The sequence below is a fragment of the Streptomyces prunicolor NBRC 13075 genome, assembly GCF_000367365.1.
In the GTDB taxonomy this organism is placed as follows: domain Bacteria; phylum Actinomycetota; class Actinomycetes; order Streptomycetales; family Streptomycetaceae; genus Streptomyces; species Streptomyces prunicolor.
Genome location: NZ_BARF01000070.1, coordinates 1 through 52323, shown reverse-complemented (window position 1 = coordinate 52323; position 52323 = coordinate 1). Strand labels below are relative to the sequence as shown.

Here is a 52323-nt window from a genome sequence, read left to right as displayed (position 1 = left end):
AGCCCCGCGCCCCTGAGGGGGTGCGCCCTAGCCAGCTGTTACGACACCCTTGGCTTCGCCTGTTGCCGTGCCCTTGGTGGCTGCCGCCGGGATTGGCTGGTCGTTCTTCAAAGCCGTCCAGACCATCTGTGCCTTCGACTTCTCCACGATCACGCGGTTGGGGTTGGCCGGGTCGTACTCGACGGGCATCGTGACCATGGTCATGTTCTTGGAGCTGATGCTCTTGAGGCCGTTGGCGAAGGACGTGAGGGAGTTCACGGAGCCGAGGTCGGAGTCGGTGGTGACGGCCTTGGTGGCGGTGTTGGCGAGGTCGTAGAGCTTGGTCGGGCTGGTGAGGACGCCGATGTGCTTGACCTGGTTGACCAGGGCCTTGATGAAGGCCTGCTGGAGTTGGATGCGGCCCAGGTCGGAGCCGTCGCCGACGCCGTGCCGGGTGCGGACCAGGCCCAGGGCCTGCTTGCCGTTCAGGGTGTGGGTGCCGGCCTTGAGGTCGAGGTGGCTCTGCGGGTCCTTGATGGCCTTGGTCGTGGTGACCGGGACGCCGCCGAGTTCGTCGATGAGCTTCTCGAAGCCGGCGAAGTCGACTTCGAGGTAGTGGTCCATGCGCAGGCCGGTGACGGACTCGACGGTCTTCACCGTGCAGGCGGAGCCGCCGGTGGAGTACGCCTCGTTGAACATCACGCCGGACGCCGCGTCGTGCGTGACGCCCTTGGTGTCGGTGCACTCGGGGCGGTCGACGAGGGTGTCGCGCGGGACGGAGACCACGCTGGCCTTCTTGTGGCCCTTGTAGACGTGGATGATCATCGCGGTGTCGGAGCGGGCGCTGCCGTCGTCGGTGCCGCCGCCGAGCTTCTTGTTGGTGCCGGAGCGGCTGTCGGAGCCCAGCACCAGGATGTTCTCGGAGCCGTTGTCGACCTTGACCGGCCGGTCGGTGCCGAGGGCCTGGTTGATGTCGACGGTCTTGATGTTGCCGTTGAGCTTGAAGTACACGTACCCGGCGCCGGTGCCACCCAGCACCACGACGCCTGCCGCGACCCAGGCCGTGATCAGCAGGGCCTTGCTCCGCGGACTGCGGTCCTTCTTACGGCGTCCGGCGCGGTGGCGCGGGCCGCTGTTGCCGTCCTTGCCCGGTATGACGGGCTCCGGCGTGCTCTCGGCGGACATGGGCTCCTCGCATCTCGTTCCGGGTCGGTTACCCCCTGCTTTCAGGGTTCAGGCCTGGCCGAAGCGACCGATACCGCTCATTCCTCGCTCCATGGTCGCTCCGCCAGGTCAGACAGGGAAACTCGGGAAAGGGTTGCACAACGCAGAGTGCCCATCGCGTACGGCGATGGGCACTCTGGGTAGTCGCGTCAGCGGGTTATGCCCCGCTCACCTGCGATTTCAGCCGAAGATGTCGTACTGCTGGAAACCGGTGCCGAGCGACTTCGGTGTGCCGAAGATCTCGCTCGTGGCCTTGCCGGTGCCCGGGTAGAGGTACAGCGCGTTGCTCGCGTTGCGGATCAGGAGGTCGGCCTTGCCGTCGCCGGTGAAGTCACCGACGGCGTCGAAGGCGTTGTAGCTGCCCCAGGTGCGCACCTTCACGCGGGCCGCGAAGGCGCCCGTGCCGGACTTGCCGGCGCCCTTGTAGAGGTAGACGACGCCGGTGCTCTTGTTGCGGGCGAGCAGGTCGGCCTTGCCGTCACCGTTGAAGTCGCCGTGGCCGACCAGCGTGTTGTACTGGCTCCAGCCCCCGCCGACCCGCGACGGCGAGCTGAAGGTGCCGTTGCCCTTGCCCGGGTAGATCCACAGCACGCCCGCGCTGTCGACCGAGACCAGGTCGGGCAGGTAGTCGCCGGTGACATCGCCGGTGGCGATGATCCGGGTGCGGGTCTTCCAGTTGGCGAAGATCTTCGTGCTGACCCAACTGCCGTCGTCCCGCGCGCTGTTGAGCTGGAAGTGGTCCCAGTAGACCGCACCGGCTGTGGTCCGGTAGATCCAGTCCTGGTAGCCGTCCCGGTTCAGGTCGGCCGACCGGACCAGGTTGACGCCGCCCCAGTCGCCCAGGGACACGCGGGCGGCCAGCGAGGTGCCCTTGGAGTCCAGCTCGTAGCCCACCTTGGTGGAGGACTTGCGGGCGTAGATGTCGGCCTTGTTGTCGGTGTAGCTGAGGTTGCCGTCGTCGACCTGCGCGTAGGCCGTGCCGGCGTAGGCGCCGACCTTGGTGAAGACGCCGTAGGTGCCCTCGACGACGCAGTCGTTGACCGTGCTGGCGTCACCGTCGTCGCCGCTCCAGGAGACGACACCGACGATCCGGCCGCCGACGACCAGCGGGCCGCCGGAGTCGCCGTTGCAGATCGCCGTCGTACCGGTGTCGCTGCCGGTGGCGGGCGTGCCCGCGCAGACCATGTGGGCCTTGATGACCAGGCTGCCGTAGGCGCCGACGCAGGTGGCGTCCGACTGGATCGGCAGCGTGGCCGTCTTCAGGGTGTCGGAGAGGTCGTCGGTCTGGGAACTGGTGCGGCCCCAGCCGTAGACCTTGGCGGTCTTGGCGGGCGTGCCCGTGTACGACGCCGTGTCACCGTTCGTCGTCATGCGGATCGGGGTCGCCTTGACGGGGGCCGCCAGGGTGAGGACCGCGATGTCGTTGTCGATCGTCGTCGCGCTGTACGACGGGTGGTTCCACTGGCGCAGGACCGCGGTGGCCTGGCCGCCGTGCAGGTCGGTGGTGGTGGTGCCGTCGGCGTCCGTCGTGTTGGTCGGCAGCACGGTGGCGCTGGTGACGACGACGCCGTTCTTGGCCCAGTTGTAGCCCTTGACGCAGTGCGAGGCCGTCAGGATCTTCGACGGCGAGATGACCGAGCCACCGCAGAAGAAGCCGATGTCGTCGCTCTCGCTGGTGGTGCCCTTGTCGTCGTAGTACCAGAGCTGCGCCATGAACGGCGCGGTGTTGATGGTGGTCGTCGTGCCGCCGATGATCTTCGGGCCGGCGGTCGTGCCGGTGGTGCTCGCGCTCAGGGAGGCCTTCTTGGTCGTCTCCCCGGCTATGTCGTCACCGGCCTGGGCGCCCACGATGCGCTTCTTCAGCGTGGCGAGCGACGGCTGGGCGATGACGGGCTTCACGGTCGGCGTCGGCAGTGCGGTGGCCGCACCGGCGGACGTCGTCATCAGCGCGGCGGCCACGGCGGCGGCGACACCGGCCGCGGCGACAGGCAGGCCAAAACGTATCCGGCGTCTGTGCCGACCGGCCCCAGGCATGGGCGTACCCATTCAAGTCCCCCCTCGGGATCAGAAGTTCGGACGATTATCGAAAACAAGTCCGAAGGGCGAGATCGTACAGCGACCCACTGACAACGCAGAGGGCCGCCCCCTTGAGAAAAAGGGAGCGGCCCTCAAGCGCGCCCCAAAGGGGCGCGGGGAACTGCGCGACCAGCCACAAACTACCGACAGCCAACCAACGACCGGCAGTACTCCGGCTCAACCAACGGAGTGCCTAGTCACCGTTGCCAGGAGTGGTCTTCTGAATCTGGAGCAGGAACTCCGCGTTCGACTTCGTCTGCTTCATTTTGTCGAGGAGCAGCTCGATCGCCTGCTGCTGGTCGAGCGCGTGCAGCACCCGCCGCAGCTTCCAGGTGACAGCCAACTCGTCGCTGCCGAGCAGGATCTCTTCCTTACGGGTACCGGACGCGTCGACATCCACCGCCGGGAAGATGCGCTTGTCGGCAAGCTTCCGGTCGAGCTTCAGCTCGGCGTTGCCCGTGCCCTTGAACTCCTCGAAGATGACCTCGTCCATGCGGGACCCGGTGTCGACGAGCGCGGTGGCGAGGATGGTCAGCGAACCGCCGTCCTCGATGTTGCGCGCGGCACCGAAGAAGCGCTTGGGCGGGTACAGCGCCGTGGAGTCGACACCACCGGAGAGGATGCGGCCGGAGGCGGGCGCCGCGAGGTTGTACGCACGGCCCAGACGCGTGATCGAGTCCAGGAGTACGACGACGTCGTGGCCCAGCTCCACCAGCCGCTTGGCGCGCTCGATGGCGAGCTCGGCGACCGTGGTGTGGTCCTCGGCGGGACGGTCGAAGGTCGAGGAGATGACCTCGCCCTTCACCGACCGCTGCATGTCGGTGACCTCTTCCGGACGCTCGTCGACCAGGACGACCATCAGGTGGCACTCGGGGTTGTTGTGCGTGATCGCGTTGGCGATGGCCTGCATGATCATGGTCTTGCCGGTCTTCGGCGGGGCCACGATCAGACCGCGCTGGCCCTTACCGATCGGCGCGACGAGGTCGATGATGCGGGTCGTCAGCACACCCGGGTCGGTCTCCAGGCGGAGCCGGTCCTGCGGGTACAGCGGCGTCAGCTTGTTGAACTCCGGCCGACCGCGCCCGGAGTCGGGGGCCATGCCGTTGGTCGAGTCCAGGCGCACGAGCGCGTTGAACTTCTCGCGGCGCTCGCCCTCCTTCGGCTGCCGGACCGCGCCGGTGACGTGGTCGCCCTTGCGCAGGCCGTTCTTGCGGACCTGGGCGAGGGAGACGTACACGTCGTTCGGGCCCGGCAGGTAGCCGGAGGTCCGGATGAACGCGTAGTTGTCGAGGATGTCGAGGATGCCCGCGACGGGGATCAGGACATCGTCGTCGGCGACCTGCGGCTCGCCCGCGGCGGTGCCACCGAACTCGTCGCGTCCACGACGGCCACGGCGGTCCCGGTACCGGCCGCGACGGCCGCGGCGTCCGCCGTCGAAGTCGTCGTCGTCCTGCGGGCCGTTGTCACGCTGCTGCCGGTCCTGACGGTCCTGACGGCCACCGCTCTGCTGCTGACGGTCCTGCTGCTGACCGCCCTGCTGACGGTCCTGACGGCCGCCGCTCTGCTGCTGACGGTCCTGCTGCTGACCGCCCTGCTGCTCGTTGTCCTTGCGGCGGTCGCCGCGGTCGCGGTCCTGGCGGTCCTGACGGCCACCGCGGTCGCGGTCGCGACGGTCCCGGCGGCCCTGCCGGCCGTCGTCACCGGCGTCGCCCTGCGCGGCGGGCGTCTCGGCCTTCGGCTCGCTCTTCACCTCGGCGACGATCGTCTCGGGGCTGCCGGCCTCGGCGGTCGCACGGCGACGACGGCGCTCGACCGGCGCGTCGTCTCCCCCATTCTCGGCTTCGCTCGAGCGGGAGGGGCCCCCGGCGGGCTGGCCGGGGATCTCGATCTGCTGCTGGGCCACGGCCTTCTCGGCGGCGACCTTCTCGGCCTTCTGCTCGGCCGGGGCGACCGCCTCGTCGCCCGTACGGGTCTTGGAGGTGGCGCGGCGCTTCGGCTTGGTCTCGGTGGCGGTCTCGGCCTTGGCCGGAGCACCGCCCGCCTGCGCGTCCTTGATGACCTCGATCAGCTGGCTCTTGCGCATCCGCGCGGTGCCCCTGATGCCGAGGCCGGACGCGACCTGCTGCAGCTCGGCCAGCACCATGCCGTCGAGGCCGGTACCGCGGCGCCGCCGGGAGCCGGCACCGGTGGCAGGCGCGGAGGCGTCCGTGGCGGGCGCGGCAGCGGTCTCCTCGACACGCGCGCCCATCAGATCGGTGGTGTCGCTCACGAAGGGTCCTTCCCTGGAGCGGACGTCGGCCTGTCTGGCTCGGCGACCGGTTGTGCTGTCCGGCTTCGGTTCTTGCTGTGTGAACCGTGCCGGGGCGGTGGTCCGCCTAAGCGGCGGAAGAGATTGTTGGTGACGGCGCTTCCCGAAGCAGTGGCACCGAGTGTCTGTGTCACGTGGCTTGGTCGCACCAATTCCGGAGCGTGCCCGGCGAACCGCTCTGTGCCCCTACAGAACACGGTGCGGCTTGGGAGGCTCCCGGAAGAATGTCTGTCCCTGACGGGGACAACAAGCACCTCGCCATGGTGGGGTCGGGTGCAGACTTGAGATTAACACTACCGGATCCAACAAACATTCCCCCTCTCGAAATCCGGCGACGGTACGTAGTCAATTGGCACTCGGGGCCGCGAGCGGCAGTACGCAGGCCCCGTGCGCGTCGAGATCGAGCCGGTTGGCGGCCCAGCCCTCACCGGCGAGGTGGGACACCTTGTCGGCGTTGTCGGCGTCGACAAGTGCCAACACGGTGGGCCCGGCACCGGAGATGACGGCCGGAACCCCGTCCGCCCTCAACCGCTCGACGAGCGCCGCGCTTTCGGGCATCGCCGGAGCGCGGTACTCCTGGTGCAGGCGGTCCTCGGTGGCGGGCAGCAGCAGCTCGGGGCGGCGGGTGAGGGCCTCGACGAGCAGGGCGGCGCGGCCCGCGTTGGCGGCGGCGTCGACGTGCGGGACGCTGCGCGGGAGCAGGCCGCGCGCGGTTTCGGTGAGCACCGGCTTCCCGGGCACGAAAACCACCGGAACGATGGAATCGGCGGGGTCCATCCTGATCGCCCGCGCGGCGCCGCCGTCCATCCAGGAGAGCGTGAAGCCGCCCAGCAGACAGGCCGCCACGTTGTCGGGGTGGCCCTCGATCTCGGTGGCGAGCTCCAGCAGGGCCGTGTCGTCGAGCTTGGAGTCCCCGCCTATGGTCACGGCGCGCGCGGCGACGATGCCTGCGCAGATGGCGGCGGAGGAGGAACCCAGGCCGCGGCCGTGCGGAATGCGGTTGGCGCACACGATCTCGAGGCCGCGCGGCTGTCCGCCGAGCAGGTCGAAGGCGGTGCGCAGGGACCGTACGAGGAGGTGGTTCTCGTCGCGCGGGAGGGTCTCGCTGCCCTCGCCGGCGATGTCGATGAGCAGCCCGGAGTCGGCGACACGGACGACGACGTCGTCGTAGAGCCCCAGCGAGAGGCCGAAGGCGTCGAAGCCCGGGCCGAGGTTGGCGCTGGTGGCGGGGACGCGCACCCGGACGGCGGCGGCGCGGAAGGCTGGACCGGCCATCGCTCGATGACTCTCCTTGAGCTGCGTGATTGTCGAAGACATTCGATGGAATTCGATGACATCCGATAGGTACGTGAAGACCCTCGGGCCGTGGAGACGGCGCGGTGCCGAGCCATGCGCGCAGGCATATGCGGCGGGCGGGTTCGGTACAGCCTATCGAAGGAAGGTTCTGTGGCGACATAGGGCGCACAGGAGGCGCACGATGCGTGTCGTAAGCCCCCTGTGCACCCCCCGTGGCGAATACCCGCCAGGCGGCTTTACGCCAGGCCGAGCCGCTCGGCCGCCGTCGGCGCGTCGACCGGGATGGTGATGGGCTGCGGGGCGCCCGCGACGGCCCAGTCGGGGTCCTTCAGACCGTTTCCGGTCACCGTGCAGACGATGGTCTGGCCCGGGTCGACCTTGCCCTGCTCGGCCGCCTTCAGCAGACCGGCGACGGAAGCGGCGGACGCGGGCTCGACGAAAACGCCCTCTTGAGCGGCCAACAGCCGGTAGGCGCGCAGGATCTCACGGTCCGTCACCTCGTCGATGAACCCGCCGGACTCGTCCCGCGCGGCGAGCGCGTACTGCCAGGAGGCGGGGTTGCCGATACGGATCGCGGTGGCGATCGTCGAGGGGTCCTTGACGATCTCGCCGCGCACGATGGGCGCGGACCCGGACGCCTGGAAGCCCCACATACGCGGGGTCTGCGCGGCGATGCCGTCCCCGGCGTACTCCTTGTAGCCCTTCCAGTACGCGGTGATGTTGCCCGCGTTGCCCACCGGCAGGACGTGGATGTCGGGGGCGTCGCCGAGCATGTCGACGATCTCGAAGGCGGCCGTCTTCTGACCCTCGATGCGCACCGGGTTGACCGAATTCACCAGCGCCACAGGGTAGTTGTCGCTCAGCTTGCGGGCGAGGGTGAGGCAGTCGTCGAAGTTTCCGTCGACCTGGAGGATCTTCGCGCCGTGCACGAGGGCCTGGCCCATCTTGCCGAGCGCAATCTTGCCGCGCGGCACGAGGACGGCGCAGACCATCCCGGCGCGTACGGCGTAGGCCGCGGCGGAGGCCGACGTGTTGCCGGTGGAGGCGCAGATGACGGCCTGCGCGCCCTCCTCCTTGGCCCGCGTGATGGCCATGGTCATACCGCGGTCCTTGAAGGACCCGGTGGGGTTGGCGCCCTCCACCTTGAGGTGGACCTCGCAGCCGGTGCGCTCGGAGAGCACCTGCGCGGGCACGAGGGGCGTGCCGCCCTCACGGAGGGAGACGACCGGCGTGCTGTCGGACACCGGGAGCCGGTCCCGGTACTCCTCGATGATTCCGCGCCACTGGTGGGTCATTGCTGGTTACTCTCCTTCAACCCGCATGATGCTGGCGACACCCCGCACGGTGTCGAGCTTGCGCAACGCCTCGACGGTCCCGGTGAGGGCGGCGTCGGACGCGCGGTGCGTGACGACAACGAGGGATGCCTCGCCGTCCTTCCCCTGCTGCCGAACCGTATCGATCGAGACACCGTGCTCGGCGAACACGGTGGCGACCTGGGCGAGAACACCCGGTTTGTCGGCGACGTCGAGGCTGATGTGGTACCGCGTGACGACCTGGCCCATGCCCGACACGGGGAGCGCGGCATACGCCGACTCGCCGGGCCCGGTGGTCGAGTTGAGCCGGTTGCGGCACACGGCGACGAGGTCGCCGAGCACGGCGGAGGCGGTGGGGGCGCCGCCCGCGCCGGGGCCGTAGAACATCAGCTGCCCGGAGGCGTCGGACTCGACGAACACGGCGTTGTAGGCGCCGCGGACGGAGGCGAGCGGGTGGCTGAGCGGGATCATCGCGGGGTGCACGCGCGCGGTGACGGACCCACCGTCCTCGGCGCGCTCACAAATGGCCAGCAACTTGATGGTGCAGCCCATGTTCCGCGCGGAGGCGAAGTCGGAGGCGGTGACCTCGGTCATGCCCTCGCGGTAGACGTCGTCGAGACGCACGCGCGTGTGGAAGGCGATTCCGGCGAGGATGGCGGCCTTGGCGGCGGCGTCGAACCCCTCGACGTCGGCGGTGGGGTCGGCTTCGGCGTATCCCAGGGCGGTGGCCTCGTCGAGGGCCTCCTGATAACCGGCGCCCGTGCTGTCCATCTTGTCGAGGATGAAGTTGGTCGTCCCGTTGACGATCCCGAGCACCCGGTTGACCTTGTCACCGGCGAGGGACTCGCGCAGCGGCCGGATCAGCGGAATGGCACCGGCGACGGCGGCCTCGTAGTACAGGTCCTTGCCCTGCTGCTCGGCGACGGCGTGCAGCGCGGCGCCGTCCTGGGCGAGCAGCGCCTTGTTGGCGGAGACGACGGAAGCGCCGTGCTCGAAGGCGGCGGTGATGAGGGACCGGGCGGGCTCGATCCCCCCGATGACCTCTACTACGACGTCGATGTCGCCGCGCTTCACCAGAGCCGTGGCATCGGTGGTGACGAGGGCGGGGTCGATGCCTTCGCGGACCTTGGAGGGCCGTCGTACGGCGACGCCCGCGAGCTCGACGGGCGCGCCGATCCGGGCGGCGAGGTCGTCGGCGTGCGTCGTCATGATGCGCGCCACCTCTGAGCCGACCACTCCACAGCCCAGCAGCGCCACCTTCAGCGGACGCGTACGCATCATCCGACCTCGTTTCCTCATACCGTCATCGGTTGGACCAGTCTCACTCACCGGACGGGAGTTTCTATCCATGGTCCGGATCGTGAGACATCGATTTCATTTCCAGGGGGCGGAAGACCGAAGATCTTCCACCCCTCTTTCTTTCGTTCGGCTTACTCAGCCGACGTCGAGACGCAGGAGGTCGTCCTCCGTCTCGCGGCGGACGATGACCCGCGACTCCCCATCCTTCACGGCGACGACCGGCGGCCGGAGCACATGGTTGTAATTGCTGGCCATGGAACGGCAGTACGCACCCGTGGCCGGCACGGCGATCAGGTCACCCGGTGCCAGGTCCCCCGGCAGAAAGGCGTCCTTGACCACGATGTCCCCGCTCTCACAGTGCTTGCCGACGACCCGCGCGAGCATGGGTTCGGCATCGGAGCGCCGGGAGACGAGGGCGACGCTGTACTCCGCGTCGTAGAGCGCGGTCCGGATGTTGTCGGACATGCCACCGTCGACCGACACATACGTCCGCAGCCCGTCGAGGGGCTTGATGGTGCCGACCTCGTAGAGCGTGAAGGCGGTCGGCCCGACGATGGCGCGCCCCGGCTCGACGGAGATACGAGGAGTCCGCAGCTTCGCGGAGTCGCACTCACGGGTGACGATCTCGGTGAGCGCCTTGGCGATCTCGTGCGGTTCGCGGGGATCGTCATCACTCGTGTACGCGATACCGAGCCCACCACCGAGGTCGATCTCGGGAAGCTCGACACCGTGCTCGTCGCGGATGTCCTTCAGCAGCCCGACCACACGATGGGCGGCGACTTCGAAGCCGGACATGTCGAAGATCTGCGACCCGATGTGGCTGTGAATCCCGATGAGTTCGAGCCCGTCGAGCTGGAGGGCGCGGCGCACGGCTTCGGCGGCCTGCCCGCCGGCCAGCGGAATCCCGAACTTCTGGTCCTCGTGGGCAGTGGCGATGAACTCGTGAGTGTGCGCTTCCACGCCCACGGTGATCCGAATCTGCACGCGCTGCCGCTTACCGAGGGACTGCGCGATATGAGCGACCCGCACGATCTCCTGGAAGGAGTCGAGAACGATCCGCCCGACACCGGCCTCGACGGCCCGCGTGATCTCGCCGACGGACTTGTTGTTGCCGTGGAAGGCGATGCGGTCGGCGGGCATACCGGCGGAGAGGGCGGTGGCGAGCTCGCCCCCGGAGCACACATCGAGGTTGAGCCCCTCCTCGTGCAGCCACCGCACGACGGCACGAGACAGGAACGCCTTGCCGGCGTAGAAGACGTCGGCGTCGTGCCCGAAGGCGGTACGCCAAGCTCGGGCGCGCTCCCGGAAATCGGCCTCGTCGAGGACGTAGGCCGGGGTGCCGTGCTGCTCGGCGAGGGTCTTCACGTCGACACCGCCGACGGTGACGACACCGTCCGCGTCCCGGCCGACGGTCTGCGCCCACACCTTGGGGTCGAGTTCGTTGAGGTCGGCGGCCGGGGCGGAGTAGTGCCCCTCGGGCAGGACGTCGGCGTGACGGGGACCGGCGGGGTGTGCGGAACGGCTCATGGCGTGTCTCTTCTGTCTCTTCCTGGCGCTCAGATCGTGCGGTGTCTTGTTCGGTCTTGGCGCTCAGAGGTGTTCGGGGGCATCGATGCCGAGCAGGGACAGGCCACCGGCGAGCACCGCCCCGGCGGCTTCGGCGAGCGCGAGCCGGGCACGGTGGGCGGCCGAGGGTTTCTCGTCCCCGAGCGGAAGCGTGGCCGGCAGGAAAACGAGGGTCGCGTCGGCTACGGCGACCAGGTGACGGGCGAGCAGGTCGGGCGTGCGGTGCGCTGCCGCGCGGGCGAGGAGGCGGGGGTGGTCGGCGAGGTGGGTGAGGAGGGGCGCGACGAGGGGGGTGGTGTCCTCTTGTACGTCTTGTTGTACGTCGCCGGGTGTCGCGGTGAAGCCGAGGTCGGCGGCGTTGCGGCTGACGGCCCGGGTGCGGGCGTAGGCGTAACGGACCCGGAAGAGGGGGTTGCTCTCCCGCTGCACGAGGTGCTCGGCGGTGAGGCGGGGCCGGTCGTGGGCGGCGGGGTGCAGGAGGGCCCAGCGGGCGGCGTCGCGGCCGAGGGTGGGGAGGGCGGCGGGGTCGGGGACCGGCACGGGCCGTACGTTCACGTCGAGCGGAGCCGGTGTCGCCGGGGTGCCGTACGCGTCGACGTCGACACCGAGGACCGCCAGCCACTCGGGCTCGGGCCGGGCCGCGCAACTGGTGCGGACGAGGGAGCCCTGTGAACGCAGGAGGCGGGCGACGACCTCCATGACGACGAGGGCGCGGGGCTCGTGGGGGGCGTGCAGTTGCACGAGGTAGGGGATGGGGGTGTGTTCGCGGGTGAGCGTCGTTGCGCTGCTGGGGGCGGGTTCGCAGGTGAGCGCGTCCGGGATGCTGGAGAGGTGTTGCCCGGCGAGGGCGTCACGACTGCCGTCCGGCTCGGGGAGGGCGGCATGGCTGGCGCCGACCGCGGCCTCGTCGACGAACCCGTACCTCGGTCCGCGCCGCAGGATCTCCTCGATGAGAGGAACGGACGCCGCACTCCCCCGCATCAGCCTGATGTTGAGGAAACCGGGCCCGGTGATCTCGACGCCACTGACGCCGTGCGCGCCGACGAGATGCGGCCGCAACAACTCGGCGACACGGCGGGGGGTCTCCCCTGCGGGCCGCGCCAGCTGGAGAGCGATGTTGGTGGCGTAGTCCCCCCACCCGCCGGCCCCCGGCACGGTCACCGAGACCTTCTCCGGCACGGTCACGCGCAGCTCCCCGCCGTCGACAGCACGGCGCACCGCGCGCAGCACGGTACGGGAGAGCTCGACGGGGGTCACGGGACAAGCGTATGGGAGGAGGGGGGTGGGTAGGCCAGTCGGTTTAGGCGGGGGTCCGAGATGTGGACGCGGGGGCGTGCGGCGGCATCCGCAGGGTGGGCTCGTATATAGGGGGACGTGCAAGTAAGGGGGTAAGGAGGTTAGGGAGGTAAGGGGCACCTGCAAGTGGTGCGGAGCAAGTGGGCGCGGGGCAGTGGCACGCGGAGGAAGTGGCGCGGAGCAAATGGTGCGGAGCGAGTGGCACGGGGCAAGGGAGGCTGCAGCCTCAGCCGCCGCTACGCCCACCCCGCCCGGCCCGCTCGCCCTCACTGGCACTGGCGCCGAGGGCACCGCCGAGGGAGCGGCCATCGGCCGGATCACGCGGGTCCTGCGGCTCGCGTCGCCGCCCCCGCTCGATCAACTCCCGTACGAGAGCGATGAGTTCGGCAGGTTCGAAGGGCTTGGCGAGAAACGCGTCCACGCCGACGTCGAGCCCGCTGTCGACCTCGTACTGGGTGCAGGCGCTGACGATGGCGAGGGGCAGATCACGGGTCCGGGGATCGCTGCGCAGCCGAGCGGCAGTCCGCAGCCCGTCCAGCCGGGGCATGACGACATCCAGGGTCACGACATCAGGCCGCACTTGATGAATGACGTCCAGACACTCGGCACCATCGGCCGCGGTCACGACCTCGAGACCCTCCAGCTCGAGATTGACCCTGATCAACTGCCGGATGACCTTGTTGTCGTCCACAACAAGCACCCGACCCGACGCGCCTGGCACAACTCGAGAGTAGGTCCGGACCGGCCACCGCGTCCGGGTTTTCCCCACTTCCACCCCCTGCGAGCGACCCGGCGCACCTCCTCCACCACCTTCCTGACCACCTCCCTGGTCACCGAGAAACCTGTTCATGGACACCCGTAAGTAGCTGGTAGGGTTCTACCCGTCGCCGCGATCACCGCGACGGACACGCCCCCGTAGCTCAGGGGATAGAGCAACGGCCTCCGGAGCCGTGTGCGCAGGTTCGAATCCTGCCGGGGGCACCTTGGATTAGGTGCCTAAAGACCCCGCCATCAGCGCACTAGCTGAAGACGGGGTCTTCGCGTGTGTGCAGGCGGATGCCGCCAAAAGCAGCCGTTTGCCAGTGATCACGTTGTAATAGCGTGTTGATCTTGAGGGGCTTCGCGGCAGGTCAGGGCGTTTTCAGCGTCCTTCAACGTACCCCTGTAGACCAACCGTCCGCCGGTCGTGCGAGTCAGATCAGACGTTGTCGCCGTTGGGGTGGAGGACGGCCTCAGCGATCTCACGTACGCGGTCCTGGGTAATGCCGGTGCGCTGCTCGACGGCGAGGGGATGGTCGGTGGGTTCCAGCTCGACGAAGGGACGCCGGCCGAGTGGACGGGTGTGTGCGTTCGTCTTCAGGTTGAGCGTGCTGGGCGAGTAAAGGCTCAACTCAGTGGTCAACCAGCCGAAGTACGGCTTCTCAGCTTCGCGACCGGGGGTGTTCCACATGTCCAGAGCTCGGGCGAAGTTGTCCCGGCTCAAGGAGACCCAGACGCCCCAGGAGAAGAGGTCTTCGCTGCCGATCACCGGTATCTCGATCAGGCCCTTGATGAAGTAATGCTGACCCTTGATGACGCACTGGTCGGAGGACAGCATGCTGTCGGGATCGTCTGCGAAGTTCTGGTCCCAGACATCAGGAGCCACGGTGGAGTAGCTCATCGGAAGCTCCGCGTGGTGCTCCCCGCAGCATGAGCATGTGAAGCCGAGATCGTTAGCCATGGCGGGGAGCTTAACCAGCCACTGATCACGCGCGATCGTCCACATACACGCAGACAGACCGGAGCCCCGGGCTAGGCAGCCCGGGGCTCCGGTTCGTCGGTCTTGCGGTCGTGTCAGTCAGTGAGGCCATCCACCTCCCCCAGTCCCTGCATGATCCGCTCGTTCATCTCCTGCTCCTGGCCGTCGATGCACTTGGCGTAGATCTTGAGCAGCACGTCGACCGAGTGGCCGGCGCGTGCCGCCACTTCCGGCGCAGGCACACCGGAGTTGAGCCACTGGGACACGCCTGCGTGCCGCAGGTCGTACGGTCGGAAGGCGAGCACCGAGGAGACCTGTTCCGGCAGGAACGCCAGCTCTCGCGTCTGCTTCCACACGCGCGAGTACGACGAGGCCGCTACGACATTGCCACGCTCACTGGCGAAGAGCCGGCCGTCCTTGGCACTGCCGAACTCCTTCAGATGTTCATGGAGCAGACGCACCAGCGGAGGCGGAATGGGCACGATGCGCACCTCACCCTCCGCACGCTGCTTCAAGCCCCGCCGGTCGTGCGCCTCCCCGGAGTCCGTCCACGCCTTGCCTGCCGTTGGACGCGTCTCGGCCAACTCGATACGTCCCCAACCCGAGGCCGGGAGCACGCAGTCCGACCGCCGCAGGCCGAGCGCTTCACCCGGGCGCATAGCGGCGTAGTACAGGCACCCGAAGAACGCGCGCAGCCGCCGACCACTCGCCCTCTCGTAGCCGCCGACGTATGTCACCGCAGCCAGCAACTCCCGCGCCTGCCGCGGATTGACCACGACTCGGCGGTCGACCTCTTGCACCGCCCGCTTGCCACGCTTGCGGCGTACTCGGCTCAGCGGGTTGGACTGTAGAAGCTCCAACTCGACTGCGTACTCAAGCGAGTTGAACACAACCGCTCGCCGCCGTCGATACGTCTGCGTGGCCGCAGGCTTGCCGTCCAACTTGCGCCCGAGACCGTCGATCAGCTCATGCACGCGAGCGATCTCCAGCAACTCCGCTACGGGCAGAGAGGCCCGCTCGATCCACCGCACCGCCGAAGCAATCTCCTCCGGCCGATCCTGCTTCCTCCGTGACACAGGGAGGAGGTACGAGCGCAGCGCACGCCGCACTATCTGCGGAGTTGGTCGTCCCCGAACCGGCTTGACCAGTACAGGGACGACCGTCGCCAACGCGTCGGTCATGCTGTCACGCTGCTTCGCCGACGCCTCAGCCCAGCGCGCATCGATGTACTTGAGCGCCAACTCCAGGTACGTCAGCGCCGCCTTGCCGCCACGCAGCGAGTCGGGCAGCCCCGACACCGTGTCGAAGGGCTCGCCCTTGTCGACGGCTCGCAACAGCTTGGCCCTGAAGCGGTCGGCCAGGGCCGACGTCTTGTACGAATCGCTGAATACTTCCCCGTCAACGACCCAGCGCACGAGGTGAGTTGGCTTCTTGGTCGTCTTATTGACCGAGAGCTTCCACACGGAGACCTTGTACGACTTCACGATGCGGCCCCCTCCGCTCGCTCCGCCAACCAGTCGTTGAGCACGTCGCGGCGAACCCTCAACTCCCCGTTGGGTAAACGGATGCAGGCCGGCGCAAGGCGCAGTTCTCGCCAGCGATAGAAGGTGCGCCGGGAGATCCCGCCCAGCTCTTCGAGCACCTGCCGCACAGTGAGCAGTTCGGCCGTCTTCTCACGCGCCATCAAGACCACCGCCCTCCCGTACGGAGGCCGCCAGGAGTGCGGCCTCCGGCGAGTAGCCGCGCCCGGCATAGCGCCACTGGCCGACGGTGACGGTTGTCCGCCCGCTGATACCGAGGGCGGTCCGCTGCTCCTCCGCACGATGTTCTGCACGCGCCTCACGGAGTGCGGTCAGAGTCGTCGAGTAACACCGTGACTTGGTGGAGAAGTGACCGCCGTAGCCGAGCATGTGGGCCCAGCGGCGCAGCCCCAGAGGCTCGAAGGGAGGCAATCCGCCGAGCCACCAGCACGTACTGATCATGCGGAGGACGTGAGCCCGCACCGGCAACATGACCAGTTCACGCGCCTGGTGAATCCGGCCGTCGACCGCGCCGGCGGACTCGGCGCCCTTCGTGGCGTACTTCGCGATGTAGCCCGCAACGGCCGCGGAGGTCAGCCGCTCCCCCGCTCCGAACGCCGCGATAGGCCGCACGTCGACCTGTTCGCCGAAGCGCAGCACGCGAGCGCCGACGACATCCACGCCTGGAGCGATGAGCCGCACGCGACCGACGACCGCCTGTATCGCGTCCATCAGCAGAGCCGTTGTGGCCCAACCGGGCGGAGCCGAGGCTGGTCCGTCCGGCCCGTCGAGGCGGATCACGGCATGGAAGTGGACCAGGCCCCGCCGCTGGTACTCGGCCACCTTCGCGTACGACAACCGGGCCACGTCCGCGAGTTCGGTACGGGACAACCCAGCCCGCCGTGCGATCTCGCGACGCAACTCCAGCGCGAACCGGTGCCACAACTGACCGGCGTACGCCTGCCAGAGGACAGCCCCGGCATAGTCGTAGCAGCGCGGGCACAGAGGCTCGCCGAGACGGGGCTCACCCTCCGCGTGTCGCTCATGGCATCCGATGGGCGAGCCATGCGGGCAGCAGTCCCCCACCTTCCGGGGACGGCATGCCCGTACATGCCCCGCACGCTCACGACGGGTGTGAACCGGCCCGAAGCCTGGAGCGGTGAGGGTGGCGAACACCCGAGGGTGCCCGCTCACCGACTCCACGACGTTCTTGCCCCCGACCAACCCGGCCCGGATCAGTTGGTAGGTGTCGGCTCGGTAGAGGCGGGAGCAGGACGGGCAGACCGACGCACGCCGGTTGCCGCATGCGGTCAGGAGTCGACCGCCGTAGACGTCCGACGCGTACGAGAACAGGGCCTCGCCCGTGGTCGTGTCGACAACGGTTGCGCCGCCGACCAGGTGGATCGGATTAGTGCAGCCGGCGAGGCTGACGATGTTGCGCCGCCAGGCTGCGAACTCCGGCTCTGCTGCCCTGGTGAGCAGGGCAGCAACGTTTTTCGGCAGGGGTGCGGTCATTGCCGACCACCGCCTCCGAACGCATGCCACATCACGGCAGCGATTGCTTCCGTACGGGTCTTGGCACTGAACCGGAGTGTCGGGTCCGTGAGCCAGAGAGCGGCGGCGTGTGCCGGGCACAGATGCCGCTCGAAGCCATCGAGCCCGACGAGGACGATCTGTTCCCGTCCGTCGCAGGTCGACACTTCGGAGTCGACGACCCTCAATTCGCACTCGGGCAGAAGGGATTTGCGCGATCGATGCGCGGTGGACAAAGTGTGAGTACTCCTTTCACTGCTCATGTGGCGGATGGAGTGGGTTCCTGACGGGGTCGGGTTTGGCGACTTCGCGCCCCGTCGGGAGCCCGTCAAACGGGCGATCACTGTTGTTCCTTGGGCGGGATCGCGACGACGCTGTACGCGATCGGTCCGAAGGTGCGACGTGCGTCGTAGTAGCCCTCGCCGAGGTCCTCCACCGGGACGCCGAGCGGAGCGGCGACGTGTTCCGCGCCCTCCCTGCGAGCGGTGGAGTCCGCCGCGTCGACGAAGACGCCGAACGACGCATTGCGCGGTACGAGGACACTGGGGTTCTCGGTGAGGAAGTCCGCCAGCTCACGCAGGCCCGCGATGAACGCAGCCCGGTCGCCGGAGCGGATTTCGTACGTGGACATGGCTCGCCCACCTCTCTGTTGTTCGGACATCGGGTGAGGTCGCTTCAGAAGCGGAGTTGGCCGAGGAAGCCGCTGACCGCGACGAGGACCGCCTGAACCACCGGCGCGGCCACGGTCTTTGCCACCAGGAAGCCGAAGGTCCCGCAGAGCAACGTGTCCGCCCAGCGCAGGTAGCGGATGCGCAGCAGGAACCAGATGAACAGGCCGAGCAGCAACACGGCCGACATGGACACCAGCACGACAGCCCCCTCTCACTTGGCCGCGGTGAGCAATTCGGGCAGGACCGGGGCGAGGTACGCGTACTCAGCCGCGATGGCTTCCGCGTCCACCTCGGTGACCAGGTGCGAGCGGGCCCGTTCCCAGCCGTCGCCGGAGGCCAGCACGGCCGTACCCGCCTGTTCCGGTGTGATGGCTTGTGCGGCCTTGAGCGCGTCGGGGTTGAGATCTCCGAGCGCCATTTCCGCCGTACCGGGATCGGCCACCCGGTGGCACACGCGTCCGCCGAGTTGGGCACGCAGTGCCGTGACGCCCGGCCCCAAGTCGGAGCCCACCCGTTGGCCAGCCACGACGAGGAACACCCCAAGCGCCGCGCCGAGTTGGGCGAGTCGGATCAACGCCGTACCGGCCGCGTGTGCTTCGTCCTTCTCGTTGCGACTCGCGACGAGGAACAGTTCCGCGATCTCGTCGACGATCACGACGACGGGTACCGGACGTTCCTTCTCCGACAAACCCCAGATGTTGCGCACACGTGCCGCCCGACAGACGGTCATGCGGTCGAGCGTCAGGTCGACGAGTGCCGCCAGGAGCCGAACCGCTTGCTCACGATTGGTCGCCAGGGCGGACAACCGGGGTTCGTAGAGCGACAGTTCCATGCCGCCCTTGCAGTCGATGCCGACGAGCGCGACCAGTTGCGGAGCCAGACCCGCGACAAGTGCATTGATCAACGTCGACTTGCCAGACCGGGTGGCACCGACGATCAGCCAGTGCGGCACACGACGCAGGTCGATGACCCAACCGGCACCGGTTTCCAGCACGCCCACAGCGACCCGGAGCAGTTGAGCGGGCCCGCGCTGTTTCGGCAGTCGAGGAGCGGCGAGCGGATCGGCCACGGAGGCGGCGATCCGTACGACTCCCGGCCTCCAAGAGGTGACCCGCACCCCATGGACCTGCCAGTCCTCCGCCATAGCGGGCCCCGCCTTGACGAAGTCCTCGGGCACCTGGCCCGGCAACAGCCGTACCAGCATCCAGAATCCGCCACCGGTCGGGCGTATGAGCCCGTGCCGGGGGACGCGCGGCTGAGGTGGAGACGCCCCGTTGCCGACGAGCCCGGACACCACGGTCAGCGCCGGCCGACGGCTCACGGCGAGTCCACACCCGGCCATCAACGGCCGCCAGGTGCGCACCACTTGGACGACCATGACCGGGAAGCCGAGTAACAGCCACCAGGCCACGGGGTAGCGGCGGCGCAGGGCCGGGCCTGCGAGAAGCAGACCCGACCACAGCACTGCGGCCACCACCAGAACCCAACTCGGCCAGACCGTCCCGGCGGAGGAGGTGGAGGAGGCCAGCGTCATCACTGCCCGGCCCCCTTCCCCGCCGGAGCGCTCAGGGGCCGGATCTCCGCCGCACGGAATGCGACCCCGTGCCGCCCGTCGTTCTCCCACGGCGTGGCGACCAAGTCCCGTACGGCCACGGGCATACCGAGCTGCACACCGGCCGGCTCACCGGCGACACTCACGTTCACCACGTCCGCCGATGACCCGGCCATCAGGCAAAGCCCGACCTGGAACACGGTCTTGCCGGTATCACGGTCAACACGAAGCTGACCGGTTTCGCGATTCGCAACCCGCGGAGCCGGGGGAACGGCACAGATGATCCCCGTGAACTTCGCGGTATCGATCGGAAGGCTTGACACTGATCTGAACTCCTCATCTCTGGCACCCGAAGGCCAATCCTTCGGGTTGCTAGACCACCCGTAGTACGGGTGGTCGGAGTCCAGAGTGCGACCCGTAGTACGGGTTGTCAACCGTCTCGTGATGAGGGATGGTGTTCCAGGCGTGGGCGGTACGTTCCACGCCTGGGACACCGATCGTGTTGATCACGGCCGTGGAGGGCCTGCATGCCGCCGAAGAACACGCAGCCGAAGTACCGGCAGATCGCCGACTACCTGCGCGAAGGCATCCTGAACGGCACCTTCCCCGCCGGCCAACCGCTCCCCTCCGAGGAAGCGTTGGCAAAGCAGTTCGGCGTGACGCGTCCCACAGTCCGTCAGGGCCTCACGGAGCTACGGGCATCCGGCCTGGTCGAGGTGATCATGGGGCGAGGCACATTCGCCCGCTCACCCCAGAGTCGCCCAAGCCTCACGCGCCCGCGCGGCGTACGCCTGGCCCCCGACGGCCGGTACATGGAGGCCGACGGCATCCAGTGGACGAACGCCGAGCCACCGGTAGCCACTCGCACGGACGCGCCCTTGGCATTGGCGGATCTCCTCCGCATCCCGCCAGGCGAGCCGATGTTCACGTACGACGCCTTGCAGACCGCCGACCACGGCCGCCTCCGCCAACTCCACCGCACATACGTGCCGTTCTCTCTTCTGGTCGGCACGAAGTATGAGGAGGAGGCACCGCTACCGGCACCGGAGCTGTACGTCACGCTTGCCGAGCTGGGCCACGAACTCCACTTCACGGAGTACGTACGCACGCGCATGCCTCTACCTGACCAGGCTCAGGCCCTCCGCCTTCCCGAAGGTGTCCCGCTCCTACACGTCATCCGCGTAACGCTCGCAGAGGGGAACAAACCTCTGGCCCTGGAGGAGTTTCACCTCCCCGGCGACAATCTGGAACTGTCATTCAGGCTGTAGTCGAAGGTCAGCTGGCTCAGACTTTCTTCACATCATCAAGGCTCGCTGCGCTCGCTCGGCTGGCGATCAACAGCACTCAGCGATCATCGCCAACCCGACCGCCGCGCCGTCCGTCCAAGCGCATAAACGGCTGCTTACGGCCCGCATGCCACCGCCGCCAAAATGCTCAGGCGTTCGTACGGCCCGACACGATCCCGCACCAAGCGACCAGCCTGACAGCAAGCGCGGCCGCGGGAGGGGAGAACCCCGCTGGAACCGCGGGGGGCTCCACGATTTAAGATTATGACCCCTTCCAGCGCATCGGCGAATCAGGATATCGACCGTATGGGATCACGAAGCGTCAGAACCAGATTCGCCAAACCAGAAAAAATCGGTTCCGGTAAACTTGGGTAACTATTGAATATCCATGATCGTATCACTCTGTTGCACATTACGATCGTCGCCGTCCGACCGAGTCACCAGGTACTGCGTAGGGATAGCAGACAAATATCCCGATGTCAGCAGCGTGGCCAAACCGCGAAATACTAGCGGATAGCCGTCCTTCGTGAGCCTGTCGAACTCTCCCTTTACGGGAGCCTTCAATGACACCCCGCCCCAAAAATGAACCTCGTAAGCATCCCCCAGTCGACGCGCTACTTCCAATTCATTTGGACTAAGAAAGAATCGTACAACTTTCTCCGCGCTGGCCTTGACTTCAATTCTTCGTTTGGGTACAAAGTTCAAATCTTCGATATCATAGCCCAGCGACTCGTCATCCCTCGCCACCCATCGCACCTTCGCGGGGTCATCGGCCGCCAAACGGCAATACCGATAACTGTAGAGCTCACCCCTATTACCCATGTCTTTTCTGTGGTCAGCTTCAGGCGTCACCGGGGGCGGCAAGAGGGACCAGACATCACCCATCTCTGTGACCAAATCAGCCGACACGTTCAACTCGTTGGTCAGAGAAACCGCTTGACCGAAGCGTCGGAGAATTCCTATCAACTGAGGCGCAACACTAATTGCCAATTCGGCAGGACAAACCAGAGAGCGACTGGAGTCGACCTTGCCGACTTCAAGGAGTCGACTAACTTGGGCAGCAAAAATTCCTGATCGAATCAGCGCAAGACCCAAATGCTTCCCGCCCGTCCGATGGTCCTGCGTCGCTACCTTGCGCCCCTCCTTGGACAGCCGCAGCCAGGTTCCTTCGGCTTCGACAAGTCCCACCTGCATTAGGAGGTTCAAAAGGATCGGCACGTCATCCATCGGGCCGCCGCATTCTCGCCACAAATACAGGCGAGCCTTACGAATATCCATGCCTGGAGGCGGATGCCTCCGGATGCCGGAAAGGATCGCAGGCATGCGGCCCACTCGTACAGCTGTCAACCAGCTGCCCGAGTCCTTGGGCGTCACTCTCCCTGTCCCAACAAGTAGCGAAGCAGCGACTCCAAGTCCGCCTCGGAGCCTTCAGCGTCGACCGCGGGGTCTTCCGAAAGATTGAATGGCAGAAGCTCGGCGCCTTCAAGTAGCTGCTGCATTCTTCGAGCCTTGGAAGCGAGCGATGCCTCGACCAAAGCATCAACCGTCTCACGCCCGTCCACCAACGCGTCAATAATGTGAACGTTTACGGTGGCATCAGGTGGTAGACCAAGGCGATGAATCCGGTCAATAGACTGCAAGAACATAGCGCAGTCATAAGTACGGTCAAGGTAGATAGCATTATGACAGGAACTATGCAGGGAGATTGACTCAGAACACGAAGCAGGGTTGGTAATAAGAACTGCAGGTCCCTGCTGTCGGAGAAATCTGTCGATGACAGATTCACGCGTATCTGCGTCTCCCGGCACCTCGATTTCGAGACCGTTATCGCCATGCAGCGCATCCCGTCCCGCTGGCACCCGCCCATCCACTTGATAACACGGAATCCCCAATACCTCGCCAACAAGGCTTCGGAAGTAGTCCAAGTTAGGGATGAAATTGCTCCAACAAACGACCTTTTCGCCTCTGCCGGCAATTGCCCTGATCAGGTCAATCGCTACAGCAGATTTAGCCGGAACTTCACCTGAGGCCCCATAGTCAGTGAGGCGTTCCATCAGAGTGGGAGAGGCATCCTCCATTCGAGGAAGGTGAAAATACGTATCCTTCGAAGAAAATGTCAACGGATTGGATGCGGCCTGGAGAAGCCGTATGGGTCGGCCTCGACGAAGGCTGTCAAGCTTATCTTTCCAAGTAGCCGCGTCCGCGATTTTCTGCCGAAAGCGGTTTTCAATCAGCTCATAGATCTCGGCTTGCGTACCGATCAGTTCGGCCGAATGATGATGAATTATATATGGAGGTAGCCCCAAAGCGGCCTTTGGAGTTCTAGAAACGAAAGGCATGACATTTCGAACGACATCGTCGAAATCGCTATCTACACGAGCCGCAAAAGCATCTCTGGTGCCAGTCAGCTGACCATCTGGCCACAGGATGTTTAGCTGCGTATAGAGGTCCCTTCCTGACTGTGGCATTGGAGTACCGGACAGCACCATTCGGACAGTAGCTCGCTTTGCTAGTTCAACTAGCGCGGGTGCCCAAACTCCGCCTCGGAACCTCTTGACGCGATGCGACTCATCAACGATCAGCATGACGTTATGAGCCTTGAACAAGTCAAGCAACATCAGCTGATCCGCGGCCGCCGTAGGGTAGCTGAGTAGCAGCAAATCCCTCGGCCTGGTCTGCTGATAAATCGTCTGGCGTTGTCGCGCCGTTCCCCGAACCCTTCGAGCCCTAATCAATGAACCGACCGCGAATCGGGTTTCTTTCTCCCACGGGTCAAAGCATGCTAGGGGGCCAACCACCACAAGCAGATCAACAGTACCCGCTTGGAGGTGGGTAACAGCCGCAGCCAGAGTAGTCGTAGTTTTCCCGGCGCCTGGAACCGAAAAATTACCCACATTGATTGCCGTAAGGGCATGGGCGACGCCAACCTTCTGATGTGGCCTTAGCTTACGCTCATTCGACCATCCGAAACTCTGCATAGCGGAGTCGACGCGAGAGAAGTCGAAGTCAGCTGCATCTCCCTTCTGCTTCCGCGCGGCTTCTTTGGTTCGCGCGAAGCTAAGTCTGCGTGCTAGCTCCGAACTGACAGTTGTCTTAACCTCGCCAGCGCCTTCTGCATCGTACCCGTTGGCCAGGAGCCAGTCGTAGATCTTGAGAACCAATACAGAATTGCTCAGTCTCCGACGTGGACACAGATAGCCACTATCAATCGGACGGGCTCCGAGAATGCTGCGGAAAAACAGACGGGCTCTACGATCACCCGCTAGCGAAGTTCCGGTGACCAAGACACCTTCGTCCACAAACTCCAGTGAAACCCTTTTCGGCTCGGTCATCTCTAGTCCGCCGGCTCAATGAGGTGTCTATTTACATCGGCCCATTCGACTATCTTCGTCAGGCTGCCTCGCACTCTAGCGCCGTCATCTCCAGTCAGAGCTACGCCTAGGCGATCCTGCTCAGTGAGTACCTCAAGGCGATTACAGACCTCCAGCAGAACCTGCGCGACGTCATCCTGCTGGGATGCCGAGAAAGCATCGATCGCCAGGTCAATGGCCGTGCCAATCTCGATCTTTGGATAATTGGCAACATCCGGACCTGGCCCCTCGTCATCAGCGTCAGGTTCATCATCGCTGACGTCACTATCAATGGGAGCTGACGAACCTGGGTTGGAGAGAGATGGGCCAGCGGCAATATCCCATCCAGCTTCCGCCTCCGCAACCCTTGACGCCAACTTATCGAAGCGCGACCTGTCCGACTTGAACATCGCCCGAATTGAACGAATATCCAAGTGACCCTTACCAGCGCGGACCGCGGCGAAGAGGGTTTGCAAAATCTCGGCAGCTTCCATTGGATATTGCTCCTCGACCTGCATCATCATGCGGCCGATATCGCGGAAGCGTTCCAAAGTCTTCAGCAGTCGATGGTACTGACCAGGCTGTTCTGAGTCCTCAAGAAATAGGTCCATATATTTGACTGCGAAGAGATCCCGTACAACCTCACCCTTCGACTTCTCAACCATGCTCTGAAGTTCGCCAGCCACAGATTCGATATTTTCGCGATCGTGCCACTGGACCTCACGAATTTCCGCAGCCTCACGAAGAGCCAGGAGGTAGTCAATATCGTTGTACCGAACCTTGAAGTTCTCCGTCAGCTGCTCACGCTGCTCCATCTCCAACAAGGAGGGCTCGTCGATTTCACTATCGGGGAGGATGATTGCCTCTACCCGCTCTAGACTGGCAGAACCAATCTCCTTCTGCAGCCTCTTGATCATTGAAAGACGGCGATTTCCATTACGGACCGTGCCATCAGGCCTAATCCAGAGGGGAGACTCCTGTTTGCGCAGCAACCAGTCGTTCTTCAGAGCCTCATAGTTCCCACCGGGCTTTCCAACTACTTTGTCTCCCTCGACTCTATGAGAGACGTCCAAGAGGAGTGAGCCAATGGAAAGCTCATCGATCGGATAATTTTCAGGGTCTAGCTGCCGTCCCAAATGCTCTTCTGCCCACATCTTCTCCGCGCGAAAGCGTCGATTATCGACGTTCAGAAGAAGCGCATCTACCGGAACACGGAAAACTTCAAAGTCCTGCCATCCATCCTGCACCCAAACCCGGACCTTACGATCAACAGACTTCTTTTGTTCTGCGATGTAGTGCGTGCGCTCATCCGAGTTGCGCATGGTCCCCCCAGGAAACGTCGCGCCGATAAATTAGCCGATACTAGCGAACCGAGGTCTAGCCATTTCGAGTGCGGACTCAAAGTTGCGAACGTCCGCTTCATTTACGTGTAGCGGTTTCATCTCCAAAACCCAGCGCTGGGCTGCATCCTCTAGCTGCCGCGGAACTGTGCCCCTCTTGGGCCTGCAAACCACGATAACATCCCATTCACAGTTCCCTGGATTGCTGTGATGGCCCATGTGTCCATCACTGCGCACAGGCCAGAGTTTTGTCACGGCAAGCTCAGCGAAATCCAAGGCCACCCCAACAGCCTTCCACGCATCAGGATTTGCCGAATGGTACGTGAAAGCAAACGGATTAGATCCGCGTGCACGTTTGACCATCTCGCGCATTGATGCCCCGAGTTGCATCCCAAAAGAGCGGACGGGGTTATTCGCCTTCGGCAACAGTGGGTCACCAGCCAGATCTAGCTCCCCAAACCAGGCTCGGTGAAATTCTGACAACTCATCATAGGCGATGAAGTCGAAATACGGAGGATCGAATACCGCAACGTCGATCATCTCTATGTCTTTAGAGTCAGAGGCAGAGGCGGCATTCTTCAGGCTAACCCGGCAAGACTCAGCTGCACGCGAGAAGGTGAAAAGGTTCGGGACCGGCCGACGCGTGTGCACATCCCACACATGACGGCGCACCTCCGTAGCATCCGACTTAGCGACGCGCTCAATGCAGGCTGCAATAGTGCCACGTCCGCCAGTTCCATGGAGCGGGTTCAATTCTACTGTCAGGGCGGGAAGGGAGTACCCACGTACAGAGAAGAGAGCCGACAGTCGTCCATAGTCGGTGGCATAACCGCACAGTTTATTATTCGTCGAAAGTGCGTTTGAGATTGCCAACTCAAGCGCTGTCCGGAAATCCTCCTCCGAAACATTCTCTTCGATCCACTTCAGCGCATGGCCCAGGACTAGAAGTTGTCGCGGGGTGAAAAGGTCCTCATACGCGTTGATACCGTAGCTTCGCGGTCGCTCGTCGGACCGTGTGGCCCTGACCTCCCCTACGGGGTGAGGTAGGGAGTCACGTTGTGCCGCCCACTCCTTAACAGCTCTTAGCTGAGCAGACTCATCATCCCCGCTAGGCTTCCGGAGGCGGCGTCGACCGTTGGCCTGTGTATCTTCAATAGCTAGAAGCCGCCGGCCCGCGATGCCAGTCTTCAAATCTCGGTGAGTTGACGCTACCCCGCATGACGGGCAGTTATACGAACCTGCGCGATACGTTCCTTGAGAGATCTTGAATCGCTTACCGCAGCACGACAAAATCTTGCGGTCAGTCGAATCTAGGTCATGCAGCTTCCAGCATTCTGGGCAAAATACTGTAAGGGCGTGGTCGCGGACAACAGCTCCCATCTTCTTGGGATCGCGAACCAAAATCAAATTCCGATAGAGCGACCCAACGGTGCTGCAAGACGGACATTGCACCTCGGCGACTGAGAAATAGTGCAACGGCGCAGTTTCAGAATCCGAAGGGTAGAGCCAGGAGAGTTTCGAGTTTAGGTGAGTCAGCAAAAGCTTGCCGTAATCACGCAGCTTGTTGCCATTGACAGGGGCAAGTTCAGATCTAACGATGCGAACCGACATTGGGTCCACATCCGAGCCGATAACAGATGCGCCTAGCCGCTGGGCTTCGACCAGCGTCGATCCGCCGCCCATAAACGGGTCGTAGACAGTCTTGCCGCGAAGGTGAGGAGCCTCGGATGCATACCGCTCCCAGAAGTCATGCTCACTGACGCCAGGGGGGAGGGCAGTTGCGAGAAGGAGTGCCCGGAGCAGGGCCGGCGGTCGACGAGCCCACCAGCGATGAGCGGAATATGCCGAATCGCGAACGCGCCGGTCTTTCGCAATGACCTGCGACAGCTCGCGCGCCGGGAACCACGACTCAATCAGAGATGGACGCGCCTCTGAAGCGCTCGAAAGGGCTGGAAAGTTCTCCAACCTAAGTTGGGTTACTGTTGCGACATCGAGAGTCATCGTTCCCCAATTTATAGTGTTGCCTGACGGAGCCTCCAGATACCGTCATCATCCGACTCGCGCAGCGCTCCCGGGATAGGATAGCTGGTCCGAGATCGTCTCTGATGGTGTACCCGGATAGTCGTCCGAGTTGTTGGCCCAGCTCACGCCGCGCAGCGGCTGATCAACTCCGACTGGTTACTGTACGTAGTTGCGCGCCTCAACGGCGCGTCTGACGTCGAGGACTGCTCTTATGGACGTCACTGAGCAGCATGGCTGAGGCCCGGTTACGGGTGCCCTGGCACACGCGCGCCCGATCGGTCGACGCGCCCGTGCTCGTGCTCGTGGCTAGCTGTCGTCCGCTGCGGCTCAAACGCTCCAGAACAAGAGGGTCGCGCTACGCGTGTGCCAAATCGCGCGAGGAGCTAGGGGGAACAGCGGGACAGACCACGGCTGCGGCCAGGATTCCGACACCACTCCGCCACAGGTCAGCGGAGCACACGCTGCTGGGACAACCAGGCTTCCCGAGCTGATGTTGGTTGTCCTGCCGTTCGTCCGGGCTGCGGCGCTGGGGCGCCGGTCCCGGCCGAGCGGTAGGACAACCAACCGCCACCGAGCAGTGGTTCATGCCGCAGGAGCTTCCCGAGGCGAGAGCCGAGGCGCCTTCGTCGTCATGTCACTCGACTCCGCAGCCAGCCCAGCCGCAATCAGCCTCGCCAGCAGCTCTGCCGCTTCAGGACGAACGGTCCCGAGCTGCACCACCCCGTCGCCGAAGACGTTCACGTCGGCCACCAGGCCGGCGAAGTCGGAGTCCAGGCCGAGCAACACGAGCTGATCAGCGAGGGTGCCGGCGCCTCGCCGTGCGCGGTTCCAGCCGCGTACGTAGGGCACGCCAGGGGACAAGTCCTCGGCTCGTTTGGCCACCACTCCGCGCCGGTCGGTCATGGCGTCAGGCCCTTCCCTCGTGTTCTTCGGCAATGGACGATCCGTGACTTCCGTCGTTTCCGTCTCGGCGGTATCCGCTTGCCAGTGCCAGGCGCAGGAGCTCTGCGAGGCGCTCGGCCGTGGCCGGGGACACTCGGCCCAAGTCGACGAGGCCGTGCCCGAAGGCGTTCACGTCCGCGCGCAGGTACGGAAAGTCCTTCTCTAGGCCGGCGCGAACGAGGACGTCTCGCAACGCAGTGGTCGCGTCTCGGGCCGCGTACCAGCCGTCGCTGTCGAGAGGCGACCACGCGGCGGCGTCGCGCTCGTGGGTCGGTTCATCCGGCATCTGTGGTCGTCTCCTCGGGGAGGGCGACGACCGCTGAGTAGGGCGTCGGGTACTGCTCGTCGAAGCGGTCCATCCGTGCCAGGAGTTCCGTGGAGGCGACCAGGACGGTTGCGAGGGCGACCGGGCGCCGCGGATTGGCTTCCGGTCGGCGGGTAGGTGCGCGAAGCCATTGGTAGCGGTCCTCGGACAGAGGGATGGCTCCGGGGACGACGATGGCGCAGCCGTGGTCGAGGTACCGGTACGACGGTGGCGATGACGTTTCGCGTTCGAGGTAGTACGTGAAGACCTCGCGGCCCTGCGAGCCCAGAAAGAAGCCGACTCGCTGCGCCCTGCGGTCGACGACCGCCGGCCCGAACAGCATCCCATTTCGTCGAAGACGGTCGAACATCTCCAACCCGAGACGCTGGTCCACGCTCAGCACGTCGAAAAAGCGGCCGGTCGACAGCGCGCAGGGCCTTCGGGGATCGTCCGCCCACACTTGCCGACACTCGGCGGGATCGTCCGCTGCGGCGGAGAGCCACTCCATGCCACTTCTGGTCATCCTCTGCACGTCATCTCACCTCGGTCAGAACCCAGTTGCGGCCGCAATGCCGCCTGGTGTCCAGACTCAGGGGCACCACCCTGGTGAGGGCAGATGACGAGAGGTGACGGGGGATGACACGTCACGGGTGCACGCGTCATCCCCCGTCACGGGTCAACAACCCGCGAACTCCGGTTACTTGCAGCGCGCACCGGTGAACAGCGCGTACATTCGGTCGAGAAGCCAAAGAATCGCGTGCCCCAGAAGTCGCACCCATGTACAAGTGGGGAGGGAACGGTCACGTCCTCGCTGGAGCCGATCAGCGTTCACTTACGGCAAGCCCGTGTAGGTCGCGGCTGGAGTCAGCCGCGATTGGTGCGGGAGCTGCGTCAAGTTGCGCTCCGCCGTGGCCACCAACTCCCGTCGGACGCCAGCGTGAAGCGCCGTATCGCCAGTTGGGAGAACGGGCACAGCACGCCGGACGACTTCTACGGTCCACTTCTGTGTGAGGCGTACGGACTCAGCGCCGCCGAGTTGGGGCTGAACCACGAGGGCCAGCTAGACACCGGACTCCTGGACGCCAGTTATCCGGCAAGCCCCGAAGGGGCGATCGAGACCGTCGGCCTGCTGTGGCGCGCTGATCTGAACCGGTACGAGCCCCTGTTGCAGGCCGAGCCGTCCGAGCCCGCATGGAACGAAGCCTCGCTTCGGTGGCTGGTCGCACCCGAACCGGCCGTTCCTCGGCAACATCGAGATGGAATGCGCGTCGGTTTCGGAGACGTAGCCGCCATCAAGACCACCGCGGACATGTTCGCCGAGTTGGACGACCGTTTCGGTGGCGACCACGCTCGGCACGCAGCAGTCCAATACCTCAGCACCGAAGTGACTCCGCTCCTGCGCGGGCAGTACACCGAGCAGGTCGGGCGGGCCCTGTTCTCCACCGTGGCCGAGGCAACTCTCCTGGCCGGTTGGATGTCCTACGACGCCTGCCGCCACGGCTTGGCGCAGCGGTACTTCCTTCAAGCCCTCCGACTGGCCCAAGACGCCAACGACCGCCGCCTCGCCGGGAGCATCCTCTCCGCCATGAGTCATCAGGCGACGTTCCTCGGCCGCTACACCCAGGCCGCGACACTCGCTCGGGCCGCCCTCATGGGCATCTCCCCCGTCGCTACTCCCACCCTGCGCGCCCAGTTCCATGTCATGGAAGCCCGCGCTCTCGCCCGAACTGGCGACGTAGGAGCCTGCGAAGCCGCTTTGAGCGCGGCCACGAAGGCGCTGGAGAGTCGGAACAGCGACGACGAGCCCGAATGGATCAGCTACTTCGACGAGACCGAACTTGCCGCCGAGGCCGCGCACTGCTTCCGTGACGTCAACAGCGCCCGACAGGCCGTCGCTCACGCCGAGAACGCCATGAGCGGCAGTCACGTACGAAGCGACTTCTTCGCGACCATGGTTCTCGCCGACGCGCACCTACGTGCCGGCGATGTCGAGGAGGCGTGCAGGGTGGCACTCGATGCGCTGGACCTCGGCGAACAGCTCAAGTCAGCCCGATGTGTCAGCTACCTCGCCGAGTTTCGGCAGGGTCTCGCCGCCGTCGGCAACACCACCGAAGCGCGAGCCTTCACGGAGCAAGTCGGAGAGCACAGACTCTGGGTGGCTTCCGAGGCTCACGTCAGTGTCTGACTCCCGCGTGTAGGGCCGCCGCTCAGAACGGGCCCCACGCGTCTCGCCCTTCGCCGGTACGCAGAGACCGCACGCGCCTCGCGAACTCCGCCGCAGAACGCTCGCTGCCAGCGACCTGGTGGCCGAGCCACGACACCATCATCAGTTCGCGGAGATCCGCCAAGGTCTCGTAGCCGGGCCAGTTCATCAGGTCGAAGCCGTATCGGTGAACGAACTCGGCGTACTCAGCCTTCGTGTGCCAGCCATACCGGTCGTAGAACATCGCCGTCTGGATCAGATCCCACTCGCGAGGAGCCAGCGCGAAGCCATCGAGATCGATGAGCACGGCGTGACCGTCCCGGTGGCGAAGGACGTTGCCGATGCTCGCGTCCCCGTGGATCATCCCGAAGGGGAGGACGAAGTCCAGCCGGTCGTAGTCCTTGTGGAGCTTTGCGGCACGGTCCTCCAGGAACGTGCGGTCTTCCTCCGGGACGCCGTCCATCTGCCTCAGAGAGCCCGACAGCTTCGCAAACGGGTCGAAGTACGGCAGCCTCAGAGACTCGGGTTCCTCAAGCCAGTGGAGTCGGCGGAGCAGATCGGCCAACTCGCCTACCGTGGCGTACTCTTCGCGTTCCTGGACGCTCTCCCAGAAGGTCACGACCCGACCGCCGACCACGAGCGGCTGCGTGATGCCCGCCGGCACCCGCATAGCCGGAAGGTCTTCCGCCTCCAGCCACCGCGCAACCCGTACCGCCCGCTCCATGTCCTCCAGGACGTCGAGGTCACGAGCAACGCGAACGATGGTCGGCGACTTCGATAAGCGGTACACGGCGTTGGAGCCGAGCCGCAGCAACTCGGCGCCATCCGGGTCCAGTTGGGCCTTCGTGCATGCCTCGCGCAGGACAGCCCCGAGGCTCTCCTCCGTGAACTCCGTGCCGCCGTCCTGGTCCCCGCCGCTGCCCGAGATCATGCCTTCGACCATACGGCGCCGCCCTGCCGCTCGACAGGCCGCCCACGTAATAGGGGCGTGATGACCTTGGTCAGCGGGCCCCTTGGATGCCGCTCCCCCGCAGGTCAGGCCTACAAAAGCGTCACGGTCTCACCTGGGCTCCGGAGCCGTGTGCGCAGGTTCGAATCCTGCCGGGGGCACTCGCCAGTCAAACAGCAAGAGTCATGCTCTGACCTGTGCGGATGCCGACACGAGAGAGCGGGAGTCAGTCTCACTGACTCCCGCTCTTTCTCGTTGCTGCGCACGGTTTGTGCGTGAGGGGCGTGTGGGACACAGCCCTGGCTTGCAGAGCTGGGCCTCGGCACCTGGCTCCGTCCCTGGGGTACGTCACCATGACTGGCATGGATCTTCAGGGGATAGGGGCGCTCTCGGCGGCCGGAGTGGCGCTTATCGGGATACCTGCCACGATGGCCATAGGCCGCTGGCAGATGAAAGCCGCCTTGCGTACAGCGGAAGCCACCAGCGAAGCGGGGATGGCTCAAGCCGAGTCTTCCTACCGTGCAGCATTGGACACTGTCCGCGCCGAGACATACGCCACTCATATGCAATGGCGCCGTGGCATCCAGCGAGAAGCGTACGCCTCCTTCCTGCTTTCTGTGCATCGTGTAGCAGAGGTGAGTGAACGATTTGCCGTGGACAACGCTGAGGAACTCACACTAGAGAGCATCAGAGCCGGTAAGGCCGCTGTTGAAGATGCTCTCTCCGCCCTCAAGGCAGCTCAAACGATTGTCGAACTTGAGGGCCCTGATGACGTAGCTGCGCCTGCCGCCGGAATGACCAATGCTGCCAAGGTGATGGCGATGGCCCTAGGCGATCAGGCCGTCTTCGAGAGAGTGCAGGGAAAGCTCCACAGAATGCAGTACGACGGGCCGGTGATCATGCATGACCCAGCTGAAAGGCTCATACAGGCGCTCTTTCATCTGCGCAGTCTCTACTCCGCCTCCCCCTCCGATTCCGCCGATCTAGACGAACACGAAACTCACGAAATCCGAGCCGCGAAACACTCCTGCCGTGAGGCCAGAAGCGCCCTGTCGCCCAACGCGCTCGACTTCGAAGAGTTCGAGGCGCTCATCGAAGGGCATTCACCCCGCCCTCCAATGCTCAGCAGAAGGTACCGCAATGCTGCTCGTCAGTTCGACGAGGAAGAAGTAAATTTCGTCCGAGCTGCGAAAATAGAGCTGCACAGCCAAGTATCCTAAGGAAGTTCTGCAGCGACGGATAAAATCATCCCAGCGGAATGCACCGGTTGGCGCACAACAGTTGAGCGGCCCCAAAGAGGCCGCTTTATAGCGTTTGTGGGCAGTCAGCCGTCATCGGCCACCCAACCCATAGCCCTCTCCGCACGCAAGCCCGGACCCTCGCGGGTGATCGGGGAGACAAACTTGATGCCGTCCATGCCCTTGGCGACCGCAGACACGATCTGGCCGATGCCGATGGACGCCATGGCCTTGACCACGATGTCGCTGGTCAGCTTCTGCACCTCGGTCTTGATGACCGCCCGGGTGGCCAGCGGCGCATCCGCCGGCCCGAAGCCGAGCACGGCCACCGTAGCGGCGATGAACTGCGTCCTCGACTGCGCCCCGAAGAGCAGGAACAGGCCCACACCCAGGGCGAACACTCCCCCGAGCACGGTGAGGATCATCCGCAGGCGCACCGGCCGGTCCCGCTGCCGAGACAGCTTCAGGTACTCGTCTACCTGCTCGTTCGTGGCCGTGTGCTGGCTCACCTCACCTTCGCCGTCGACGGCCCAACGGCCGATCCTGCCCAGGATGTTGAGCACCCCGCGCGGAGAACGCCACACCAGCTTGAGCAGGTAGACGAACGGCACCCGCACCGCATGGAAGGCGACGGTGTGCCACAGGTGCCCGGCCAGCCAGCCGAGCGCTTCGACGAACTCCCTGCGGGACTTCATCCACGGTGGGAAGACGCCCATCCGCTTGGAGTTCTTGATGCGATCGATGACGCCAGGACCGGACACAGTCGGCACGGCACTGTCGACCAGAGTGAGCGGTCCGTCGGCCGACTAGGGCCTGTGTGATGTCGTGATCAGTCTCGGGTTTTGGTTCCGTGTGGGTGCAGGACCTGGTAGGACGCTGAGTGTGACGCGTAGGCAACTCACCGACGAACAATGGGAGTTCATCGAGCCGTACCTGCCGATCGGCGAGTACGGCCCGTATCCCGAGCGGCTGCGGGAGCAGTTCGAGGGGGTGATCTGGCGGTTCCGGTCCAGCGCCCAGTGGCGCGAGATGCCGTCTGAGTTCGGACCGTGGCCGACGGTCTACGGGCGCTTTCGCGTCTGGCGGGACGCCGGGGTCTTCTCCGCTCTTCTGGAAGGCGTGATCGCGGAGGCCGCCCGCCGGGGACAGGCGGACTTGTCCCTGGTCGGCGTGGACTCCACCACTGCCCGCGCCCACCACGACGCAGCCGGGATGCCCATCGGCAAGGACGTCATGGACGCTCTTGAGGAAGCCGCCGCCGAGCAGGAGCAGGCCAGGCAACAGGGGGCGGCCCGCCAGAACAGAACGGACAGGACGGCAGGGACAGCCCCGAGCAGGAAGAGCGACGGCGTGTCAGGCGACGGCGCAGGCTCCGTTTGAACCAAGCTCTGCTCGGCAGATCACGTGGCGGACTGACGAGCAAGATTCATCTCGCCGCTGACCGCAAGTGCCGTCCGCTGTCACTCGTACTGACCGCAGGACAGGCCGCCGACAGCCCGCAGTTCGTCCTCGTGCTGCAGAAGATACGGGTCCGTCTGCCTGTCGGCCGGCCTCGGACCCGGCCCGACGCTGTCGCCGCGGACAAGGCCTACTCGTCCCGCGCCAACCGCTCTTACCTGCGGAAACGCAACATCAAGGCGGTCATCCCGGAGAAGAAGGACCAGGCCGCCAACCGGAAGAAGAAGGGCAGCCGGGGCGGCCGGCCCGTCGGTCATGACGATGATCTCTACAAGGAGCGGAACACCGTCGAGCGCCTGGTCAACAAGCTGAAGGCATGGCGGGGCATCGCCACTCGATACGACAAGACGCCCGAGAGCTACCTCGCCGGCCTCCACCTCCGTGCCGCGATGATCTGGATCAACGACCTCCTGAAGGCAACTGGCTGATCACAACCTCACACAGGCCCTAGTCGCGCGGTACGGGCCTTGCCGAGGTCGACCACCTCGGCACCGGAGTCGTCGGTCATCTCAGCTTCGGGCCGGTGGAACAGTTCGTTCTCGTCGTCGGAGTGCTTCACTGAAGGTTCCTTCCCATGGGAGGAAAGGCGGGGTCCAGCTGTCGCTGCAGGAGGTGGGCGAACGGACCCCGCACGGGGTGCTACGGGGGGTGGCGTGGGGAAATCCGAGTTCAAGACGCGGCCGTGCGAGTGGTGCGGCGAGCCGGTGCAGCAGCCGGAAAGCCGCTGGCGCAAGCGGCGTTATTGCAGCAAGGCGCACCGCCGCAAGAACCGAATCATGGAGGCCGTCGCCGAGCTTCTGGACATCTGGTAGGTCACGCAGCGCGCTGATCATCGGGGTACGCGCAGAGGATGCACATCCCGAGCGACGTAGGGAGGCAATAGCCGTAGATCACATGACACTTGGGGCAGGTACGGCGAGCAAGCATCGCCAGGGCGAGCGCACCCCGCTTCCGCGAGGGCATCGGCCGCACCGGCTTCGCCCAGTCGACGCGGTAGAGGTGGGCGACTTGGACGGCGGACGCGCTACTCGAACGACGAGGATGTCCCGCGCGGCCTGACGTAGCGCGGCCATCTCCCGCTCCCAGGAGTCCGGGGCCGAGCTGCGCGTCAGGATCAGCCGCAGGGCCACTGCGGCTTCGTCCGGGGTGATGGCCTCACCCTTGAGGTAGCAGCCATTCATGAGGTGCCTGAACACCCCGCCGTCAGCGCGTTGGCGCAGGCGTATGCGGCGCTTAGCGACCCCGAGACGGCCTCTGTGGACTGTTCATGGAAAGGATCTTGGGGTGTTGGACCAGGTCAACCCAAGTAATCACGGGGGCCGTTGGCGCCGTGAGATCGAGGCACCCTCACCCGGTATCCGGCAATGTTTCCGGGGGTTGTGGTGATTCGGGATCCTTCTGGCGTTCCACCTGACGCCCGTTCTCGACCCGCAGGCTCGTCAACCATGGCCAGAGATCGGGCAGCGGTTGTGCCGAGCAGGCAAGCCGGTGCTCAATACGACACCGCTGAAACGGATCCGGCGGGCACACGCCGTAGACCGTCACCCGCCCATCAGACAGCACGATCCACCGATGCTCCGCCGGCACAGTGTGGGCCAGTGGCTCCATCTCTGGCTCGAGCAGTACCCAGTCATGGTCCAGCGTCGCTACACGGTCAGCCAGTAGGCCGCAGTACAGGCAGCGTGACTGCCTGTCCCTCAACCTGCGCGGTCCTTCTCCTAAAGCCCCCATACCGCGAGGGTCGATAGCCCAGGGCCTTCGTGCTAAGAGGGAAATCGGACGGACCGCATGATGCGTGCATCTATTGCCGCCGCTGCACACAACGCAGAAGGTGCACCCCGCAACCAACGACCGTCGACGCACGGCCGAGACACCACGAAGCCCCCGACATGTTTGGGCTGTGGGCTGAAGATCAAGGCTCGCTCCGCTCGCGGCTGATGATTCAGCCGTGAGCGCCGGCCGCTCCATCCAGAGGTCCCAAGCTGCACCATGCCGTTGCCGAAGACAGCCACATCGGTCATCAGGCCGGGGAAGTCACAGCCCAACTCGAGCAACACGAGCTGATCAGCGAGCGCACCGGCGCCTTGCCCCCGTCGCTGTCCCGGCCGAGTCCGCTTGCCAGTGCGAGGCGAAGGAGTTCTGCGAGACGTTCGGTCGTGGCGGACGGGCACTCGGCCCAAGTCAACGAGACCGTGCCCAAAGGCGTTCAGCTCCGCAGCGCCGTCAACGCAGACGATCGACCATGGCGAACGCATCCTCCGTCTTGGGGTGGGCCCTGCCCAGTCGCGTCTGGAGGATCTGTGCACCCCGGCCCGCGAAGTCCCCTGCGTTCGGGTCGTTCAGCGCGTGCAGGACCTTGGCCTTGAACAGCAGCACGTACCCGATGTACAGGTGGTCCGGTGCGTAGTTGGCCTCGCGGATCCGGAGCGAGCGTGAGATCAGCGGCTCGGCTGTGGCGTGGTCGCCGAGGTCGACGTGGACGTTCGCCAGGGCTATCAGGTCGAAGCTCACGTACGGGTCGTCCGGACCGTAGGCGGCCTCGTCGATCTGTAGGGCCCGTTCGGCTAGTGGGCGCGCCGCCTCGGGGTCGCCGAGAAGGGAGTGAAGCCGCGCGAGTGTGGCCAGGTCCGTCGCGATGGCGGGGCTGTCCGCCGGCAGGCTGGACTCGTGCAGGTGCAGCGCGCGTTCCGCCAGTGGGCGGGCTCTCTCCGTCGCGCCGAGGTCGCGGTGGATCTGCGACAGGGTGATCAGGTCGAAGCCGATCTCCGCGTCCCGGTCGTCGAGCGACTCGTCGATCGCGAGAGCACGTTCGCACAGGGGCAGTGCGAGTGGGCAGTCCCCGAGTTGGATGAGGTACGTCGACGCCAGCCTCAGCAACACCGCGGTCTCCGCGGCGCATTCGGCCGGTGGATCGTCCTTGGTCACCGCGATGACGTGCGGGAGCAGCTTCTGCCACCGCGGTTTCGCGTCCGGGTCGCCGTGGATGTCGTGCGGCACGGCCGCGAGCAGCGCACGAGAGAGGTGGACGCGGGCGTCGGTGTGTGCCTGGGGCGACATCGAGGCGCGGGTGGCGGCCTGTACCAGCCGGTGCAGCAGCAGGGATCCGGTCCCGCGCCGGACGAGGCCCATGCCGGCCAGGGCGCCGACCGTCGTGTCCCACGCCAGCGGGTCGGTCGCGACTCCGTTCAGCGTTTCGGGGCTGCCGGTGAACAGGTCGAGCGGGATCGGTTCCGGCGCCAACAGGGCGCACAGTTCCAGCAGACGTACGGCCTGGGCCTGGTCCGTCTCCAGTCTGCGCACGCTGAGCCGCCACAGGGTCGCGACCACCACCGTCGGCCGGTCGGTCAGCTCACCCTGCGCGATCATGTCCTCCAGACGTGACGTCAGCAGGGTCAAGTACTCCTCGGGCGTTGTGTTGTTGTAGCCCATGTACCCGGCCGCCTGCTCCAACGCCAGTGGCAGGTCGCCCAGTTGCTCGGCGATCAGGTCCGCCACCGCCTCGGTCATGCCGGGCACCCGTCGGACCAGCAGTTCCACCGACTCTCGCCTGGTGAACACGTCCAGGTCGATGGTGCCGGCTCTGCCCGACCAGCCGCTCACCCTGGTCGTGACGATGACATGGCCGTTGCTCGCGGGGGCGCCGGAGGGCAGCGCGTGTGTGAGCGTGCCCGGTTTCTCCGCGTTGTCGAAGATCATCAGCCAGGGCCTACGGTCCACCAACTTGCCGTACACCCGCGGGATGACCTGGCCGGAGCTCACCTCCGTCATCCCCAACTCCCCGGCCAGCGAAACGAATTGGGACGCCACCAGATCGGGGTTCTCGGCATCCACGAACGCTACGAACCGGTACTTGGACAGGTGGCGGTACGCGTACTCGACGGCGAGCTGGGTCTTGCCGACGCCACCCATCCCGTGCTCGACGAGCATCGCCACGTCGTTCACCGAGGTGAGGCGCTGCCGCATCTCCCGCAACGTGGCGTCGCGGCCGGTGAAGTTGGTGTTGCGCGGCGGCAGTCGGTACGTAGCAGGCGCGAGCGGTTCCTGTGCACCGTCGCGGCGCGGCACCTGCCACAACCCGATGAGCGCCAGCGGGATCAGGACGAGGAGCACCACCCACGGGTGGACGCGCACGAAGTCGAGCGGTCCCGGCCAACGGCTCTGGCCGGACGCCGCGTTGAAGGCGAGACTGCCGACGAACAGCACGAGCAGACCGGCGACCGCACTGGTCAGCGTTCGCCACATGGCTCCCTCTTCGGTACGACCGCGACGATCAGCAGCCGACGTGATTTTATCCCAGGAGCCGTACAACCGACCTGGGAGCCCGCCCCGTTGACCGGCCGGCGCAGCAACAAGCGGCGCGCCGCCCCTGGTTGGGGAAGCGCGCCGCGGGTGTCACGTCACTGCTCGGGCGTCATGGCGTCGTAGCGTCATGACGCCCTGACGTCATGGTGCAGGTGGTCAGCGGTGGCCCCCACCACCGTGGCCGCCACCCTCGTGCCCGCCGCCACCGTTGTGACCGCCGCCTCCATTGTGGCCGCCGCCCCCGTGGCCGCCCCAGGACTTGTCGTCCACGAGGCGGCGGTGGTCGTTGCGGAGGGTGGCGGTGTCGGAGCGGTTGTCCCAGGCGTAGTCGCGGCGGTCCTGGTAGACGTCGTGGGCGGTGTCGCGGCCCTTTCCGGTGTGGACGCGGACGGTGGCGTGGCCGTCGAGGCGGTAGTGGCGGAAGGTGTAGGTCTTGCCGTCCTTGCTCGACAGCTTCCAGCCGTCGAGGTTGACGCTGCGACGGTCGTGGTTGGTGATCTCCACCCACTCGTTGTTCAGCGAACGGGCGGAGCGGTCGTCCGGCCCCGGAGAGTCGGCTTGCACGCGGCTGATCTCCACGCTCGGCCGGGCCGCGTGGTCGGCCGCGGTCGCCGGCAGTGCCGCCGCGCCGACGAGAGCGCCGGCAGCCAGAGCGGCTGCGGCCAGACGGCGGACGGACACGGAAGGTGAAGAGGTCACGGGTTCCCCCAGCATGGTGCGGGCACTTCCCTGGATACGGCTACGGCCGGACCCCGGGCTGTGCGGTGTGCGGGTGGCGGCCTGTTGGCCGCACACCCACACCTTCTCCACCACACGGACGGGATATGAGCGATACGTGAATCGTGTTACGAGTCGGTCGTATTTCCGTGACTGTCGGCTGTACCGTCCATTTATGCGCGTGATGCACCAGGTTGACGCCCTGGCGGGGTGACAGGCCTTGTGGGCACTGGGCCGGGTTCCGCTTTCGCCACGGTGCGCCACCCCGGGCCCGCCGGGAGCGTCACCCGAAAGTGAGTAACGGCGGGCCTCCCACCTGCACATTGTTACTGGTAGTAACAGGTCTTCGTCGCTCCTGATGCCGGGTCACCGAACACCCCGTTGATGCAAGGGGTTCCGCCGTTGAACGAGCCGTAGAAGTACTGACCGTTCGCTCCGTACGCCACCTCGTGGGTGCCGGAGAAGGAGCAGGTGCCGTTCTCCGCCGCGCAGGTCGTCCAGGTCGCGAAGGTCGGGGGTGGCGATACGACGTAGCAACTCTTCGCCGTGCCTGCGATCGGGTCGCCGAAGACCGCGTTGGTGCAGGGGGTGCCGCCCGGGAGCGTGGCGTAGCGGTACGAACCCGCGGCGCCGTACGCGACCGTCATCACGCCGGAGAAGGAACAGGTGTTGTTCTCGGACGCGCACGGGGACCAGATGTTGGTTGCCGGGGGTGCCGCTTCCGCGTAGCAGGACTTCACCACTCCGGACGTCGGGTCGCCGAATACGGTCGTGGTGCAGGGAGTTGAGCCGGTCGTTGTTGTGTAGTTGAAGCGGCCGTTCGCTCCGAAGGCCACCGCCGATGTGCCGTTGAGTGCGCAGGTGGCGTTCTCGGAGGCGCATGGGGTCCAAGTGCCGGGTAGAGCTTGGGTGTTGGAGCTTGTGGCGCCGGTCGTCGTGTACGCCGCCACGTAGTCGACGCTCAGGGTGCCGCCCGACGATGTCGACGCCGTTGGCGTGGTGCAGCCGCATGTCGCGTCCGGGAATGTGCCACCCATCGCCAGGTCCAGGATGATCGACTGGTTGTGGTCGAAGGCCGCCTGCCAGGTGGCGGTGCCCACTTGGGCCTCGGTGACCGAGTAGTAGGCGTTGCCGTCCAGGTAGAACGTGATCGTCTCCGCCGACGTGTTGGTGCGGTCGAGGATCATCGAATACGTGTGGAAGCCGTTCTGGCAGCCGGAGCAGGCGCGCAGGCCGCTGCTGATTCCGGTGCCCTCGTTGCAGGGGCCGCCCGGGGAGGTGCCGCAGTGGATCGTGCCGGCCACGTCGGAGAGGGCGTTGACGTCCTCCATGACGTCGATCTCGCCGTTCTCCGGCCACTGGCCGGGGCCCAGCATCCAGAACGCCGGCCAGTAGCCCAACCCGGCTGCGGGGCTGGGCTGTTGGATGGAAGCGACGACCTCCAGCTTGCCGCCCGCCGGTACGCCCACGTTCGCGGTCGGGGTCTGGATCCGGCCCGAGGTCCACGAACTGCCGGAGCCCAGCGCGGTGATGTTCAGGTTGCCGTTGCCGTCGAGGTGGGTGTTGGCCGTGGAGTCGGTCATCGTCTCGATCTCACCGGTCCCGAAGCTGGATCCCGGGCCGGTGTCGAACTTCCAGTTGGCCGACGAAGGGGCCGATCCCGCCGAGCCGTTGAAGTCGTCGGTGAAGACGGTGGACCAGCCGGAGGGGGCTCCGGGGGCGGCGGCCGTCGCGGGCTGGGTGGTCGTGGTGCCGTAGAGCAGGGCGACCATCGGGGCCAGGGTCGCCAGCCAGACCAGGCGTCTCGACCGCGGCCTGCGTCCGGTGGTGCGGGTGCCCTTCGATCCGAACTTCAATCCGAGCTTCAATCCGAGCTTCGATCCGAGCATCGATCTGAACATCGTCCGGCCTCCCATGTGAGGATCTGGCGGAACGTGCAGAACCCGGCGGCCGGTGGATTGAAACGTTCAACCCACCGGCCGACCGAGCGGAATCGGCATGGCCATCGGCAGCGACTTCAGAGGTGCGGCTACTGCACGTAGCAGGACTTCGCGGTGCCGGAGATGGGGTCACCGAAGACCGCGTTGCCGCATCCGGTGGATCCGGACACGGACCGGTACACGTACCGCCCGGCCGCGCCGTACGCCACCTCGTGGGTGCCGGAGAAGGTGCAAGTGCCGTCTTCCGCCGCGCAGTTGGTCCAGGTGGCGAAGGACGGCGGGGCGCCGATCAGGTAGCAGGACTTGGCGGTGCCGGAGGCCGGGTCGCCGAACACGGCGTTGGAGCATGCCGTACCGCCGGGCAGGGTCGCGTAGTTGAAGGAACTGCCCGCGCCGTAGGCCACCGTCATCACGCCGGAGAAGGCGCAGGTGCCGCCCTCGGTGGCGCAGGAGGTCCAGACGTTGGTCGCGGGCGGGGTGCTCTGGCCGTAGCAGGACTTGGCGGTGCCGGAGATCGGGTCGCCAAAGACCGCGTTGGTGCACGGCGTGGAGCCGGTCTCCGTCGCGTAGTTGAACCTGCCGCTCGCGCCGTAGGCGACGGCCGTCGTGCCGCTGATCGCGCAGGTGCCGTTCTCGCTCGCGCACTGGGCCCAAGTCCCGGGCAACGCCTGTGCAGTTGAGCCGGTGCCCCCGCCACCGCTGCTGCTGCCCGAGGTGAACGGCTGGAAGATCCGCGCGAAGTCGCCGGTGTTCTGGCTGACGCCGCTGCAGCTGCCGGAGGCCGAAGTCTGGCCGGGGCAACCGCCGTTGTCGCGGTTCTGCGACCAGTACGACACCAGCGCGATGCCCCGCGAGGCGTCGAACGCCTCGACGCTGCGGGCGTTGTCGAGGGTGAAGATCTCGCCCGCGCTGTCGTTCTGGCCGATCATCGGGGTGTTGCCGAGCTTGGCGTACGCGGCGGAGGTGGAGATGCCGAACGCGCTCGCGACCTGGCTCGCCGCCGCGTCCACGGACGTGTTGGCCGCGTTGCCCATGTCGGTGCCCGAGGAGCCGTAGTCCATGGTCATCAGGTTGACGACGTCCGGGGTGAAGCCGTTGGAGCGCGCGTTGTTGAGAACGTTCAGGCCGTCGCCCGAGAGGCCGCTGGGGAGGGCGGGGAGGGTGACGGAGATCGACAGCGAGCGGCCGTTGTTGGCGGCCCAACTGCGCACCTGGGCAAGGGCCTTGTCGCGGCGGTCGATGCCGGAGGAGTTGGTGAGGGACGCCGACTCGATGTCGAAGTCGACGTGCGAGAGGTTGAAGGTGGTGATGACGTTCTCGATCTGCGCTGCCGCCGCCTCGGGGCTGGAGCAGGAGTCGCCGATCTCGGTGAGCGAGGTGTCGGCGGTGTAGCCGCCGAAGGACATGGAGACGTCGCCGCCCAGGCCGCGGATGCCGTCGATCTGCGACTGGAGGGCGGACTGGCCCGGCACCTGCCACTGACAGCCGGGGCCGTCGACGAACGCGGCGGTGAAGAACTTGGTGCCGTAGTTGTTGGCCACGTCGGTGAGGGAAACGTTTCCCGAGCCCGCGTCGAAGTACGGCGCGAAGACATGGGCGGGCCAGGGATTCGGGGCGGAGGCCGCCGACGCGGGGGCCGCCGCCGAGGTGAGGCCGGCCGCCGCGAGGGCTCCGGTCAGCAGGGCGGTGGAGAGGGCGGAGAAGAGGGAGCGGGATCTCGGTCGGGTGCGCATGCGCGACCTCCACAGAGGGGGATGGGGGTGAATCGATTCAATCCCTGCGCGATATTGGTGCAGACCAATTCGCTGTGTGGGCTCAGGGAAGCAGCGTTGACAGGGGCGAGTCAAGGCAAGGGCGGGTCAAGGGATTTGGCGAGCGACGGCGGGCCCGGCGCGGATCGGTGACGGGTGTCGCGACGGGCACGGATTGGTTGCGGGACGGCGCACCTTCCTCTCAACTCCCTTTCACCGGGCGCACTATGACGACTTATGGGGAGCTTGAGCGGGGGCAGCGGAGGCCGGGATCGCTACGTCGACTTCTTGCGGGCGTGGGCGATCGTGCTGGTGGTGTTCGGGCACTGGCTGATCACCGGGTTGGTGCGGGAGCCCAACGGAGCGATAAGCGCACCGGAGTTGCTCGCCACCGTGCCCTGGACCCAGTGGCTCACCCTGGGGTTCCAGATCATGCCGCTGTTCTTCCTGGCCGGCGGCCATGCGGCGGGCGGCTCCTGGGCGCGGGCCCGCAACGAGGGCCGTACGGCGACCGGTTGGGTGGGGCAACGGGCGCTACGGCTGCTGCTGCCGGCCGGGGTGTACAGCGGGCTGGTGCTGGTCGCCGTCGCGATCTGCTCGGCGGTCGGGGTGGACCCCGGCATCCTCGCGCTCGTCGGGTGGGCGATGGCCATGCAGTTCTGGTTCCTGCCGGTGTATCTGCTGCTCAGCGCGGCAACGCCGGTGCTGCACACGGCACATCGGAGGTGGGGGCTGCGGGTGCCGGTGGTGATGGGGGTGGTCGCGGTCGGCGCCGATGCGCTGGTGGTCGCCGGGCACGCGCCCTTCGTCGGGCTGCTCAACTACGTGCTCGTGTGGGGTGTCGCCTATCAACTGGGCTTCTGCTGGCGGGACGTGCTCCTGGCCGAACGGTCCGCCCTGTCCGTCTGCATGGCGGTGGGCGGTGCGGTCGTCTTCGCCGTGTTGGTCGCGTTCGGGCCGTTCCCGGTGAGTCTGATCCTGGTGACCGGGCAGAGTCCGAGCAATACCAATCCCCCGTCCGCCGCGATGCTGGCCTGGACGGTTGGGCAGGTCGGGCTGGCGTTGTTGCTCGCGCCTGTGCTGCGGCGGCTGTTGGCGCGTGAGCAACTCTGGGGACTTGTACGGCCGTTGGGCGGGGCCAGTATGACGCTCTACCTGTGGCACATGTTGCCGGTGCTGATCGTCGCCGGCGCCTTCTATCTCACCGGGCTCGCTCCCGAACCGGCCTATGGGTCGGGGAGTTGGTGGGTGTTGCGGGTGCCCTGGCTGGTCGTGCTGGGGGTTGTGCTGGTGGGGGTCGTAGCGGCGTTGCGGCCGTTGGAGCGGGGGCTCGTGGTGGTGTACGAGCGGACGCGACCGGGGGATCTGCCGTTTGAACTCCCGCGTTGGCCTTGGGCGTTGTGGGGTGGGATGGCGGCGAGTGTGAGTGCGCTGATCTGGTTCGCCGGGCATGGGTTCGCGTATGGCGGGCGGTTCCCGGTGTTGCCTGCGGTGGGGCTGGTGGTGGGGGTCGGGTTGGTCATGGTGACGGGGCGGAGTGCGGTGGAACGGGGTGTGCGCCTTAGCGTCTGAGTGGCTTGGGTTGTCCTTCGAGTGCGGGCGCGTTGTGGCTGGTCGCGCAGTTCCCCGCGCCCCTAGGGGGTTGCCCTGCCCGGGGTTTGAAGTGGACGTCGGTCTTGGTGCAATACAGCTGGGGGCTTGCCCTTGGTCTCCTCGCCGGAGCCGGTCGTGGTGACGGGGCGGGACGGCTCGCGCCGTTCCGCCCCGTCGCCGTCCAACTGCCCTAGTGCCTACGGCATTTGGCGAGGTCGATTCGGACGATCTGTGGGTCGTGGTCGCTTGCCTGGTCCGCGAACTCCGCGTTGATGTGGACGACGTCGTAGTTGAAGGACGTCACCGCGGGGCTGGTGAGGATGTGGTCCAGGGTCTGGGAGTTGCCGTCGTAGACGTAGGTGTAGCGCTCGGCGGTGGGGAGGGTGGTGATCAGGGGCTTGAGGACCTTGTCGGCCGTCAGGGTGGTCACCGTCTGGGAGAACTCGTAGTCGTTCAGGTCGCCGAGGACGACCGCCTTGGCGTTCTTGTCCGCCGCCAGCAGGGACTTGACGAAGGTGTTGACCTCCGCCGCCTGGGCCGCGCGCTGGGTCTCCGAGCTGCGGGCCGGGGGCTGGTAGCGGCCGTGGATCGGCTGATCGCCGCCCTTGGAGATGAAGTGGTTGGCGATCACGAAGACCTGCTCGCCCTGGAAGGTGAACTCGCCGACCAGCGGCTTGCGGCTGTCCTCCCAGGCCGCGTTGGTCGGGTCGATACGGCCCGGGGAGTAGGTGAGTTCGACGCCCTTGCGGGTCTTCACCACGCTCGTGGCGGTGGTCGCGTCGCCGCCCGGGTGGTCGGTGAAGGAGACCCGCTTGGGGTTGAAGAGGAAGACCTGGCGGATGTTGCCGCCGGGCTCGCCGCCGTCCTGGTTGTTGGTCGGCGAGATGTAACGCCACTTGTACGCGGGGCCACCGGCCGCGCGGACCGCGTCCGTGAAGCGCTTCAGGGTGCCCTCGGCCGTCACCGTGCCGTCGTTCGTCGCGCCGTTGTCGTCCTGGATCTCCTCCAGGGCCACGATGTCGGGCGAGTTGAGGTTGACCGCGACGCCCTCGGCGAGCCGGTCGAACTTCTCCTGGGTGTCGAGTGCGTCCAGGTTCTCGACGTTGTACGTGGCGACCGCCAGCTCGTCCTTCTTCTGACGGCGGGTCACCTCCTGCTTCAGGCCGTTGTCGACGAGGGTGCCGAGCTGGGTGGCCTGGACGTTGTAGCCGCCGTAGGTGGAGTAGTCGAGGGGGCCGGTCGTGACTCCTGACAGTTCGTCACCGACGTTGGCGACGGGGAAGATTGAGGTGGTGTCGAGCGACATGACCTCGATACGGCCGGTGTTGGGCTGGTCGTAGGAGGAGTAGAGGGTGCCGCCGCGTGCCGTGGCGTTCTCGTTCGGCTTGACCGTGACCCACAGTTCGCCGTACGCGTCGCTCGCGCCGACCACGCGGGCGTCGGCGAAGGTGACCCGCATGCCCTCCAGGGACTCGTAGAAGTCCTGGGCGTAGACGGTGGGTTGGAGCGCGAGGGATTCGATGCTGCCGCCGGACGCGGTCGGGATGTAGGCGTCGGGGACCGAGGTGGCGTCCAGCGTCACGGCGTCCGGGAGGGCGTTGCCGCTGGAGAGGACCGTGGTGGTCGGGCCGGTGATCTCGGTGTTCGACTGGCTGGTGCTGCTCGGGTAGTACTCGCTGACCTTGCCGGTGACCAGGACCGAATCGCCCGCCGCCACCGTGGGCTTGGTGGAACCGGTATAGACGAACACGGCCTCGCTGGTGCGCGGGTCGGTGTCGGGCGTCGGGTCCTGGATCCAGTAGCCGAGGGAGCCGCTGCTGCGGACGCCGGTGACGATGCCCGGGACGCGGGTGACCGTCTGGCCGGAGTACGGCGAGAGGCGGGTCGTGCCCTGGATGTCGTGGACGCGGACGGTACCGGGGTCGGTCGGCGAGCCGCCGTCACCACCGTCGCCGCCGCCGTCGCCCGAACCGGGCGTCTCCCCGGCCGAGTTGACCGGTGACGGGGTACCGGCGGTGAAGTCCGCCGCGTTGTCGTCGGTGTCGGCGAGGAAGTCGGCGCGGGCGACGCCGGCCGTGTTGGAGGCGCCGGTGGCCGGGCCGCTGCCCTCGCGGACGACCGCGGTGCCGTAGCCCGTGAGGTCGACGATGCTCGGGTCGGCCGCGCAGTCCGCGGCGGTCTTGCAGGTCAGCGCGGTGGTGCCGGAGACCAGGGCGATGGTGCCGGAGGTCGCGCTCATGGCGATCGAGCCGGTGGCGTCGGTGGTCGGCAGCGCGGTCGTGCCGCCGCTGCCGGTGCCCTCGCCGACCAGGTAGCGGGCGCCGGGGGCGATCGCGCCGGTGAGGGCGGTGACCTGCCAAGTGGAGCCGGAGGAAGGCGTACCGGGCAGGTACTGGACGCTGTAGCCCGACAGGTCGTAGGCCGTCGAACCGGCGTTGCCGAGTTCGACGAAGTCCCGGGTCAAGGTCGCTCCCGAGTTGCCCCCGCCGCCGTACACCTCCGCGATGACCGCCGAGGCGGAGGGAGTTGCGGACGCGGTGGGCAGGGCGGTGAAGGCGAATGCTCCCGCCGCGCCCACCGAGACGATCGCTTGGGCGGTACGGCGGGCGCGGGGTCTGCGCCCTTCAGGTCTGGACACGCTGGCGGTCTCCTCGTACTTCGTGTAGCTGCCGATACCGGGTGCCTGTGGGGAGTCGGCTCAAGTTACGCGCGTAGAAAGGGAGTTGCCAGAGGGGCTCGCGTTAAATCCAGGGAACAAGTGAGTGCGGGGGCGGCCGCGACGGCCGTGAAAGTGATGTTCCACACATAACCCTGGTGATCAACTGGACAACTCGCCCTATTTCAGCGGACCTTGAAAGCTCCCGGGGCGTAACAGGTTCACCTTTCAACCGTCGCTTTTTCCGATTTGATCCAGTTCACTCGGGATGGTTTGTCGTAGGGCATAAGCCTGTTCCGTCCCCAGGAAGCGTGTATAGATATGTCCAATTCATCCGATTCGTCACAAGTCCCCTTCGCGCCCCACCCCGTGACCGCCGCCGAGGTCATCCCGGGCGACCTGATCGCCCTGACCCCGGCCGACGCCGAACGCGCCTGCTGGTACGTCGTCACCCACACCCTCCCCGAGACGCCCGAGACGATCCGGGTCACCCTGCGGCCACCGCTCGGCGGCACGGACCACGACGAGGTGCTCGGCCGCGACCGCCGAGTGATCAGCGGGTGCCGGCGACTGGATGTGGGGTCAGTGCCGCGACTCGTCTCCGACGACCTCGCGTCCGTCGAGTTCCGGGAGGGCGACCGGGTGAGTTCGTTGCGGGTGGTGGATCCGGGGGCGGACGAGGTGTCGTACGTGCGGCGGTGGGGGGTGTGGCATCGGGACCTCGACGGGGGGTCGGGGGACGACGTCGTGACCGACGCGGAGATGCGGAGCTGGGGTGGTGCGGTCGCCGGTGCGGAGTTCGTCGTACGGCATCATCCGCGTCCGGAGCGGGTGGTGGCGGCCGTGGGTGGGCCGCGGCGGGTGGTGGTCACCGGGCTGGGGGCCGTTACGCCGCTCGGGGTCGGGGTCGACGAGTTGTGGCGGGGGCTGCTCGACGGGCGGCACGGGATACGGGAACTGGACGGGGAGGAGTTCGCGGAGCTGCCCGTGCGGGTGGCCGGGACCGTGCCCGTCGATCCGATGGAGCTGCTGCCGCGGCAGGCGGCGCGGCGGATGAACCGGGCCGCGCAGTTCGCGGTGCTGGCCGCGCGGGAGGCGTGGGGCGACGCCGGGTTCGTGGCGGGCGGCACGCGGGAGAGCGGGCTCGATCCCGAACGGGTCGGGGTCAGCCTCGGGGCGATTCTCGGGGACGCGTCCGTGCTCGTCGGCGGCGACCGCAAACTGCGGGACAAGGGGCCGCGCGGTGTCTCGCCGCTCACCACGCCGATGACCGTTCCGTCGCAGGCCGCGTCCCAGGTCTCCCTCGACCTGCACATCACCGGGGAGGCCCGCACGGTCACCGCGGCGTGTGCCTCCGGCACGGAGGCGATCGGGGCGGCCATCGACCGCATACGGTACGGCCGTGTCGACATCGCCCTCGCGGGCGGGGCCGAGGCGGTCGTCACGCCGGCGATCATGGCGTCGTTCGCGGCGATGCGGGCGTTGTCCACGCGGGGGTTGGCGGACGGTTCGTCACCGTCACGGCCGTTCGCGAAGGACCGGGACGGGTTCGTGAACGGGGAGGGCGCGGGGGTGCTGGTCCTGGAGGCCGAGGAACACGCACGCGCGCGTGGGGCGCGGATCTACTGCGAGGCGGCGGGGTGGGGACTGTCCGCCGACGCGCATCACATGGCGGCGCCGGATCCGTCGGGCGCCGGGGTCGCGCTCGCCGTGCGGCGGGCGGTGCGGGACGCGGGCGGGTATGTCGCGGACGTCGTCCATGTGAACGCGCATGCGACGGCGACGGTGGAGGGGGATCTCGCGGAGGCGGGGGCGTTGCGGGCGGTGTTCGGTCGCAGAAACGTTCCTGTCACCGCGCTCAAGGGGAATCTCGGGCATCTGCAGGGGGCTGCGGGTGGGGTTGAGGCGGTGGCGACGGTGCTGACGTTGCATCACGGGGTGGTGCCGCCGACTGTGGGGGTGGGGAGTGAGCTGGATGATGCGATCGGGCTGGATGTGGTGATGGGGGTGGCGCGGGAGTTGCCTGGGGGTGGGCTCGGGGGTGGGCGTGCGGGTGTGCGTGCGGGTGTGCCGGGGGTGGGGGATCTCGCGTTGAGTAATTCGTTTGGGTTCGGGGGGCATAACGCGGTGTTGGCGTTGCGGCGGGTGGGGTAGCGGGGGGGGGCGGAGGCCCCGGGGTCAGGGGGCCCGGGGGGGGGTGGCTCGGGCTGGTTGCTCGCGGGGGGGCTCTTGCCGGGGCCGTTGCCGGCTTCTTCGCGGGCGCGGTGGGCTGGGCGAGGTGGTGGCGGTGGTGGGTGAGTGGGTGGGTGGCGTGGCGCGGGGACCGGAAAGGGGACTGCGGCTCGGGCCGTTCGTTTGCGGGGAGTTGCTCTCTTCGCCGGGGGCTTCCCCAGAGGTCTCTTCGCGGGCGCGGTGGACCTCGTCGCGGTGACGGTGGGCGGGGTAGCACTGCGCCGAAACCGCCCGGAAGGCTGCCGCTCAAGCCGATCGCCTGCGGAGAGTTGCCTTCTTCGCCGGGGTCTTCGCCAGAGGGCTCTTCACGTGGCTACGGCGACGCGATCTGGGACCGTCAAGGCGTCTCGAATCGGCCCGGTCTGTGAAGGTCGCTGCCCGGGAAGACGGCTTGATACGGACCCACTTGGCCCTCCGAGCCAGTCACGGGCAGGGCCGATTCAGGTCGCCTCGGTGGGGCTGAAAAAAGCCGCTGTGGTCAGTGGGTCCTGCGGCGGCGGGGTGCTTGTGGGGAGGCGCAGGAGGAAGCGGGCGCCCTGGGAGCTCGGGGCGATGGTGAGTGTGCCGTGGTGTGTGGTGGCGATGCGGGCGGCGATGGCGAGGCCGAGTCCTGCGCCGCCGTCGTCGCGGGTGCGTGCGTCGTCGAGGCGGCTGAAGCGTTCGAAGATCCTCTGGTGGTCTTCCGGGGGGATGCCCAGGCCGTCGTCGAGAACCTCGAGGACGGCCTGCCGGTGCTCGGTGTCGTAGGCGAGACGAACTGTGATGGTGCCGGCGGCGTGGCGTTCGGCGTTGTCGAGGAGGTTGCCGAGCACACGGGCCAGGAGGGCCTGCTGGCCGTTCACGGTGATCGGCTCGGGAGGGACGTGGACGGTCAGGGTGAGGTGGGGTGGCGGCGTCCGTCGGCTCGTCTCGTCACGGACCAGAGCGGTCAGGTCGATGGGTGGGCCTGGGGGTTGGTCGGTGTGTCCGGCGTCGAGCCGGGCGAGGAGCAGCAGGTCGGTGGTGAGGGTTTGGAGGCGCAGGGTGTCGTCGTGGGCGGCGCGGACGACGCGGGGCCAGTCGGCGGTGTGCGGGTGGTGGAGGGCGAGTTCGAGTTCGGTGCGCAGGCAGGCGAGGGGGGTGCGCAGTTCGTGGGAGGCGTCGTCCGTGAACTGACGCTGCTGGTCGACGGCCCTCTGCAGGCGGTCGAGGGTGGAGTTCATGGTGACGGCCAGGCGGGCGATTTCATTGCCACTACGGGGGACCGGAACACGCCCGTCGAGGTGATGGGCGCTCAGGTCGGCGAAATCGGCGCGGATGGCTTCGACCGGGCGCAGTACCCGGCCGACGGCGAACCAAGTTGTTGCCGACACCACCAGCGTCATGCCCGCGATGCCGCCGATGAGGAGCCGGACGATCGTGTTCAAACGGGTCTGTTCGGCCTCAAGAGACTGTGTGACAGCGATATCGTCGACGCCTGCGTGCACATGTGCGCGGTAGATGATCTGACGGATTGGGACGGGCCCGCGAAGCGGGTCGGTCCACGGAATCAGCGACAGTTTCCCCGGACTTTCACGCGTCTTTTTCGTAGGTCGGCACAGGCTCAGGTCCTTGTACTCGGATTCGTGTGCCGGCTGGAAGGACCGGGTGCAGTCGGGTGGGTTTCCGCCGTGGAGACCGTTGATCATCGGGTCGATGGCCGAGCTCATCTTGACTGCCTTGTAGTCGGCGTTCTGCATCTGGGCAGTCCGCTCCGTGCGCGCGATCGGTATCGCGGCCGCGGTGAGCGGGACGAGGGTCATGACGGCGGCGAGGACGGCCAGGCGGACACGGATGGTAGCCGGGCGCAGGCGGCGCAGCAGGTGTCGGGCACCGACCCGGGTCACGGTCGGCCCCGGTATGCCGGGTCGAGGCGGTAGCCGGCGCCGCGGACGGTACGGATGGTCTGCCGACCGAACGGTGCGTCGATCTTGCGGCGCAGGGCGCTGACGTAGACCTCGACGAGGTTCACGTCACCGTCGAAATGCTCGTCCCACACATGCTGGAGGATCTCGGTCTTGGAGATGGTCTCGTCGGCTCGCTGGGCCAGGTACTCCAGTACAGCGAACTCACGGGCCGTCAGTACGACGGGCACCGTCCCGCGACGGCATCGCCGGGAGGCCGGGTCGACCTCGAGGTCCCCGACGTGCAGAACCGTCGGCCGTTCCGGGCGGCCCCGGCGGATCAGGGCCCGTAATCGGGCGGCCAGCGCGATGAACGAGAACGGCTTGGTCACGTAGTCGTCCGCGCCGGTGTCCAGCCCTTCGGCCTGGTCGTACTCTCCGTCCTTGGCCGTCAGCATCAGCACCGGCACCCACTGCCCGGCTTCCCGCAGCCGGGCACACAGCCGGTAGCCGTTCACGTACGGCAGCATCACGTCCAGTACCACCGCGTCGTAGGGGTTCTCCAGCGCGAGCTCCAGACCACGGCGTCCGTCGTGCCCGACGTCGACGGCGTACCCCTCGCCGACCAGGCCCCGGCGCAGCAGATCCGCCAACCGCCGGTCGTCCTCCACCACCAGTATCCGCATGCCCTCAGCATGGCCGCCGGGCGCTGAGAGGAACCTGAAGAGTCCTCAGGTACCTTCAGGTTCCTCTCAGCGCCGTCCTGCCATCGTTGCGTCCCGCGGGCTCCTGCCGGGATCGGCTTCC

42 protein-coding genes, 1 tRNA gene and 2 pseudogenes are annotated in these 52323 nt (G+C 66.5%); 8 read left to right on the top strand and 37 right to left on the bottom strand.

The window, feature by feature from the left end; translation table 11 throughout:
- Positions 1–27: 27 nt before the first annotated feature.
- The 9 genes from SPR02S_RS30665 to SPR02S_RS30625 form a co-directional block, all read right to left on the bottom strand.
- On the bottom strand, positions 28–1164 hold the full coding sequence (locus tag SPR02S_RS30665; protein WP_019060855.1) for an LCP family protein: 1137 nt from the start codon (positions 1162–1164) through the stop codon (positions 28–30).
- Between the two features lie 219 nt (positions 1165–1383).
- Positions 1384–3249: a trypsin-like serine protease gene (locus SPR02S_RS30660; RefSeq protein ID WP_245607639.1), complete on the bottom strand. Its 1866-nt coding sequence runs from the start codon at positions 3247–3249 to the stop codon at positions 1384–1386.
- A 223-nt stretch (positions 3250–3472) separates the two neighbouring features.
- Entirely contained in the window at positions 3473–5548 is a 2076-nt protein-coding gene (gene rho, locus SPR02S_RS30655) for a transcription termination factor Rho (RefSeq protein ID WP_019060853.1), read from the bottom strand.
- Between the two features lie 384 nt (positions 5549–5932).
- Positions 5933–6862, bottom strand: coding sequence for a homoserine kinase (thrB, locus tag SPR02S_RS30650; RefSeq protein ID WP_019060852.1), 930 nt, complete (start codon positions 6860–6862; stop codon positions 5933–5935).
- A gap of 257 nt (positions 6863–7119) precedes the next feature.
- Entirely contained in the window at positions 7120–8178 is a 1059-nt protein-coding gene (gene thrC, locus SPR02S_RS30645) for a threonine synthase (protein WP_019060851.1), read from the bottom strand.
- A 6-nt stretch (positions 8179–8184) separates the two neighbouring features.
- Positions 8185–9477, bottom strand: coding sequence for a homoserine dehydrogenase (locus SPR02S_RS30640; RefSeq protein WP_019060850.1), 1293 nt, complete (start codon positions 9475–9477; stop codon positions 8185–8187).
- A gap of 153 nt (positions 9478–9630) precedes the next feature.
- Entirely contained in the window at positions 9631–11022 is a 1392-nt protein-coding gene (gene lysA, locus SPR02S_RS30635; RefSeq protein WP_019060849.1) for a diaminopimelate decarboxylase, read from the bottom strand.
- A gap of 63 nt (positions 11023–11085) precedes the next feature.
- Positions 11086–12318 carry an ArgS-related anticodon-binding protein NrtL gene (nrtL, locus tag SPR02S_RS63840; protein WP_019060848.1) on the bottom strand — a complete coding sequence of 411 codons (1233 nt, stop codon included), beginning with the start codon at positions 12316–12318 and terminating at the stop codon, positions 11086–11088.
- A 265-nt stretch (positions 12319–12583) separates the two neighbouring features.
- On the bottom strand, positions 12584–13048 hold the full coding sequence (locus tag SPR02S_RS30625; protein ID WP_019060847.1) for a response regulator: 465 nt from the start codon (positions 13046–13048) through the stop codon (positions 12584–12586).
- Positions 13049–13266: 218 nt separating this feature from the next.
- Here SPR02S_RS30625 and SPR02S_RS30620 point away from each other — a divergent pair.
- Positions 13267–13338, top strand: a tRNA-Arg gene (locus SPR02S_RS30620).
- Between the two features lie 217 nt (positions 13339–13555).
- Here the strand turns inward: SPR02S_RS30620 and SPR02S_RS30615 are convergent.
- From SPR02S_RS30615 to SPR02S_RS30575, 8 genes are all read right to left on the bottom strand, one after another.
- A complete protein-coding gene (locus tag SPR02S_RS30615; RefSeq protein WP_019060846.1) occupies positions 13556–14017 on the bottom strand; it encodes a DUF2199 domain-containing protein in 462 nt (153 codons plus the stop codon).
- A 173-nt stretch (positions 14018–14190) separates the two neighbouring features.
- A complete protein-coding gene (locus SPR02S_RS30610) occupies positions 14191–15579 on the bottom strand; it encodes a tyrosine-type recombinase/integrase (protein ID WP_019060845.1) in 1389 nt (462 codons plus the stop codon).
- Positions 15576–15779 (bottom strand): helix-turn-helix transcriptional regulator, encoded by a 204-nt coding sequence (locus SPR02S_RS30605; protein ID WP_019060844.1) that lies wholly within the window; start codon positions 15777–15779, stop codon positions 15576–15578. The genes SPR02S_RS30610 and SPR02S_RS30605 overlap by 4 nt, the downstream gene beginning before the upstream one ends.
- On the bottom strand, positions 15769–17130 hold the full coding sequence (locus SPR02S_RS30600; protein ID WP_019060843.1) for a replication initiator: 1362 nt from the start codon (positions 17128–17130) through the stop codon (positions 15769–15771). The genes SPR02S_RS30605 and SPR02S_RS30600 overlap by 11 nt, the downstream gene beginning before the upstream one ends.
- A 358-nt stretch (positions 17131–17488) precedes the next feature.
- A complete protein-coding gene (locus SPR02S_RS30590) occupies positions 17489–17779 on the bottom strand; it encodes a hypothetical protein (protein WP_019060841.1) in 291 nt (96 codons plus the stop codon).
- A 44-nt stretch (positions 17780–17823) separates the two neighbouring features.
- Complete coding sequence (locus SPR02S_RS30585; protein ID WP_019060840.1) at positions 17824–18018, bottom strand: hypothetical protein; 195 nt, start codon at positions 18016–18018, stop codon at positions 17824–17826.
- Positions 18019–18030: 12 nt separating this feature from the next.
- A complete protein-coding gene (locus SPR02S_RS30580; protein ID WP_019060839.1) occupies positions 18031–19353 on the bottom strand; it encodes an FtsK/SpoIIIE domain-containing protein in 1323 nt (440 codons plus the stop codon).
- Positions 19353–19694: an SCO3933 family regulatory protein gene (locus SPR02S_RS30575; protein ID WP_019060838.1), complete on the bottom strand. Its 342-nt coding sequence runs from the start codon at positions 19692–19694 to the stop codon at positions 19353–19355. Before SPR02S_RS30575 ends, SPR02S_RS30580 begins: the two co-directional genes overlap by 1 nt.
- A gap of 204 nt (positions 19695–19898) precedes the next feature.
- Here SPR02S_RS30575 and SPR02S_RS30570 point away from each other — a divergent pair, with 204 nt between their 5' ends.
- The gene (locus SPR02S_RS30570; RefSeq protein ID WP_019060837.1) at positions 19899–20639 is read left to right on the top strand and encodes a GntR family transcriptional regulator; all 741 of its coding nucleotides are present in this window, start codon (positions 19899–19901) and stop codon (positions 20637–20639) included.
- A gap of 393 nt (positions 20640–21032) precedes the next feature.
- On the opposite strand, the gene SPR02S_RS60595 is transcribed toward SPR02S_RS30570, so the two are convergent.
- The 8 genes and pseudogenes from SPR02S_RS60595 to SPR02S_RS56625 all read right to left on the bottom strand — a co-directional run bounded on the left by SPR02S_RS60595 (position 21033) and on the right by SPR02S_RS56625 (position 29138).
- The gene (locus SPR02S_RS60595) at positions 21033–21935 is read right to left on the bottom strand and encodes a protein NO VEIN domain-containing protein (RefSeq protein ID WP_158697890.1); all 903 of its coding nucleotides are present in this window, start codon (positions 21933–21935) and stop codon (positions 21033–21035) included.
- 92 nt (positions 21936–22027) lie between these two features.
- Positions 22028–23989, bottom strand: coding sequence for an SNF2-related protein (locus SPR02S_RS60590; RefSeq protein WP_078623045.1), 1962 nt, complete (start codon positions 23987–23989; stop codon positions 22028–22030).
- A gap of 2 nt (positions 23990–23991) precedes the next feature.
- Positions 23992–25329 (bottom strand): hypothetical protein, encoded by a 1338-nt coding sequence (locus SPR02S_RS30560; RefSeq protein ID WP_158697889.1) that lies wholly within the window; start codon positions 25327–25329, stop codon positions 23992–23994.
- Between the two features lie 30 nt (positions 25330–25359).
- Entirely contained in the window at positions 25360–27030 is a 1671-nt protein-coding gene (locus SPR02S_RS60585; RefSeq protein ID WP_373283358.1) for a hypothetical protein, read from the bottom strand.
- 93 nt (positions 27031–27123) lie between these two features.
- Positions 27124–27348 (bottom strand): annotated as a pseudogene (locus SPR02S_RS66225) (DUF1156 domain-containing protein); the annotation flags it as partial.
- Positions 27349–27951: 603 nt separating this feature from the next.
- Entirely contained in the window at positions 27952–28272 is a 321-nt protein-coding gene (locus SPR02S_RS56630) for a hypothetical protein (RefSeq protein ID WP_019060834.1), read from the bottom strand.
- Between the two features lie 4 nt (positions 28273–28276).
- The gene (locus tag SPR02S_RS30550; protein WP_019060833.1) at positions 28277–28597 is read right to left on the bottom strand and encodes a hypothetical protein; all 321 of its coding nucleotides are present in this window, start codon (positions 28595–28597) and stop codon (positions 28277–28279) included.
- Complete coding sequence (locus tag SPR02S_RS56625; RefSeq protein ID WP_306305747.1) at positions 28587–29138, bottom strand: bifunctional DNA primase/polymerase; 552 nt, start codon at positions 29136–29138, stop codon at positions 28587–28589. The genes SPR02S_RS30550 and SPR02S_RS56625 overlap by 11 nt, the downstream gene beginning before the upstream one ends.
- Positions 29139–29372: 234 nt before the next feature.
- Between SPR02S_RS56625 and SPR02S_RS30540 the strand changes: the two genes are divergently transcribed.
- Positions 29373–30800 (top strand): NsdA family TPR-like regulatory protein, encoded by a 1428-nt coding sequence (locus SPR02S_RS30540; protein ID WP_506410163.1) that lies wholly within the window; start codon positions 29373–29375, stop codon positions 30798–30800.
- 22 nt (positions 30801–30822) lie between these two features.
- On the opposite strand, the gene SPR02S_RS30535 is transcribed toward SPR02S_RS30540, so the two are convergent.
- The gene (locus SPR02S_RS30535; protein ID WP_026150995.1) at positions 30823–31749 is read right to left on the bottom strand and encodes a phosphotransferase family protein; all 927 of its coding nucleotides are present in this window, start codon (positions 31747–31749) and stop codon (positions 30823–30825) included.
- Positions 31750–32129: 380 nt separating this feature from the next.
- On the opposite strand from SPR02S_RS30535, the gene SPR02S_RS63300 reads away from it, so the two are divergent.
- Positions 32130–32987 (top strand): hypothetical protein, encoded by an 858-nt coding sequence (locus SPR02S_RS63300; RefSeq protein WP_158697888.1) that lies wholly within the window; start codon positions 32130–32132, stop codon positions 32985–32987.
- Between the two features lie 104 nt (positions 32988–33091).
- On the opposite strand, the gene SPR02S_RS30525 is transcribed toward SPR02S_RS63300, so the two are convergent.
- Positions 33092–33775, bottom strand: coding sequence for a hypothetical protein (locus tag SPR02S_RS30525; RefSeq protein WP_218006586.1), 684 nt, complete (start codon positions 33773–33775; stop codon positions 33092–33094).
- A 112-nt stretch (positions 33776–33887) separates the two neighbouring features.
- On the opposite strand from SPR02S_RS30525, the pseudogene SPR02S_RS60580 reads away from it, so the two are divergent.
- Positions 33888–34891, top strand: a pseudogene (locus tag SPR02S_RS60580) (IS5 family transposase).
- 8 nt (positions 34892–34899) lie between these two features.
- On the opposite strand, the gene SPR02S_RS65770 reads toward SPR02S_RS60580, so the two are convergent.
- The gene (locus SPR02S_RS65770; RefSeq protein ID WP_019060825.1) at positions 34900–35022 is read right to left on the bottom strand and encodes a hypothetical protein; all 123 of its coding nucleotides are present in this window, start codon (positions 35020–35022) and stop codon (positions 34900–34902) included.
- A gap of 94 nt (positions 35023–35116) precedes the next feature.
- On the opposite strand from SPR02S_RS65770, the gene SPR02S_RS63295 reads away from it, so the two are divergent.
- Entirely contained in the window at positions 35117–35275 is a 159-nt protein-coding gene (locus tag SPR02S_RS63295; protein WP_019060824.1) for a hypothetical protein, read from the top strand.
- A 1-nt stretch (position 35276) separates the two neighbouring features.
- On the opposite strand, the gene SPR02S_RS65035 is transcribed toward SPR02S_RS63295, so the two are convergent.
- From SPR02S_RS65035 to SPR02S_RS30480, 6 genes are all read right to left on the bottom strand, one after another.
- Entirely contained in the window at positions 35277–35549 is a 273-nt protein-coding gene (locus SPR02S_RS65035; protein WP_373283357.1) for an RRQRL motif-containing zinc-binding protein, read from the bottom strand.
- A gap of 261 nt (positions 35550–35810) precedes the next feature.
- Complete coding sequence (locus SPR02S_RS65030) at positions 35811–36194, bottom strand: DUF6083 domain-containing protein (protein WP_078623042.1); 384 nt, start codon at positions 36192–36194, stop codon at positions 35811–35813.
- Between the two features lie 492 nt (positions 36195–36686).
- Positions 36687–38705 (bottom strand): FxSxx-COOH system tetratricopeptide repeat protein, encoded by a 2019-nt coding sequence (fxsT, locus tag SPR02S_RS56620; RefSeq protein WP_078623040.1) that lies wholly within the window; start codon positions 38703–38705, stop codon positions 36687–36689.
- A gap of 216 nt (positions 38706–38921) precedes the next feature.
- The gene (locus tag SPR02S_RS30490) at positions 38922–39479 is read right to left on the bottom strand and encodes a lamin tail domain-containing protein (RefSeq protein ID WP_019060822.1); all 558 of its coding nucleotides are present in this window, start codon (positions 39477–39479) and stop codon (positions 38922–38924) included.
- Between the two features lie 329 nt (positions 39480–39808).
- Positions 39809–41371, bottom strand: coding sequence for a glycoside hydrolase family 16 protein (locus SPR02S_RS30485; RefSeq protein WP_106437039.1), 1563 nt, complete (start codon positions 41369–41371; stop codon positions 39809–39811).
- 140 nt (positions 41372–41511) lie between these two features.
- Entirely contained in the window at positions 41512–43155 is a 1644-nt protein-coding gene (locus SPR02S_RS30480; RefSeq protein ID WP_019060820.1) for a chitinase, read from the bottom strand.
- Between the two features lie 255 nt (positions 43156–43410).
- Here SPR02S_RS30480 and SPR02S_RS30475 point away from each other — a divergent pair, with 255 nt between their 5' ends.
- Positions 43411–44745, top strand: a complete 1335-nt coding sequence (locus SPR02S_RS30475) for an acyltransferase family protein (RefSeq protein ID WP_019060819.1) — start codon at positions 43411–43413, stop codon at positions 44743–44745.
- 211 nt (positions 44746–44956) lie between these two features.
- Here SPR02S_RS30475 and SPR02S_RS30470 read toward each other — a convergent pair whose 3' ends face one another.
- Positions 44957–47344 carry a DUF8508 domain-containing protein gene (locus SPR02S_RS30470; RefSeq protein ID WP_019060818.1) on the bottom strand — a complete coding sequence of 796 codons (2388 nt, stop codon included), beginning with the start codon at positions 47342–47344 and terminating at the stop codon, positions 44957–44959.
- 399 nt (positions 47345–47743) lie between these two features.
- Here SPR02S_RS30470 and SPR02S_RS30465 point away from each other — a divergent pair, with 399 nt between their 5' ends.
- A complete protein-coding gene (locus SPR02S_RS30465; protein WP_019060817.1) occupies positions 47744–49576 on the top strand; it encodes a beta-ketoacyl-[acyl-carrier-protein] synthase family protein in 1833 nt (610 codons plus the stop codon).
- A 518-nt stretch (positions 49577–50094) separates the two neighbouring features.
- On the opposite strand, the gene SPR02S_RS56615 is transcribed toward SPR02S_RS30465, so the two are convergent.
- Both SPR02S_RS56615 and SPR02S_RS30455 read right to left on the bottom strand, forming a co-directional pair.
- Positions 50095–51519 carry a sensor histidine kinase gene (locus tag SPR02S_RS56615; RefSeq protein WP_019060816.1) on the bottom strand — a complete coding sequence of 475 codons (1425 nt, stop codon included), beginning with the start codon at positions 51517–51519 and terminating at the stop codon, positions 50095–50097.
- Complete coding sequence (locus SPR02S_RS30455) at positions 51516–52202, bottom strand: response regulator transcription factor (protein ID WP_019060815.1); 687 nt, start codon at positions 52200–52202, stop codon at positions 51516–51518. The genes SPR02S_RS56615 and SPR02S_RS30455 overlap by 4 nt, the downstream gene beginning before the upstream one ends.
- Positions 52203–52323: the final 121 nt, after the last annotated feature.

Bases quoted from the DNA above. Each gene is read 5' to 3' on its own strand.
- SPR02S_RS30665 (WP_019060855.1), bottom strand. From the start codon at position 1,164: ATGTCCGCCGAGAGCACGCCGGAGCCCGTCATACCGGGCAAGGACGGC.
- SPR02S_RS30660 (WP_245607639.1), bottom strand. From the start codon at position 3,249: ATGGGTACGCCCATGCCTGGGGCCGGTCGGCACAGACGCCGGATACGT.
- thrB (WP_019060852.1), bottom strand. From the start codon at position 6,862: ATGGCCGGTCCAGCCTTCCGCGCCGCCGCCGTCCGGGTGCGCGTCCCC.
- thrC (WP_019060851.1), bottom strand. From the start codon at position 8,178: ATGACCCACCAGTGGCGCGGAATCATCGAGGAGTACCGGGACCGGCTC.
- SPR02S_RS30640 (WP_019060850.1), bottom strand. From the start codon at position 9,477: ATGATGCGTACGCGTCCGCTGAAGGTGGCGCTGCTGGGCTGTGGAGTG.
- lysA (WP_019060849.1), bottom strand. From the start codon at position 11,022: ATGAGCCGTTCCGCACACCCCGCCGGTCCCCGTCACGCCGACGTCCTG.
- SPR02S_RS30615 (WP_019060846.1), bottom strand. From the start codon at position 14,017: ATGAGCTACTCCACCGTGGCTCCTGATGTCTGGGACCAGAACTTCGCA.
- SPR02S_RS30605 (WP_019060844.1), bottom strand. From the start codon at position 15,779: ATGGCGCGTGAGAAGACGGCCGAACTGCTCACTGTGCGGCAGGTGCTC.
- SPR02S_RS30600 (WP_019060843.1), bottom strand. From the start codon at position 17,130: ATGACCGCACCCCTGCCGAAAAACGTTGCTGCCCTGCTCACCAGGGCA.
- SPR02S_RS30590 (WP_019060841.1), bottom strand. From the start codon at position 17,779: ATGTCCACGTACGAAATCCGCTCCGGCGACCGGGCTGCGTTCATCGCG.
- SPR02S_RS30580 (WP_019060839.1), bottom strand. From the start codon at position 19,353: ATGACGCTGGCCTCCTCCACCTCCTCCGCCGGGACGGTCTGGCCGAGT.
- SPR02S_RS30570 (WP_019060837.1), top strand. From the start codon at position 19,899: ATGCCGCCGAAGAACACGCAGCCGAAGTACCGGCAGATCGCCGACTAC.
- SPR02S_RS60595 (WP_158697890.1), bottom strand. From the start codon at position 21,935: ATGGATATTCGTAAGGCTCGCCTGTATTTGTGGCGAGAATGCGGCGGC.
- SPR02S_RS60590 (WP_078623045.1), bottom strand. From the start codon at position 23,989: ATGACCGAGCCGAAAAGGGTTTCACTGGAGTTTGTGGACGAAGGTGTC.
- SPR02S_RS30560 (WP_158697889.1), bottom strand. From the start codon at position 25,329: ATGCGCAACTCGGATGAGCGCACGCACTACATCGCAGAACAAAAGAAG.
- SPR02S_RS60585 (WP_373283358.1), bottom strand. From the start codon at position 27,030: ATGGGCGGCGGATCGACGCTGGTCGAAGCCCAGCGGCTAGGCGCATCT.
- SPR02S_RS56630 (WP_019060834.1), bottom strand. From the start codon at position 28,272: ATGACCGACCGGCGCGGAGTGGTGGCCAAACGAGCCGAGGACTTGTCC.
- SPR02S_RS30550 (WP_019060833.1), bottom strand. From the start codon at position 28,597: ATGCCGGATGAACCGACCCACGAGCGCGACGCCGCCGCGTGGTCGCCT.
- SPR02S_RS56625 (WP_306305747.1), bottom strand. From the start codon at position 29,138: ATGACCAGAAGTGGCATGGAGTGGCTCTCCGCCGCAGCGGACGATCCC.
- SPR02S_RS30535 (WP_026150995.1), bottom strand. From the start codon at position 31,749: ATGATCTCGGGCAGCGGCGGGGACCAGGACGGCGGCACGGAGTTCACG.
- SPR02S_RS63300 (WP_158697888.1), top strand. From the start codon at position 32,130: ATGGATCTTCAGGGGATAGGGGCGCTCTCGGCGGCCGGAGTGGCGCTT.
- SPR02S_RS65030 (WP_078623042.1), bottom strand. From the start codon at position 36,194: ATGGGGGCTTTAGGAGAAGGACCGCGCAGGTTGAGGGACAGGCAGTCA.
- fxsT (WP_078623040.1), bottom strand. From the start codon at position 38,705: ATGTGGCGAACGCTGACCAGTGCGGTCGCCGGTCTGCTCGTGCTGTTC.
- SPR02S_RS30490 (WP_019060822.1), bottom strand. From the start codon at position 39,479: ATGCTGGGGGAACCCGTGACCTCTTCACCTTCCGTGTCCGTCCGCCGT.
- SPR02S_RS30485 (WP_106437039.1), bottom strand. From the start codon at position 41,371: ATGCTCGGATCGAAGCTCGGATTGAAGCTCGGATTGAAGTTCGGATCG.
- SPR02S_RS30480 (WP_019060820.1), bottom strand. From the start codon at position 43,155: ATGCGCACCCGACCGAGATCCCGCTCCCTCTTCTCCGCCCTCTCCACC.
- SPR02S_RS30475 (WP_019060819.1), top strand. From the start codon at position 43,411: ATGGGGAGCTTGAGCGGGGGCAGCGGAGGCCGGGATCGCTACGTCGAC.
- SPR02S_RS30465 (WP_019060817.1), top strand. From the start codon at position 47,744: ATGTCCAATTCATCCGATTCGTCACAAGTCCCCTTCGCGCCCCACCCC.
- SPR02S_RS30455 (WP_019060815.1), bottom strand. From the start codon at position 52,202: ATGCGGATACTGGTGGTGGAGGACGACCGGCGGTTGGCGGATCTGCTG.